Annotated in this window: 47 protein-coding genes and 2 pseudogenes (2 of these 49 cut by a window edge); 11 read left to right on the top strand and 38 right to left on the bottom strand. The window is 45.0% G+C overall.

Annotated features, from left to right (window positions below; all coding sequences use genetic code 11):
• A protein-coding gene (locus PPA03S_RS02305) for a cache domain-containing sensor histidine kinase (protein WP_062319383.1) crosses the window boundary here: on the bottom strand, positions 1 to 455 show its beginning. Its footprint begins 1,306 nt before the window's first position; the window shows 455 of its 1,761 coding nt (coding positions 1-455); its start codon is at positions 453 to 455; its stop codon lies off the left edge, out of view.
• A gap of 209 nt (positions 456 to 664) precedes the next feature.
• On the opposite strand from PPA03S_RS02305, the gene PPA03S_RS02300 reads away from it, so the two are divergent.
• The 3 genes from PPA03S_RS02300 (at position 665) to PPA03S_RS02290 (ending at position 3,751) form a co-directional block, all read left to right on the top strand.
• Positions 665 to 1,978, top strand: coding sequence for an ABC transporter substrate-binding protein (locus tag PPA03S_RS02300; RefSeq protein WP_062319381.1), 1,314 nt, complete (start codon positions 665 to 667; stop codon positions 1,976 to 1,978).
• Positions 1,979 to 2,046: 68 nt separating this feature from the next.
• Entirely contained in the window at positions 2,047 to 2,919 is an 873-nt protein-coding gene (locus PPA03S_RS02295; protein WP_062319379.1) for a carbohydrate ABC transporter permease, read from the top strand.
• 1 nt (position 2,920) lies between these two features.
• A complete protein-coding gene (locus PPA03S_RS02290; RefSeq protein WP_062319377.1) occupies positions 2,921 to 3,751 on the top strand; it encodes a carbohydrate ABC transporter permease in 831 nt (276 codons plus the stop codon).
• Between the two features lie 139 nt (positions 3,752 to 3,890).
• On the opposite strand, the gene PPA03S_RS02285 is transcribed toward PPA03S_RS02290, so the two are convergent.
• A complete protein-coding gene (locus tag PPA03S_RS02285; protein WP_082703987.1) occupies positions 3,891 to 4,646 on the bottom strand; it encodes a YheC/YheD family protein in 756 nt (251 codons plus the stop codon).
• 204 nt (positions 4,647 to 4,850) lie between these two features.
• On the opposite strand from PPA03S_RS02285, the gene PPA03S_RS02280 reads away from it, so the two are divergent.
• Positions 4,851 to 5,666 (top strand): DUF6492 family protein, encoded by an 816-nt coding sequence (locus tag PPA03S_RS02280; RefSeq protein WP_062319373.1) that lies wholly within the window; start codon positions 4,851 to 4,853, stop codon positions 5,664 to 5,666.
• Between the two features lie 11 nt (positions 5,667 to 5,677).
• Positions 5,678 to 7,057, top strand: a complete 1,380-nt coding sequence (locus tag PPA03S_RS02275; protein ID WP_062319371.1) for a sugar phosphate nucleotidyltransferase — start codon at positions 5,678 to 5,680, stop codon at positions 7,055 to 7,057.
• A 311-nt stretch (positions 7,058 to 7,368) separates the two neighbouring features.
• Here PPA03S_RS02275 and PPA03S_RS02270 read toward each other — a convergent pair.
• The 6 genes and pseudogenes from PPA03S_RS02270 to aiiA form a co-directional block, all read right to left on the bottom strand.
• A pseudogene (locus PPA03S_RS02270) lies at positions 7,369 to 7,563 on the bottom strand (IS110 family transposase); the annotation flags it as partial.
• A gap of 619 nt (positions 7,564 to 8,182) precedes the next feature.
• Complete coding sequence (locus PPA03S_RS02265; protein ID WP_062319367.1) at positions 8,183 to 8,800, bottom strand: TetR/AcrR family transcriptional regulator; 618 nt, start codon at positions 8,798 to 8,800, stop codon at positions 8,183 to 8,185.
• Positions 8,801 to 8,952: 152 nt separating this feature from the next.
• On the bottom strand, positions 8,953 to 9,144 hold the full coding sequence (locus tag PPA03S_RS02260; protein ID WP_062319365.1) for a hypothetical protein: 192 nt from the start codon (positions 9,142 to 9,144) through the stop codon (positions 8,953 to 8,955).
• 29 nt (positions 9,145 to 9,173) lie between these two features.
• Entirely contained in the window at positions 9,174 to 10,562 is a 1,389-nt protein-coding gene (locus PPA03S_RS02255; RefSeq protein WP_062319363.1) for an Asp-tRNA(Asn)/Glu-tRNA(Gln) amidotransferase GatCAB subunit A, read from the bottom strand.
• The gene (locus PPA03S_RS02250) at positions 10,559 to 11,908 is read right to left on the bottom strand and encodes an MFS transporter (protein ID WP_062319361.1); all 1,350 of its coding nucleotides are present in this window, start codon (positions 11,906 to 11,908) and stop codon (positions 10,559 to 10,561) included. The genes PPA03S_RS02255 and PPA03S_RS02250 overlap by 4 nt, the downstream gene beginning before the upstream one ends.
• Before the next feature lie 14 nt (positions 11,909 to 11,922).
• Positions 11,923 to 12,681 carry a quorum-quenching N-acyl homoserine lactonase AiiA gene (gene aiiA, locus PPA03S_RS02245; protein ID WP_062319359.1) on the bottom strand — a complete coding sequence of 253 codons (759 nt, stop codon included), beginning with the start codon at positions 12,679 to 12,681 and terminating at the stop codon, positions 11,923 to 11,925.
• Between the two features lie 149 nt (positions 12,682 to 12,830).
• On the opposite strand from aiiA, the pseudogene PPA03S_RS34470 reads away from it, so the two are divergent.
• Positions 12,831 to 12,905, top strand: a pseudogene (locus PPA03S_RS34470) (transposase); the annotation flags it as partial.
• Between the two features lie 460 nt (positions 12,906 to 13,365).
• Here the strand turns inward: PPA03S_RS34470 and PPA03S_RS02235 are convergent.
• The 3 genes from PPA03S_RS02235 to PPA03S_RS02225 form a co-directional block, all read right to left on the bottom strand.
• Positions 13,366 to 14,094 (bottom strand): amino acid ABC transporter ATP-binding protein, encoded by a 729-nt coding sequence (locus PPA03S_RS02235; RefSeq protein ID WP_062319355.1) that lies wholly within the window; start codon positions 14,092 to 14,094, stop codon positions 13,366 to 13,368.
• Positions 14,087 to 15,532 (bottom strand): amino acid ABC transporter substrate-binding protein/permease, encoded by a 1,446-nt coding sequence (locus PPA03S_RS02230; protein ID WP_062319353.1) that lies wholly within the window; start codon positions 15,530 to 15,532, stop codon positions 14,087 to 14,089. Before PPA03S_RS02230 ends, PPA03S_RS02235 begins: the two co-directional genes overlap by 8 nt.
• Before the next feature lie 269 nt (positions 15,533 to 15,801).
• Entirely contained in the window at positions 15,802 to 17,937 is a 2,136-nt protein-coding gene (locus PPA03S_RS02225) for a M1 family metallopeptidase (RefSeq protein WP_245683489.1), read from the bottom strand.
• Between the two features lie 291 nt (positions 17,938 to 18,228).
• Here PPA03S_RS02225 and PPA03S_RS02220 point away from each other — a divergent pair, with 291 nt between their 5' ends.
• Positions 18,229 to 18,903 (top strand): DUF421 domain-containing protein, encoded by a 675-nt coding sequence (locus PPA03S_RS02220; RefSeq protein ID WP_245683488.1) that lies wholly within the window; start codon positions 18,229 to 18,231, stop codon positions 18,901 to 18,903.
• A gap of 93 nt (positions 18,904 to 18,996) precedes the next feature.
• Here the strand turns inward: PPA03S_RS02220 and PPA03S_RS02215 are convergent, their stop codons facing one another.
• From PPA03S_RS02215 to PPA03S_RS02200, 4 genes are all read right to left on the bottom strand, one after another.
• Positions 18,997 to 19,443, bottom strand: coding sequence for a MarR family winged helix-turn-helix transcriptional regulator (locus PPA03S_RS02215; RefSeq protein ID WP_062319349.1), 447 nt, complete (start codon positions 19,441 to 19,443; stop codon positions 18,997 to 18,999).
• Positions 19,444 to 19,723: 280 nt separating this feature from the next.
• Positions 19,724 to 20,746, bottom strand: coding sequence for an NADH:flavin oxidoreductase/NADH oxidase (locus PPA03S_RS02210; RefSeq protein ID WP_062319348.1), 1,023 nt, complete (start codon positions 20,744 to 20,746; stop codon positions 19,724 to 19,726).
• 35 nt (positions 20,747 to 20,781) lie between these two features.
• Positions 20,782 to 21,126, bottom strand: a complete 345-nt coding sequence (locus PPA03S_RS02205) for a rhodanese-like domain-containing protein (protein ID WP_062319346.1) — start codon at positions 21,124 to 21,126, stop codon at positions 20,782 to 20,784.
• Between the two features lie 473 nt (positions 21,127 to 21,599).
• Positions 21,600 to 22,820, bottom strand: coding sequence for an MFS transporter (locus PPA03S_RS02200; protein ID WP_068963913.1), 1,221 nt, complete (start codon positions 22,818 to 22,820; stop codon positions 21,600 to 21,602).
• Positions 22,821 to 23,054: 234 nt separating this feature from the next.
• Between PPA03S_RS02200 and PPA03S_RS02195 the strand changes: the two genes are divergently transcribed.
• Positions 23,055 to 23,921, top strand: coding sequence for an AraC family transcriptional regulator (locus PPA03S_RS02195; protein WP_062319344.1), 867 nt, complete (start codon positions 23,055 to 23,057; stop codon positions 23,919 to 23,921).
• Between the two features lie 125 nt (positions 23,922 to 24,046).
• On the opposite strand, the gene PPA03S_RS02190 is transcribed toward PPA03S_RS02195, so the two are convergent.
• Positions 24,047 to 25,087 carry an NAD(P)-dependent alcohol dehydrogenase gene (locus tag PPA03S_RS02190; protein WP_062319342.1) on the bottom strand — a complete coding sequence of 347 codons (1,041 nt, stop codon included), beginning with the start codon at positions 25,085 to 25,087 and terminating at the stop codon, positions 24,047 to 24,049.
• Between the two features lie 207 nt (positions 25,088 to 25,294).
• On the opposite strand from PPA03S_RS02190, the gene PPA03S_RS02185 reads away from it, so the two are divergent.
• A complete protein-coding gene (locus PPA03S_RS02185; RefSeq protein WP_062319340.1) occupies positions 25,295 to 25,708 on the top strand; it encodes a MerR family transcriptional regulator in 414 nt (137 codons plus the stop codon).
• A 62-nt stretch (positions 25,709 to 25,770) separates the two neighbouring features.
• Here PPA03S_RS02185 and PPA03S_RS02180 read toward each other — a convergent pair whose 3' ends face one another.
• The 7 genes from PPA03S_RS02180 to PPA03S_RS02150 form a co-directional block, all read right to left on the bottom strand.
• Positions 25,771 to 26,337, bottom strand: coding sequence for a sugar O-acetyltransferase (locus PPA03S_RS02180; protein WP_062319338.1), 567 nt, complete (start codon positions 26,335 to 26,337; stop codon positions 25,771 to 25,773).
• A gap of 80 nt (positions 26,338 to 26,417) precedes the next feature.
• On the bottom strand, positions 26,418 to 26,921 hold the full coding sequence (paiA, locus tag PPA03S_RS02175) for a spermidine/spermine N(1)-acetyltransferase (RefSeq protein WP_411835329.1): 504 nt from the start codon (positions 26,919 to 26,921) through the stop codon (positions 26,418 to 26,420).
• 229 nt (positions 26,922 to 27,150) lie between these two features.
• Positions 27,151 to 28,023, bottom strand: coding sequence for a YitT family protein (locus PPA03S_RS02170; protein ID WP_062319334.1), 873 nt, complete (start codon positions 28,021 to 28,023; stop codon positions 27,151 to 27,153).
• Between the two features lie 155 nt (positions 28,024 to 28,178).
• A complete protein-coding gene (locus PPA03S_RS02165; RefSeq protein WP_062319333.1) occupies positions 28,179 to 28,367 on the bottom strand; it encodes a hypothetical protein in 189 nt (62 codons plus the stop codon).
• 24 nt (positions 28,368 to 28,391) lie between these two features.
• Positions 28,392 to 28,619, bottom strand: a complete 228-nt coding sequence (tlp, locus tag PPA03S_RS02160; protein ID WP_062319331.1) for a small acid-soluble spore protein Tlp — start codon at positions 28,617 to 28,619, stop codon at positions 28,392 to 28,394.
• Positions 28,620 to 28,792: 173 nt separating this feature from the next.
• Positions 28,793 to 29,920 carry a carboxynorspermidine decarboxylase gene (gene nspC / locus PPA03S_RS02155; protein ID WP_062319329.1) on the bottom strand — a complete coding sequence of 376 codons (1,128 nt, stop codon included), beginning with the start codon at positions 29,918 to 29,920 and terminating at the stop codon, positions 28,793 to 28,795.
• Between the two features lies 1 nt (position 29,921).
• Positions 29,922 to 31,160, bottom strand: coding sequence for a saccharopine dehydrogenase family protein (locus tag PPA03S_RS02150; protein WP_062319327.1), 1,239 nt, complete (start codon positions 31,158 to 31,160; stop codon positions 29,922 to 29,924).
• 918 nt (positions 31,161 to 32,078) lie between these two features.
• Here PPA03S_RS02150 and xynC point away from each other — a divergent pair.
• Complete coding sequence (gene xynC, locus PPA03S_RS02145) at positions 32,079 to 33,350, top strand: glucuronoarabinoxylan endo-1,4-beta-xylanase XynC (RefSeq protein WP_245683487.1); 1,272 nt, start codon at positions 32,079 to 32,081, stop codon at positions 33,348 to 33,350.
• A gap of 242 nt (positions 33,351 to 33,592) precedes the next feature.
• Here the strand turns inward: xynC and PPA03S_RS02140 are convergent, their stop codons facing one another.
• From PPA03S_RS02140 to PPA03S_RS02120, 5 genes are all read right to left on the bottom strand, one after another.
• Positions 33,593 to 36,097, bottom strand: a complete 2,505-nt coding sequence (locus tag PPA03S_RS02140; RefSeq protein WP_062319324.1) for an FAD-dependent oxidoreductase — start codon at positions 36,095 to 36,097, stop codon at positions 33,593 to 33,595.
• Positions 36,094 to 36,414 carry an ArsR/SmtB family transcription factor gene (locus PPA03S_RS02135; protein ID WP_062319323.1) on the bottom strand — a complete coding sequence of 107 codons (321 nt, stop codon included), beginning with the start codon at positions 36,412 to 36,414 and terminating at the stop codon, positions 36,094 to 36,096. Before PPA03S_RS02135 ends, PPA03S_RS02140 begins: the two co-directional genes overlap by 4 nt.
• A gap of 264 nt (positions 36,415 to 36,678) precedes the next feature.
• Positions 36,679 to 37,449: an alpha/beta hydrolase gene (locus PPA03S_RS02130; protein WP_062319321.1), complete on the bottom strand. Its 771-nt coding sequence runs from the start codon at positions 37,447 to 37,449 to the stop codon at positions 36,679 to 36,681.
• Between the two features lie 53 nt (positions 37,450 to 37,502).
• A complete protein-coding gene (locus PPA03S_RS02125) occupies positions 37,503 to 38,717 on the bottom strand; it encodes an SGNH/GDSL hydrolase family protein (RefSeq protein ID WP_062319319.1) in 1,215 nt (404 codons plus the stop codon).
• A 193-nt stretch (positions 38,718 to 38,910) separates the two neighbouring features.
• On the bottom strand, positions 38,911 to 41,157 hold the full coding sequence (locus tag PPA03S_RS02120; RefSeq protein ID WP_062319317.1) for a glycoside hydrolase family 95 protein: 2,247 nt from the start codon (positions 41,155 to 41,157) through the stop codon (positions 38,911 to 38,913).
• A gap of 482 nt (positions 41,158 to 41,639) precedes the next feature.
• On the opposite strand from PPA03S_RS02120, the gene PPA03S_RS02115 reads away from it, so the two are divergent.
• Positions 41,640 to 42,782: a family 8 glycosyl hydrolase gene (locus tag PPA03S_RS02115; RefSeq protein ID WP_062319314.1), complete on the top strand. Its 1,143-nt coding sequence runs from the start codon at positions 41,640 to 41,642 to the stop codon at positions 42,780 to 42,782.
• Between the two features lie 352 nt (positions 42,783 to 43,134).
• On the opposite strand, the gene PPA03S_RS02110 is transcribed toward PPA03S_RS02115, so the two are convergent.
• From PPA03S_RS02110 to PPA03S_RS02065, 10 genes are all read right to left on the bottom strand, one after another.
• Positions 43,135 to 44,979, bottom strand: coding sequence for a beta-L-arabinofuranosidase domain-containing protein (locus tag PPA03S_RS02110; RefSeq protein WP_245683500.1), 1,845 nt, complete (start codon positions 44,977 to 44,979; stop codon positions 43,135 to 43,137).
• 72 nt (positions 44,980 to 45,051) lie between these two features.
• Entirely contained in the window at positions 45,052 to 46,689 is a 1,638-nt protein-coding gene (locus tag PPA03S_RS02105; protein WP_062319310.1) for an ABC transporter substrate-binding protein, read from the bottom strand.
• Positions 46,690 to 46,723: 34 nt separating this feature from the next.
• Positions 46,724 to 47,653, bottom strand: a complete 930-nt coding sequence (locus PPA03S_RS02100; RefSeq protein WP_062319308.1) for a carbohydrate ABC transporter permease — start codon at positions 47,651 to 47,653, stop codon at positions 46,724 to 46,726.
• Between the two features lie 28 nt (positions 47,654 to 47,681).
• On the bottom strand, positions 47,682 to 48,536 hold the full coding sequence (locus tag PPA03S_RS02095; protein WP_062319903.1) for an ABC transporter permease: 855 nt from the start codon (positions 48,534 to 48,536) through the stop codon (positions 47,682 to 47,684).
• Between the two features lie 302 nt (positions 48,537 to 48,838).
• Positions 48,839 to 51,157, bottom strand: coding sequence for a helix-turn-helix domain-containing protein (locus PPA03S_RS02090; protein ID WP_062319306.1), 2,319 nt, complete (start codon positions 51,155 to 51,157; stop codon positions 48,839 to 48,841).
• Between the two features lie 268 nt (positions 51,158 to 51,425).
• The gene (locus PPA03S_RS02085; RefSeq protein WP_062319304.1) at positions 51,426 to 53,123 is read right to left on the bottom strand and encodes an RICIN domain-containing protein; all 1,698 of its coding nucleotides are present in this window, start codon (positions 53,121 to 53,123) and stop codon (positions 51,426 to 51,428) included.
• Positions 53,124 to 53,218: 95 nt separating this feature from the next.
• Positions 53,219 to 54,163, bottom strand: coding sequence for a carbohydrate ABC transporter permease (locus PPA03S_RS02080; RefSeq protein WP_062319302.1), 945 nt, complete (start codon positions 54,161 to 54,163; stop codon positions 53,219 to 53,221).
• 17 nt (positions 54,164 to 54,180) lie between these two features.
• Complete coding sequence (locus tag PPA03S_RS02075) at positions 54,181 to 55,083, bottom strand: carbohydrate ABC transporter permease (RefSeq protein WP_062319300.1); 903 nt, start codon at positions 55,081 to 55,083, stop codon at positions 54,181 to 54,183.
• Complete coding sequence (locus tag PPA03S_RS02070) at positions 55,080 to 57,650, bottom strand: DUF5696 domain-containing protein (protein WP_062319298.1); 2,571 nt, start codon at positions 57,648 to 57,650, stop codon at positions 55,080 to 55,082. Before PPA03S_RS02070 ends, PPA03S_RS02075 begins: the two co-directional genes overlap by 4 nt.
• A 16-nt stretch (positions 57,651 to 57,666) precedes the next feature.
• Positions 57,667 to 57,671 carry the final stretch of a Yip1 family protein gene (locus tag PPA03S_RS02065; RefSeq protein ID WP_062319296.1) on the bottom strand. It continues 631 nt past the right edge of the window, so 5 of the gene's 636 nt are visible here — the last part of the coding sequence; the start codon falls outside the window, past its right edge — the gene reads right to left on this strand; it ends in the stop codon at positions 57,667 to 57,669.

The raw sequence follows: 57,671 nt of genomic DNA, 5'->3' as shown, positions 1-57,671 counted from the left end.
CTGTTTTCCATCATGGTGCTTAGAATTGTTGGCGGATGCTCAGAACCCAGATACGATGTGAGCAGCACGCCTTGTTTATCATACATGGACATGTCCTTGATGTTCATGCTAGGACCGATCGCCTGGAACATGATATCTTTTAGCTTCCGGATTTGGTTCAGTCTTTCATATTTGCTCGGAGCCGAGGAGCTTTTGTCCATCGTTGCGAAGATATCCTTATTGGACAATATGCGCTGGGACATCTGGTTTTGCTGCTCTACGTATAGGTCAACCTGTTCTCGCACTTTTGTGGCAGTGACTCGTGTATCCTCCTCCGTTTTTTGTTTGAGCGGGCGGATCACGACAAGGTTTACATAAACGATAAAACAGCCCAGTACGAACAAAAGCAATGCCAGAAATGTCAAAAATACTTTGGTCTGCAGGCTGAACTGTGTAGCTCTATGTATGAATTTCATTATTCTTTGATAAGCCTCCTGTTCTGTTATGCTACGAAACTTTGCTTCATCACGTCTTACTGTATCATGCGTCCGAATGAAATGATAGCGATTTCAAGTTCAGTATTTTACACATAAATGTTCAAGCACAGACATGTACCAGGGAAGATTAAGATTTTATAATTGGACTTGTAAACGGATTCATTACATGGTTTAGAGGGGGATTTACATTGAAAACGCATAAAAGAAAAAAAGCAGCATCTATTGTTCTGGCAAGCTTGTTGTCCATTTCGTTGACCGCTTGCGGGTCAGGAGGCACTGATTCTGGAACGTCTGCAAGCAATGACAACAAGAACGCCAAGGTCACGCTGGAGTTAGCCATTTCCAAGAGTTCTCAGGATTCTGCTTTTATTCAACAGGATGTTCTCGATGAATTTGAGAAAAAGACCAATATTTCTGTCAATCTGCAGCTCATTCCGGCGGAGCAAACAACGACCGTGCTGCAAACCAAGCTGGCTGTGGATGAAACGCCGGACATCATTCAATATAATTTGGCCAGCGCGGTTACGGATCTGAATCTGGAACGCAATTTTGAGATTCTGGATCAAGAGCCCTGGGCCAGCAGAATTGTAAACAAAGATGTGCTGTCCTCTGGCGGGCACCTCTACAGCTTCCATGTCAGTCAGGATACGGGTATGCAAGGAGTTGTCTATAACAAGCAGATCTTTGAGGAGCTCGGCTTGTCCATTCCAACAAACTACGAGCAATTTTTGGCGATATGCGAAAAGATTAAAGCGAGCGGAATTACTCCTGTCTTTATGCCTTATAAAGATGCCTGGGCCGCGAACATTTGGCCTGCTGCTGCCTTTGCTGACTTCATTGCCAAAAATGATCCTACCTTTTTTGATGATCTGAATAGCAACAAGAAAAAATGGTCCGATATTCCGGAATTCAAAACATTCCTGGAGCAGCAGTACGAAGTTTATACCAAGGGGTATACCAATACAGACGTGCTTAGCGACAGCTATGATATGGCGGTAGGCAAATTCCTGAACAAGGAAGTGGCAATGATGTTTATGGGAGACTGGCTAATCGAAGGGGTTGCAGAACAGGACCCAAGCATGGAGCTCGGCGTATTCCCGATTCCGTCCTCAGAGAATGCAAGCCTGGGGGCAAGCCCGCTCGGTGGGCAGCTGTTCATTCCGAAAAAATCCAAACATCTGGAAGAAGCCAAAAAGTTTCTGGACTTTATCGGCTCCAAGGAAGTCGCGCAGAAGATCGTAGATTCAAAGGGTTATGTATCCAATCTTAGCGACGTTACGACTCCGGAACTACCTGCCTACAAGCAAGATATCGTAGACCATTACATCACACCGAAGAAAACCGTGCTGACGACAGACGCATACATGTTGGTTGATCGCAGTGAGTTATACCGGCTGCTGCAGGATCAATTTGCTGGCGGGCTGACTCCGGAGGAAGTCCTCAAATCATGGGATGAGAAGTTCAGTCAACTGATGCAGGATAAAGGCATTTCCGGTTTCTAAGCAGTGAAATACAGGGCAGCATGTCATTCTTGAATGGTATGCTGTCTAGCCATAACGGAGCGTGAGACATGAAAAGGGCAAAAAATTTGTATTCGTATTACATGGTATTTCCGGCACTGATGATCTACTCCATCTTTTTTGTAGTCCCGGCTATCGCAGCTTTTTACTACTCTTTTACAGACTGGCGGCTGGATCGAATAGATCTGAAGTTTATTGGATGGGCCAATTTCGAGAAAATTTTCTCGGACAAAACACTTATTCTTGCACTTAAAAACACGGCCATTTTTGCGATTGTCACGGTTATTGGCAAAAACCTCATTGGTCTGCTGCTTGCCGTGGCTCTAAATATGAGATTAAAAACCAAAAACCTGCTGCGTGCCATCTTCTACTCCCCTTCGATTCTGAGTATTCTCGTTATTAGCATTTTGTTCACACCGATGCTTCGCACGGAAGGGACGATTAACAGCTTATTGGAAGCTGTGGGATTACATTCGTTAAGCCAGGCGTGGTTAACCAATCCGTCCATCGTCATCTGGACCATTGCCATTGTATCCATTTGGCAGAGCGCCGGGTTCCAAATGGCTATCTATCTGGCCGGTTTGCAATCCATTTCCCAAGAGTATTATGAAGCCGCCAAAATTGACGGTGCAAGTTCATGGAAAAGCTTTTTCAAAATAACATTGCCGCTGCTGCTGCCAGCCATCAACATTAACCTGATGCTGACACTGATTGGTGGTCTCAAAGTATTCTCGGAAGTGTATGTCATGACCGGTGGAGGACCAGGTAACGCGTCACAGGTCGTCGGCACGATTATTCTGCGTTCCTTTGGAGAAGGCAACTGGGGACTGGGTACGGCGGTTAATACACTTCTCTTCGTGGTCGTCACGATCATTGCCATTCCGCTGTTAATTTTTATGCGGCGTAAGGAGGTTACTGAATAACATGGGATATACACGCAAAATCACCATCCGCAACTATGTTGTTGAAGGCTTCCTGATCCTGGCCTCCCTGCTCGTTCTGTTGCCACTGGTCGTCCTAATTCTGGGTTCGTTCAAAACAAGCGCAGAAGTGCTTAGCTTCTCCTTAAGCTTGCCGGAGACATGGCAGTTTTCAAATTATGTCCGGGTGTTTGAAGAAGGTGGTCTGTCCAGAGCATTTCTGAACAGCATCTGGATCACCGGTGTTTCATCCATCATCAACATCATTGCCTCTTCGGCAGCATCATTTATTCTGGCACGTCGGGAAACCCGAATTTCGGGCACGATTTACATGTATTTCTTCATGGGCTTGATTGCACCGATGTCAATCATTACAACAATCCGTGTCGTGCAAGGATTGGGTTTCTACGGCAGCATATCAAGTGTCATCCTGATTTATGCAGCGCTTAACACTGCGTTTAGTGTGTTTTTGTATAGCGGATTCATTAAAACGATTCCAAGAGCCCTTGATGAAGTGGCTTTTCTGGAAGGCGCAAGTGTTTTCGGCGTATTTTTCCGCATCGTTACGCCGCTTATCCTTCCCGTTAATGCAACGGTCGCCATCATGGTTTTCATGTCCGTATGGAATGACATCACGATTCCGGTTTACTTCCTGACTGACAGCTCCACTTGGACGATGCCGCTTTCGATATATAACTTTTACGGAAAATACAGCCGGGACTGGAATCTCATTTTTGCAAATCTGGTGCTTACTTCATTGCCTGTTTTTGTTCTGTACCTGTTTGGTCAGAAATACATTGTCAGCGGCCTTACGGCTGGTGCAGTGAAAGGCTGAATCCAAGTAGTAGCTCGAAGTACCTGGACCAAAAACCCATCATTTTTAGGTGGGTTTTTGGTCTGTTTGTGTAATAAAAAATCAGGAGCAAGACAAATCATCGGGTTTCCCAGCCGGTGTTCCTACAAAAGGTGGAACGTTATTTCGTTTTTTGGGCGGTGTGGCGGTAATATTGTATCACCTTGCGATACATTGTTTTGTCCTTTAATTGATTGAAAATATAGGGGTCCGGTTTGACGTTCACTTCAATAATCCAGGGCTTTAGACTTCGATCCAGCCCGATATCCACGCCGATTTGCTTCAGGTACGGATACTTTTTCTTCATGTGGCGGGCTATGCGTAGGCCAAGCTCATTCATCTCCTGAACCAGTTCATTCCTGCGCTTTGAAGATGCATGGGATTCCAGCAGTTCATGAACATCCATCGGCTTCCCACCGCTATGATAATTGGTCACGATTTTTTTCGGATGGCCAAGCCGGCCGATGACCCCCGTAGCTTCCCACTGATTCTTCGGGCTTAGCTGGATCATGACTCGGATATCAAAATGTCTTTTTTTATGCTTAAGCAGATGGATTCCTCTCTGAATCAGATAACTTCTTTTATGCACCAGACGTGCCAGACTTGTATAAAACGACTCAAAACTGTCGAACGTCAGGCGTTTTTGTTCAATCTGATAAGCAAAGCTCTGATCACTTGCCATCTCCGCCTTAACGACACCCATTCCATAAGTGCCGATTTCCGGTTTAATATAGACCATACCGTATTTATTGATCATGGATCTCAGATTGGTTTTGTTATATCTCTGCGTGTCAGGGATATACGGTTTGATGGAATCGTTTTTGAGGATCACCTTTGTTTTTAACCATTTGCTTCTTAACGGTTGTAATCTATCCATCTCCATAGCACACCTCTTTCTTCAGCAAAGAATCAACTCCTGCTGTTTCTTCAAGATCATGCAACATATGCAATATGGACTAAAACTCTCCTAAACAAAGGCCCTGTTCGTAAAAAAATGTTATTTTGGCGTATGCCCTGACCAAACCATCTTCGCACACATACCCTGAAAAAGACGTAATCATTTGTGCAAGGAGTTGAGGAAATGGGAGTTCAGCGCGGATTACAGATCAATAGTGCGCCTATGATCGATGTTCTTATACCTGCAATTGAAAAAGATATGGGCACTCTTCCTCTCGTCATCGATAACATTCGTCGTTATGTTCAGCATCCGATTGGCCGAATTTATATCGTTTCGCCTGCCAGCAACAAAATCAGAAAACTCTGTTCCAACAAAAATTGTATTTTTGTTAATGAACGGACAGTCCTGCCCATCACCAAAAACGATATCCATTATCATTCTTCCCGCTGGGATCGATCAGGTTGGTTGTATCAGCAGCTGCTTAAAATGAACGGAGATCATATCGTAAAAGCAAAGCACTTCCTGGTAATGGATGCGGATACCGTCCTGATTAAGCCGCACTCATTTATTGTTGAAAACAAAACCGTATTTTACTGCCGCGATTGGAGCCAGCCGGAATATTTTAACACCTATCGTAAGCTGTTGGGCAAGAAAGCACCCCGTCCCCGCTCTTTTGTGACCCATTACATGCTGTTCGAAAAGTCAAAGCTCTCTGCCTTGAAAAAGAAAATCGAAGCCATCCATCAGCTGCCGTGGTACAAAGCGGTTATTTCCAATATCAATAAGAAGAAGCAGTTTGGCTTCTCCGAGTACGAAACCTATGCCAACTTTATGTACACGAAGAGCCCGGGGAGCATGATCCTCAAAAGTGCTATCAATAAAAGTCTGAATATAAACGCTTCTTCGTTAAAAGAGCACGAAATCCGCAAATTGGCGCTTAAATACCGTTCTCTGTCCTTTCACAAACGTAAAATCTACAGTAAAGCTCCCAAAGCTTAAGGAGGAAGCCCATGCATATCGTACTGCTGTGCGGCGGCTCAGGCAAAAGACTCTGGCCGCTATCCAATGAGCTTCGCTCCAAGTTGTTTGTTGATATACTTCCATCCCCCGCAGGTGGAAGGGAATCTATGATGGGCAGAGTATGTCGACAGCTGGAGAGCCTGCACATGCTTGATTCAACAATCATTATTTCACACCAGGATCAGGTCAACATAACGACCCGGCATACCCAAGGCAAGATACCCGTTATTGGGGAACCCTTTAAGCGAGGAACGTTTACTGCAGCTGCTTTGGCGACATTGTATCTGCAATCCTTCGGAATAGCTGGAGCGGATGATGTGATCTGTATCGTGCCGGCGGATGTGTTTGCAAGCGAAGATTTTTTCAGCAGCTTCAGTTTGCTTCCTGACATATTGAAGCAGTCCGATGCCGATATCGCGTTGATTGGGACAAGGCCTACACATGCTTCGGAACAGTATGGATATATTCTGCCTGACAAGAAAGAACGGGAGGCTTATTCGACAGTAAACCAATTTATAGAGAAGCCGGAGGCGGTTATTGCTGAAGCCCTGTTGCAGCGCGGCGCACTATGGAACTCCGGGGTATATGCCTTCTCACTCGCGTTTATGTTATCCCATATTGAAAAATCCGGGCTTCCTGTTCATTATGAACAATTATTAAACTTGTATGAACAGCTGCCTGAATGCAGTTTTGACAAGCAAGTTGCTGAACAAACGCAACGGTCTGTTGTACTTCCGTATAACGGAGTATGGCAGGATATCGGGAGCTGGGATGCGCTGTGCGCCCAGTTGGATTCCAATGTATTCGGAAAAGGCGGAATATCCGGACAATCGTCGGGTTCCCATATCGTTAACGTGCTGCCCTACCCGATCCAGATTATCGGAATCCCGGGTATTATCGCGGCCGCCAGTCCAGACGGCATTCTCATTGCGAACAAAAAAAACTCAGATGAAATTAAAGAGCAATTGGGCAGTTTGCCACTGCAATCGATGTACGGTGAAGCAACCTGGGGCAGCTATCGTGTTATGGAGAGAACCGTCGAAGACGAAAATACAACCATAACCACATTGAATATTATACTTCTACCCGGCAAACATATCGGATTGCGCCAGCATCGTTCAGGATGCAAAACATGGACTATCCTTTCGGGCAGCGGTCAGGTGTTCATTAATGGTGGGATCATGCAGGTGACTGCAGGTAATCAGTTCGCTATTACCTTGAAGGGTCTATACTCCATTCTGGCTGAAACCAGGATGGTCATTCTTGAGGCCCGGATCGGTGGACCGGATGATGAGGATGAGGCACTTTTTGATGAAGAGGACTGGAAAGTCATCATAGAACGGGCAGGATCACATAAATCCATGGATTAATGCAGTACCCAAACAGCATTGTTTGTTTTATTTTGGCATGTTCAAGAATTCAGGTCCATAAAATACATCATAAACTCATGCTGTCGTGTAACATGCTCAACATGCCTATCTTCCCGGTGTCTGTACCGGGAAGGTTATATATTTATTGTGCCCATGAGCCGCATAAGCAGATCGATTTTTGATTCACGCGTTTAACCCATCTCTACTGGTTAAGCCATATGGGGTAGTACCAGCGTAGCTGACACCACCCGCAAAGTAATCATTGGAAAAAATCTTCAAAAGCCCGTTCCATTTGATCACTTTTTTCAGACCTTCATCCACGAAACGAGTTTCGTCAGGCCAGAATGGTCATTACCGAAAACACAGTCTTTGCCAAGCTCGATTCCGCGGAAATCGTGAGCTCTGGCAACATGTGTTTTCTTCGCAATGTCCGCACCGATGACAAGAGTCGAATCGGTAATTTGTTGAATCCGTTGATTCTGATTTTTCGATTGTTTATATTTCATAGTGGAGTACCTCCTGTATGGGTAATTGTTCTTTGGTGGAACGTTTCCCAGTTTACAGAAGGTGCTTTTTTTATTCAAACCCCAAATTCATTCATTACAGGAATGGCTCCTTTTATGGTGGTACAGGGTAACGAACCCTGTGTACGACGTGCTTATGGGCACATTTCGAGATCCAAAAGACGTGGAAAAAAGTGCAACTGTGCGTGATCTGGAGCAACGGGGAAAAGTGAATAGCGGCATGTGAAAGGGTCTATCGCAGTGGACAGAGGGAGGATAACAAACATTCACTTTATACGGTTGGGAAGGCGTGGTATCGACAGCCTGTTTACTGACTGATCCATCACTGTTAAAAATATGGTAGCTGAATTTCTTTTTCGCACCACCTACGTATTGAATGGTTTCACTTTGTGAGCTCGTGTTTACCATGATAAATGTCTCATCTTTGGCCAGCGTTTTCTTCAATAAAGCTGGTTCTGATGCAGAGTAATCTTCCGTTGCTAGGGATTGACCTTGACGTAACAACTGACTCTAGATCATGACCAACGCCTTCGCCTTCGTCATTGTAAGCTGCGTAGTTCTGCATTTCTGCATGTTGTGTGGCTTTGGGCCAGCCCCTCAATTAATGTCTATGAGCTTTTAAACCTTCGATAAATATGCGTTGTAAACCATCAAGAACTCGTTGGCTCGTAAAGCCTTCATCTTGGAGATGGTAATCGATATTGTGAAGCACGGCCAGCAGGGCTTCAATGGTATATGGAATGTCCACCCCGGATACGTCTCCCCGTTCAACGGCCTCATTTAGCAGATTTCTGCTTATATTGCGCATCCATTGGCATAACGGAGATTGTAGCGGACGATGCCCGGTTGAGGCCCGACTGACCGCACAGAGCCAAGGAACTTTCGCCTCTAAAAAAGAAACATATCTTACGATTACGTGGTAGAGCCGGTCCAAGGGAGCGGTTTCTGGGGGTTGATCAAGAAATGCTTGAACTTCATCAAACAAGGGTTGGTATTCTTCACTTGCGATCTCCTGACAGATGTCGCCCTTATCTGAGTAGCGGCGGTATAAGCTTGCTTGTCCGACTCCAGCAGTCTTCGCAATCTGATGCATATTGACATTGTCAACACCGTTTTTGATGAAAAGTTCTCTAGCTGATGCTAAAATTCGTCTTCGGTTTAACTCCTCTCTGGGAATTTTCAGAGAGGCAGGTTGCGATTCTGAATTCACTATAAACATCTCCCTTCATCTTAAATTAACTGTTATTTAATACGAAAAACGGACGATATGTCCGTCTCTCGTGTATTGGACATGTTGTCCGTTAAATCATATTATAATATATTTCGTGAAAAATTAAAAATACATTCATTTGGGGGACCGATGTACTTTTTTTATTTGTTGGTATAGTACCTTTTGTGAATGGGAGGCAAAAGCGGTTCAATGCCCGTTAGGTCCAGTTCCTTCAAACTTGCAATCGTAGGAATAAACTGCTCGTACGTTTTTTTGCTATCGCTCGCCGTATCTGTTCCGGTTACGGTCGATGCTTTCCTGTTAACTTCAGAGTCGAGTTGCTTCTGTTCCATAGGATACCCTCCATCAAATTTAGTCAGGCTTACAAATCCGGATGTCTCTTGTGCCAGTCGGTATTCATCTCATAAGTATTGCCGATACCTAGTACAGTCGCTTCTTCGCAGGGGCGGCCAATCAATTGCATATTAATCGGCAGACCAGAAGGTGAGAAACCGCAAGGCATGCTCAAGCTAGGCAAGCCGGTCAAATTGGTCGGAACCGTAAATGAGTTCAATCTGAATACACTAGTAGTATCATCTGCACGCGGCGCGGTGATCGGTGTTGCAGGCGTCAACAGGATGTCGATTCCGGACAATGCATTCAAAAAATCATTGACAATTAGTTGCCGGGCCCGCTGAGACTGGAGGTAAATGGAAGCCGGAATATCTCTACTGCTTTCAAGAAACATTCGGACATCCGGACCATACTGTTCCAAATCTGTCTCAAGCCACTTCTCGTGATTCGAGAACATCTCCGTCATCATAATGGCCATCGTCGCGCTTTGGGCATGTTTGATCATGGGTAGGCTGACTTCGATGATTTCCGCTCCCAGTTCACGGAATTTATTGATAGCGGCCTTCATCGCAGCTTCTACTTCCGGCATCAAATCCTCGTAATAGTAGCTTGTCGGCAATCCGATACGTACACCCCTGAGACCATTCGGATACATCTTGATACCTGGCGCAGGCAGATCGACCGTCGATTCATCCTTCGGATCGAAGCCTGACATCACATCCAAGCACAGGGACGCATCCATGACGCTTCGGGTCAACGGACCCGAGTGGTCCAATGACCAGGCCATTGGAATGATACCATACCGGCTGACCCGACCGTACGTCGGCTTCATTCCTACGACGCCGCACAATGCGGCGGGTATGCGGATCGATCCTCCGGTATCCGATCCTGTTCCCAGATAAGCAAGTCCAGCCGCCAAAGCAGAAGCCGAGCCGCCGCTTGAACCTCCCGGTACAAGTTCAGTGTTCCACGGATTGAGGCAAGGACCGAAGTGCGGGCTGGTTGTTGTCAATCCCGCAGCGAACTCGTGAGTCTGTACTTTGCCTAGCAGAACTGTTCCAGCCTCATGTAGCTTAGTTGCAACCGTCGAATCGTAATCGGGGACAAAGCTGTTTAATATTTTTGAACCGGCAGTTGTTCGGATCCCTTTAGTGTAATATAGATCCTTATGAACGATGGGAATCCCGTGAAGGGGCCCTTTGTACCGACCATGCATAATATCGCGTTCCGTTTGCTTCGCTTGTTCAACCGCCAGCTCGGCCGTCTGGGTAACGAAAACGTTCAGTTTCGGATTCAAACGTTCGATGCGATGAAGTGCATGTTCCGTAATCTCTACCGGGGATATTTTCCTTGTCCGGATCCCTTCGGCTAGCTCATGTATAGCAGCAAAGGACAGTTGGGAATTTAATTTACTCATCTCGTCATCCTCCCTATCTTCGGACAAGTCGTCCGTTTACCCGCAGGATTTGTTTTTCTTGCCAATAAGTATGTTAGGATTGCCAACAGGGCAATGGTAAAATATACAACAGAAAAAGGTATCTTTAAATCAATCAGTCGGCTGACCAGCGCGGGACCGAATGCTCCGCCTAGTAGATAGGCCAGCGTGAAAATACTCATCCCCACACCCAGCTCAGCCGAACGGAGTGTCGTCGAAACCAAATTGCTGCTAGAGGTGAGGACACCGTTGAATCCAATCATAAGGATAATGATCAATAAAGCATCGAACCATGGCGGCAAATGTACGGATACACCAAGCAGTATAAATCCGCCAATGACGAGACTTTGCGATATGACAAGCACGCGGGAGCTTCCGAAACGATCCGTCCAACCTCCGATCCGGGATCCGAGCAAGGCTGCGCAAGCAGCACCGGGAAGCATCAGTAGACCGATTTTGCTAGTCGGTAAATGAAAGGCGTTCTTCATCATGACAGGAAAAGTAAAGGTTAACCCCGTGTTGCAAACGAAGGTAAGAAATCCAATTCCTAGAATTCGTCGGTAAGGAGCATTTTTCTTGAAAGATGCATCGATAAATGGATCTTCTTTTTTCTGAATATGAGTACCGAACCATAGAAGAACTGCTGCTCCTGCAATGAGCATAAACCAATAGTTAGTAACCCCTAGCAATACAAACGCCAGTCCGGCGGAGAACAAAACAGCTCCGAGAATATCGAATGAACCGCGGTCGTGTTTCTTGCTTGGAACATATTTGAATACCAAAGGGATAACAAATAGGCTTAGACTGGACACGATGAACAAAGCGCGCCAGCCAAAGTATTGCTCCACGAAACCGCCGAACACAGGCCCGAAGCCGGAAGCAAAGGCAATTGTGGCGGACAACGTTCCCAGTACCCGTCCCTTGACGGCAGGCTTAAAATATAGGGTTACTGCCGCATAAGACAGGGGCGAGATGGACGAAGCCCCTGCTGCTTGCATTAATCTCCCAATAATGACTTGCAAGTATGAAGCTGCAAAGAAGCCGATCATAGAGCCGAAAGCAAAAAGGATTAAACCAATGACATACAGCTGACGGAAGGAAAAGGACTCCGTCAACTTGCCGTAAGTACCGGCGCCGATGGCCATCAAAATGCTATATCCGACCATGACCCAGCTTACTTGCGAGGAGGTCAGAGCAAAGTCAGCGGAAATCGACGGTATAGCCAAGTTAAACATGGTCATATTGATGTTTCCGAAAATAATGAGTAAGCAAAGTGTCCCCATTAATTTCCGCTCATTACCGGATAAAGCCATTGATTGACTATCCATAGCCTATTCCTCCATTACAGGAAGTCAGGAAAGGTGCGGCATGTTTGAGCTTGATCTCTATCGTGTCCCAAGAAAACATAGGACGGCCGAACATCCTCAATCAACTCCTGCATGCGAGTAATCGATTTGGCAGCCATCTCTTGATCGAATGTCAAGAACGGTACGCTACTCTCGAAGTTCTCCCGAGTATAAGCAACATCAATCGTCAGAAGCACTGGACCCGACTTTTCCGTTGTGACGAGGACTGATTGATGGCCAGGGGAATGACCTGGAGTAAAGAAAATTTGAACCCCCGGCATCAATTCATGGTCACCCTCAATGATTTGATATTGTAAATCGGGCAGCCTGCACTCTAAAGGAGAGTAATCCTCGTTGCCTATGGCCGCATCATACTCTGCCCTTTGAATAAGGATCGGCGTATTGCGGAAATGCCCGTTTCCCCCAGAATGATCCAAATGTAAATGGGAGCTAATGACCATCTGAATATCGTCAGGTCGATAACCGACACGCTTTAACACATTCACGATCGAATCGCCTTCTGACATGTTGGGGACGACGCGCCCTTCACGTCTAGTCCCCTTGTAGTAATCGGGATTGTTGATAAAAGCGTCTGGCATTCCCGTATCGATGAGTATCGGCCCGCTGGTCGTTTCCAACAGAAAAGACCACACATGCATTCCGACTAATTTTCCGGGGGCAAGGGTTCGATTAACTGCCGATTGATCTAGGAAACATTCACCTACAGGTAAAAAATACAGCTTCTTGACATACATCCATTTTCACCCTTCATACTATAAATTCGGACAACTTGTCCGTTCGGGATTTATTATATCGGACAACTTGTCCGATGTCAATTCGTCATCAGAAAATAAGGCCGATCATTTTGCTAAGGTATTTTTTATGTTTGTCAACATTTCTATATTATGCGAAAGGCATGACCACTAGAGATATTCATGATCACTTAAATCAACTTTACGGAATCGACATATCCCCAAGCTATACACTGCTCGAAGAAGAGCCGATTTACAAGGAAGGGATTACCCCTGACATCGCCGGTCGAATTGCGGCAAGCGGTCAGCTTTTTGACACCGTTCGCCTTGCGGAAAAACGATTCCCCAAAAATAAAAGGCTGCTGGATCGATTTGTCCAAACAGCCTTTTGGGAGTGAATTTCCTACTTTACTTGAATATTATTTTGCTGCATCCACAAAGCCTAAAAAAGCAGGGCATCGATGACGCGCTCATACAACCATATTCCGGCCACGAAAGCCGTAAATCGCTGGAAGTGTATTCAAAGTTGGCGATCACCGATGCACAGTTTGAATACAACGAGGTTATCAATAAGTTCCCGATATAATTTCTGCTACTTTGCGGGTGGTATCAGCGACGCTGGTACTACCCCCATATGCAAAAAAGCCGCTAAATTAGCGACTTTCCATGTTCTTACCAGTTGAACCTCTAGAGCACTTTTTCCAAAAAGCTGATCGTCCGCTCATGTTTTGGATTTCCGAATATATCCTCAGGATTGCCTTGCTCTACGATATAACCACCGTCCATAAAGATAACCCTATCAGCCACTTCACGGGCAAATCCCATCTCATGGGTGACAATGATCATCGTCATTCCTTCGCTCGCCAAATCTTTCATTACCCCAAGAACCTCGCCCACCATCTCAGGGTCAAGCGCCGAAGTCGGTTCATCAAATAGCATAACGTCCGGATTCATGGCAAGTGCACGAGCGATAGCCACCCGCTGTTTTTGTCCACCTGAAAGTTGATTAGGATAGCTGTCTGCTTTATCTGCCAAACCAACACGATCAAGTAAACGCAGCGCTGTATCGCGTGCTTCCTGTTCTTTTAATATCCCAAGTTCTCTGGGGGCAAACATGATGTTTTTCAGCACACTGAAATGAGGAAACAGATTAAAATGCTGAAACACCATCCCAATATTTTCACGTGCTTTGTTAATGTTCGTTTTGGGATCATTCAGATCCCGCTCATCTACAATAACCCGTCCAGCTGTAATCTCATCTAACTGATTAATACAGCGCAAAAATGTACTTTTACCCGAACCGGACGGTCCGATCACACAGACCACTTCACCTTCGGTGACCGACATGTCGATTCCTTTTAAAACCTGATTTGTCCCAAAGCTTTTCTTCAGTCCTTCAACTTTAATTTTACCCACGACGAACCCTCACTTCCAGATAGTCAGCAATTTTAGTCAATGTGATGATGACAATCAGGTACATGACCGCAACGGTTAACCAAATGTCAAAAGAAGCAAACGTTCTTGCGATGACAATTTTACCGGATTGCGTCAACTCCACAAGGCCAATGACAGACAAGATTGACGTATCTTTCAATGTAATGACCATCTGATTGATAAACGAAGGAATCATCACCCGTATGGCTTGGGGAATGACAATCTTCATCATGGCTTTGCGGTAAGGAAGACCCAATGAACGGGCCGCTTCCATCTGCCCACGATCAATCGACTGAATACCTCCACGAATAATTTCTGTGACGTAAGCCCCTGCATTCAAACTCAGTGTCAGAATGGCGGCCAGGAACAGCGGCATGGTAAAGCCCATGGCCTGCGGTATCCCGAAATAGATAAAGAACGCGAGGACAATCAATGGAATTCCACGGAAGATATCTACAAATACCGTTGCAACTCCACGAAGGAATTTATTTTGTCCTACCTTCATAAAGCCAAAAATCAAGCCGATAATAAAAGCAAAAAACAAAGAAATAATGGTATAGAGCAGCGTCTTCCCCAGACCTTTGAACAGGGCTGGCAGGGATTTTTGAACCAATTCCCAGCGACCCAGGTTGGCAGTTGGAGCATTCTCACCAAGGTATTTTTCATTAATGCGTTTATATTCACCGTTAGCCTTGATATTCGTCAGGCCTGTATTAAACATCTCAAGTAATTCCTGATTCTTACCCTTGCTTACCGCAAATCCGTAGGAGGCTCCCTCTTCTTTCTTGGTAACGATTTTCAAACCGTTATTCTGGTTCACCCCATAGGCCAATACGGGGTGATCTTCAAAACAGGCTACGGAGTTCCCGGTTTTCACATCGTCATACATTTGCGCAGAATCATCAAACGGAACGATCGTAAAGCCGTATTTGGTGGCGATGGATTCAGCAAAGCTGTACCCTTCTGTTCCCGTTTTCACGGCAACCTTTTTGCCTCGAAGATCTTCATAACTTTTCACAGTATCGTTATTTGCGCTAATTCCCATAACAACACCTGATGGATAATAAGATTCTGAAAAATCAAACTTCTGTTTTCGTTCATCCGTAATGCTCATCCCCGCAATAACGCCGTCCACCTGATTGGACTCCAGCGCTTGCACAGCTGCATTAAATCCCAAGGCTTTAATTTTATAATTGAAGTTCTGGTCTTTGGCGATCGCATCCAGTAAATCCATGTCGATGCCCACATAATTTCCATTTTCATCCTCATATTCAAATGGTGCAAATGTAATATCCGTGCCGATCACATACGTCTTGCCCGAATTGGAATTTGCACTCGCATCCTCAGACCATCCGGATAACCCTGCCGCTAGAAGCAGAATTAGTGATAATGCAAAAAATGAGACCTTGGTTGTTTTCATATGTCCTCCTCATCTCGGTGTTCTCCGAATACGGATCAATTTCTGGTTATTGATGTTGCTGTAGTCCCTTTTTAGATGTCTTTGCACATTATATTGTTATTATTTGCAGTATATTAACAATCAATGCTTTCCCTAACATTCTTCCTTGTCCTCCACGATGTATTATTTTTTAAACCATTTAAATATCCACGTTATAATTACCCGTCAAGCAGCTTAACAAACCAGAAATGATCTCAAATAAAAAAAGTCGCCATAGAGGCGACTTGGGTTTAGTTCTCGGCAAAAAATTTCGAAAGTGGATTGTCCACTTTTTTATCTTCTGAGACCTGACCCTTCTTGTCCAACACATAGTACTGATAATAAGCGTCGGTGAATCCGATGGATTTCTGCATATTCATCATGTATGATTCAAGGGCCCCACTATTCAGATGATCTTCATTCCAGTAATAGTGCAGCATCAAACGATTCTGATTATAGGGATGTTTGATCACATAGGCTCCATTGGCAGATGGCTGGTTCATGTTCTTCTTCCATTGAAAACCGATTTTATCCGCTCGTTCCATGATGTTGGATTTTAACGCTTGAACCCAACCGTTTGATTGCGCTTGACCAATCACAATCACGTTGCTGGTGGCCAGTTCCTTTTTCATTTTTTTCTTCAAAATCTGACGATCCCGAATCACATCATACTTTACTCCGCTCAAGTCGAAAAGAGTTGTCAGTTGGTTCACCATGAGTTCCTGTTGTTTGTTCGCTGACTTGCTCACCTGATCACTGATCACAATGGCTAATGGCTCACCCTGAAGGGCTTTATGCATCACACGGCTCATCGTTTCAAAAGGCAGATTCGGAACCTGCGTTAATGCTGATTCATACAGCGATTGAAACTGATCATGAAGATAAGCGGTTTTTTCCTCATTCGACAGTTGATACTCAGGCTTCAGCACAAAGTTAGGCTCATACAGGGCCTGCTTCATGTCACTTCTAGCCTCTTTCCCCAGTACATCTTCTATCGTTTGGAGAAGTCCGTCAATCGTAGCGTTTTGGTACACATAACGTTTAAAGTATGCTTTCATCAATGTATCAAATTGCTCTTCTCCGACGGACCGGTACAATTGATATATCGCCTGGCGGCCTTTATTATAAAAGACCGGGCTTGCCAGGTCTCCCACCTCTTCATTGGTCGAAGCGATAGCTTTATCTTCAGTGGATTCATCAAATTGAATGGATTTAAAACCTTGCAGCTTATCGCCCAGCTTCTCGGTAAAATATACCGTGGAAAAATCCGCAAAACCTTCGTCCAGGAAAGACTCTGTCTCTGAGTTATTTCCGATTAATGCATGGAACCACTGATGTGCAATTTCATGAATAAATACGGTATCCTGTCCCGGATCGGAATTTAGTCCGATTTGCCCCATTTGGATGACTCTTGAATACTCGATTGCCACACCTTCCACATACGATTCGACAACCCGGAATTCCGGATAAGGGTATTTACCATATTTGTCACTGAAAAAATCGATGGCTTTGAATGCCTGATCAATATACCCATCAACGATTTTTTTCTTTCCCGGTTGATTGTCCAAATAATAATACTCCACGGTAAGCCCATTACGGGTTACGCTGTCCACTTTGAAGTTCGGGCTGGCAAAGAAAACAAACTCCCTCGTATTCTGGGCCACAGCTGACACCACTTTGCGCCCATTCTCGACATCATCACGTGTTGTTATCGTACCAGGCATCATGACCTGATATTGTTCGGGAACATTGAACTGAACTTCATAATCCGCGGAAGTGTAATAATCCGTTTCAAAGGTTTGACTATAGGGTTTGGTGTCCCATTCATGCTTGGCCTCGTCATAGACAGACACCACTGGAAACCAGTGAGCCCCATTAATAATATCCTTGTAATACGATAAGCGTTGTGAGCCGTATGGAATCTTCAGGTTAAATTGAATTTGAACAGAAACGGATTCACCAGGCTGAATCGGATGTTCCAAATTCACTATCAAGGCTTGGTTTTTATTACTGAAATCAAGAGCTCGACTGTCAGTCATCACCTTCTTAATATCAATCCCGCCTAGAAAGTCCTCCGGTTTCTTATCAGGATTATCTTTGCTGATCTCTTGATTCGAACGTTCAAACATGGTTGTTTGTGTTGATTTCGAGCGATTGGCATCTGCATAAGTATGAAAAACTAACTCTTTCAGCGTATCCTTGCTCGTATTTTTGTAAGTAATCGATTCGCTCCCCTCTATCGTCATATTGTTCTCGTTTAGCCGGGCTTCAATTCGGTATTGAATAGGTGTCTGGGATTTAACATCCTCTATGGCTTGTGAAACGGTAAACTCTGTAGATGGAGCAGCCGCAGCGCTGCCCGTGTTTAAGATTGGACATGCTGCCAAAATCAGAGTAAGTGTGCTGACAGTTGCTATTCTGACTAGATTTGAAGCTAATGCACTTGAATGGTTGATATAAATATAAATCTCTCCTTCGAATGAATTGTGAAGCACTGATGCAAGTATAGTCGGCCAACCTTACACTGATTTAATGTGAAACTTAAATTTCGTTTAAAAAAAGGAGCGGTTTGCATTAATTTTTGGATGAATTGGACATTCCAAGTTATGCATGTTTTTTTTACTAACCGACAGGGTAAATGTTCTTCATGAATTGGTTTTAATGGAGGGGATATCAATATGTTTATGGATTTAACTATCAAGCTTGTGATTAGCTTTTTTGGTCTCTGGGCCATCACTTTTATCACGGGTAGAAAAACGTTAAGTCAACTTACACCGTTAGACTTCCTAACTTCATTAGTACTAAGCGAAATCGTGGGAAATACGCTCTATGACGATCAAGTCAAAGTAACTCATCTCCTATTCGCCTTGGTCGTTTGGACTGCTCTCGCTTACCTTTTTGAGAAAGCAACAACCCGGTTTGTAAAGTTTGGGTACGTAGCTGAAGGTAGAGTTGCCCTCTTAATCGATAATGGAGTCGTAAATCAAAGTTTGATGAAAAAATATGATATTGAGTTTAAACAATTGCTTTCCATGCTTCGCAAACAGAATGTTTTTTCGCTCCAGGAAGTGAAACATGCGGTCTTAGAAATAGACGGAACTCTATCCGTCCTTCGCAAGCCTGAATATGAACCGCCAACGGCTCAAGATATGGGTTTGGAAACACAATCCGATAATTTCGCTATTACAGTGATTGATAAAGGGGAACTACTGAAGATGTCGATGAGAGGAAGCCACATTGATCTGGATCAGGTAAGGTTGGAGATGCAGAAACAGGGATATGACAATATGAAGGATATAGCATATGCAGAGTATGGCGAAGATGGGTCGCTTTATATCATTCCGAGAAAGTGAAAGAAAAACGAACTCTAAGTAGAGGATAAAATAATAAAACAATCGTTCCGAGGTTACATACCGAGAAACGATTGTTGTGTTGTGTAGACATAATCATTCTGTTGTACTTTGTTGAATCAATGCGTGAAGTTCTTTTTGAAGCTCGTCAAGCTCGTCTTCCAAGCAAGCCGTTTGCATGATCTCATTAAAAGTAATTAATGCTTGTTTGAATTTTTTCTCCCCAAGGTCAGTTAAGCAGGTATAGACCCCTCTTCGATCATCTTCACAAACATGCCGTTGTAAAGCACCACAATTTTGGGCTTCCATTCTCACGACAAGTCGTGATATGGCACTCTGACTAAGGCCAACCATTTCCTGCAATTGCTGCAATCTAAGTTTCTTATCAACGGTTTGGGACAGAAAATAAAGAACGTAGAATTCCTTTAAAGACAGACTGTACTTCTCTTCTAAAGCACTTTCCAACCTATTATTAATCTTAGTCTGAATATCACTAAAACTTAGCCAACGATCTAAAAGTTTGTTATCCATATGGGTATTCATCAAGTGTTCACCTGTTCTATATCATAGTATTTAGTCAATCGGTTATCGCCCTCGGCTTATATGGATTTGCATATAGTAAGTATAACCTTCACGGGGTATCCGTACCAGAGCTTTTGTTATTATAACTTCGATGGCTGGAGACATACACAGCATAAAACAAGCAAAAATCATATTTAGAGTGTCACCATATAACAACTTAGATAGTCATTCGAAAGACTCTTAACTGCTAATGTTTCCTACTGAGAAAAGGCCAACCATATTGAGGTTGACCTAACTTCACTTAGAATCCTGTAGTATACTGTTTAGGAATTTCGGTTTCTTTTCTCAAATTGGTTGCCGCTTCTAAGGCCCAGTAAGGGTTTCTAAGCATTCCTCTTCCAATAGCAACCAAATCAGCATCTTCATTTCCGATGACAGCGTTAGCTAACGTTGGATCGTCAAGTCTCCCAACAGCCATCACTGGAATATCAAGAGCTTGTTTAATATCTTTAGCTAAAGGCACTTGATAAGCTGCATGCGTTCCTGGTCTACCCCATGCAGCAATTGGCCCCTCACCACCGGAGGAAATATCGAACATGTCTACCCCCGCTTTTTGATAATCCTTGGCAAAAGCTATGCTTTCATGAATGCCATATCCACCCTCAACATATTCCTTTGCTGAAATACGCATTAAAAGTGGCATATCTTCAGGCATTTCGGATTTGGCCGCATGAATGATCTCCCGACCAAATCGGGTAAGGTCCTTCCCGTATTCATCATCCCGTTTATTTGTAAGCGGAGAATGGAACTGATGAATCAAATAGCCGTGTGCTCCATGAATCTCAATAGTATCAAAACCAGCCTTGACAGCACGTGCTACGGCAGTACGGAATTTTTCCACCTGCTCTTTAACTTCTTCTGTTGTAAGCGTACGAGGCTGTTTTGAATTTTCATCAAACGCAATGGCAGATGGCGCTACAGGAACTTCTGCATCTTCTGCCTTTCGTCCGGCGTGTGCAATCTGAATCCCCACTTTTGCACCGTAACTATGACACGCATCTACGATACGTTTCAAAGCCGGGATCTGCTCATCCGACCACAACCCAAGATCGAAGTCGGATATGCGTCCGTCTGGCTCTACATCTGTCATTTCAATGATAATTAATCCAGCACCACCTATCGCACGACTCACATAGTGCAGGTAATGCCAATCTGTCGCAATACCATCTTTTTGATCAACCGAATATTGACACATTGGCGGCATCACAATACGGTTTTTCAATTCCAGATTTTTAATTTTGTATGGACTAAATAAATCTTTCATGAGTAATCCTCCAGTACCTATAGTTGTGTAATCCTTTATTTAATGACGTAGATAAATTGGAATCCTTGCTTTCGCAATATTCGTGCAGCTTTTTTGGATTTGAATATCCCCGTAGGCATTATCATTACATGATCATCAGGCACAAGATGCTTTTCCCAAACAAAAGGAAGACGTCCTAGCGAGATATTAATCGTCCCGGCTGTAGGCTCAGTCCAATACTCAAATGCATCCCGGATATCTATGATCTTATAGTCACCAAATTCAGCTCGTCTGTTCAAAAAGTCATGATAATCTACATGTTTAAGGTTTGGTAAAGGCCACAATTGACGTCCAACTGCAAAAAAAACGATGATAACGAATAATAACATCCACCAAAACATTCCGAGCCCTCTCTTATCTTTAAAGAATACAGGATAAGTACCACAGAATTTTCACTTACTGCACAGCTTCCATCTCTGTAAAACCTGAAGCTGACCCCATTATTTGAAAGGATCTGGACTCATAAACCAATCTCGAGTTCAGATTTGTTGCAGTGCATCTGCTTTTATATGCGTCGGCTTGTTTTTTTGCATCACCGGCCGGATGGTGTACCCCTTAATAAAAGCATGCGCATGCATGTAATTTAACGCAAAAATCACAGGGTGTCAAGTAGGTTCTAACATGAAGCTCTTTTCGGTCGGTAGTCGAATCCCATTCAAAGACCTTTGGACTTGGGTATTGTAACGTTCAGGGAACAAAAAGCCGGATGTATACTGAAGATGCATACATCCGGCTTAAATTTCAATTACGCAGGACCTCAACTGCTGCTGATCATGAACACCTTAACTACAGGTGCTGTCCAATATCTCGCCAACTAATGGGTACTTGGAATGGTGTAATCCACTTTAGGGGCAGTTGCTATGTCTGGATTTAATTGAATGGAACGCTGGCATATCGCTGTAACCCCAAAAGCCAGCAAAGCTAGAACTACAGCTACCGGAGGTACCCACTCCACGCCGCCCAAATCAACGGCAAATCCGCCGATTCCGGAGCCGAGCGCAATACCCACATTTGCCGCCACCGGCAGCAATGTGGACGCAAACGGTTTTGAATTCGGTGCTATTGCTCCTGATACATCGAATAAATATAGTTGAGACGCAGCGCTCATGGAGGATGACAGGCATCCGACCAGGAACAGGAACGCCAAGCCAAGCCATAGATGGGATACGGTGAAGCTGAGCCCTAGAAAGATGGCCGCTTGTATTAAGAAAAGCCATTTAAGTTTGGATAGAAAATCTCCTTTGGCTATTTTGGCACCGATCCAGTTGCTAAGTATGCTGCAGACGCCATAGATGAGAAGTACGGCGCTGATCCAACGTGTGGATACACCCATGGATCCCTCCAACAATGGGGTGATATACGTAAAGATCACGAAGATACTGCTGTTTCCAAGGACTGGAATCAAGCATGCCAGTAATATTCGTGGCTTCATAAAGAGAGCCATCTGATCACTAAATGTACCGACAATGGTTGTCGTTTGCCGCGGGAGAATACGGAACATGAACGCAAAAGGCACGACACCGATACATGCTGTAACGACGAACGTCATGGACCAGTTCAGATGCTGTCCGATGAAGGTGCCGAGTGGGACGCCAAGCACATTGGCAATAGAAAATCCGCCCAGAATCCAGGCAATGGCTTCCCCTCTTCGCTCCTTGTTGACTGCGTCGCTTGCAATCGAAATCGAAAGCGATATCGTAAGTCCGCATGCAACGGCCGATACGATACGAATAACCATCAAGGAAAAGAACGTTGTTGAGAATACGGTTAGCAGGTTCAATGCCAGCACGATGGCAAACCCGATCAAAATGGAATTTCTTCGGGATATTTTGGCCAGGAAAGCAACGGCAAACGGCGTCCCGATCGCATAAGCGATAGCGAAGCCGGAGACGAGCGCGCCTGCAGCAGCCAATGAAACTTTCATGTAGGTTTCGATTTCCTTCAATACGCCCACGATCACGTATTCGGTTGTTCCCAATACAAAGCTAACAAGTGTAAGTGTTAAAATAAGTAAATTATCTCTTTTTCTAGTCATGAATAAGCCCTCACCATTCTTTCTAATGTTGCAAGCGTTTCAATTTCTCAAGTGTTTCTCTTCCCAAGCAAATTTCGCTTTCTCATCCCTCCAGTTTCGTTATATAGTACATATTAATGAATAGTGAAATTGTACTGTCAGACATGTTAGACGACAATCAAGGTTGTTGTGGTCTTCACTCAAAACATTATGAATATTGTCATTTCACCACAGAATCTTGAAGGGAAGACATTAATGAATACACGCCATGAATCCGACCGACTGCATGAAGATCAAGATTGCATCATTATTTATGTAGGGAAGTTGGCAGACAATCCCCATTGGAGTTTTCCGACCCATAAACATGACGACTTACATGAGATCATATACGTGAATGAGGGCCAAGGCTCGTTCACGATTGATGGGACGAAGCACTCCGTTCAAAAAGGAGACCTTCTCATTTATAACAAAGGCACACTTCACGAGGAGAGATCGGACCCGGAATTCCCATTATCAACTTTTTATTGCGGCTTTCGCTTTAAAGAGGGTACCCGAGGAAATAAGGATTGGGTCGTTCCTCCCGGCAGTGAGCCAGTCGTTCGTGCAAACCGTTATTCAGAAGAAATCCGTTCATTAATGCAGACCATGTTCAATGAATTTTCAATTCGGGAAGAAGGCTATGACTCTGTCTCCCATCATCTGCTGAATGCCGTGCTGGTGATCATCGATCGTATGTCACGTTATCAGCATACGGCGGGCGAGATCGTTCGGAGCAATACACTTGCCAACAGCATTAAAGATTATCTGGATACGAACTACAGGCAAAATATCAAGCTGAAGGATCTGGCAGATCAGTTCCATATCGATTTCTACTACCTGATCCATATGTACAAAAACTGCTATGGCACTTCACCCTACCATTACTTGATCCAGCGAAGAATGGGAGAAGCGACCCGGTTGTTGGTCTCAACCAAGAAAAAAGTGTGGGAAATTGCCAAGCTGGTCGGCTACGACAATCCGAACTACTTTACAATTCTTTTTACCAAAACGGTCGGTGAATCACCGAGAAGTTTCCGAAAAAGAAATCAAAAGGACATGTTCAGTGATCCATCATCCAACTAAAACAGGTAACCTTAATCGGTATAAATTCAAAAGGAATTAATATAAATATGTCCACTCGCGATCATAAAAATAAAGAAGGCAAACCAGAAGGTTCTGGTTTGCCTAATCATACGATATGACTGCAATTAAATTGTGCTGGTGTCAATTACGAATCTGTACTTCACATCGGAAGCTAATACACGTTTATACGCTTCGTCAATTTGGTCGGCTGAGATGACTTCGATCTGAGGCACAATGTCATGTTCTGCACAGAAATCAAGCATTTCCTGTGTCTCGCGGATGCCGCCAATCATTGATCCTGCGAACGAACGACGATGACCGATAAGGGACATTACGTTCACTGCCAACGGTTCCCCCGGAGCACCCACGTTAACCAGAGTACCATCCAGAGTGAGTAGTGCAAAATAAGCATTAATGTCAATATTCGCACTTACGGTGTTAATAATTAAATCAAAGGAGCCCGCAAGTTTTTCGAAGGTTTCTGGCTCACTTGTAGCGTAGTAATGATCTGCTCCAAATTGCAAGCCATCCTCCTTCTTCTTCAGGGATTGTGACAGAACCGTTACCTCTGCACCCATGGCATGTGCGATTTTGACCGCCATATGGCCAAGACCGCCCATACCAACAACAGCTACTTTCTTACCAGGTCCAGCTCCCCAATGGTGCAGCGGCGAATATGTTGTAATACCTGCGCAAAGTAGTGGTGCAGCCGCATCAAGCTCGATGTTGTCAGGAATACGAACAATGAAACCTTCAGTCACGACAATGTGAGTGGAATACCCGCCTTGGGTAGGTTCGCCGTACTTGTCCACACCTGCGTAGGTAGGAATATTTCCTTTGAGGCAGTATTGCTCTTCTCCTCGGCGGCAGTTTTCACATTCACCACAGGAGTCCACCATGCATCCCACTCCTACTCGGTCACCAACCTTGTACTTCGTAACTTCGGGTCCGATTTCTGTGACAATCCCTGCGATCTCATGTCCAGGTACGAGGGGATAGTTTACTGGGCCCCATTCGCCATGTGCCGTATGAATATCAGAGTGGCATATGCCAGCATATTTAATTTCGATCAGGACATCATGAGAGTCAAGATCGCGTCGATTAATCTCAGCCGCCCGGAACGATTGGTCCGGACCATCTACAGCTCGTGCTTTTGCAGTTATCATAAAGAAAGCCTCCTAAAGTTTCATTTTCCAAGAGAATGATTTTTCTCTCGCAAAGCTATCTTAATCCCTCTAGTTAACTCTAGGTCAAATATCTTTTATAAAAATTGATGTTCAAGAGGCTTTGACAGCTCTAATACAGCGTGGTAAAATTCCGTAAGATTCTAGAGTTAACTCGAAGTCTAAGTAAGTGTGCAAAGGAGAAATTCAATGACGTATTCGATCAGTGAAGTTGCAAACGAATTGAATCTTACCGTGTATACCTTGCGTTACTACGACAAGGAAGGACTCATGCCTTTTGTAGAACGTACCCCAAGCGGAACACGAAAGTTTAAAGAGTCAGACATAGACTTTTTAAAAATCATACAATGTCTGAAATCTACGGGGATGCCGATTAAGGATATTAAAGATTTCATTGAATGGTGTGCCGAGGGCGATTCCACCTTACAGGAACGATATGACATGTTTACGGAACGTAAGGCAAGTGTACAAGCACAGATGGAAGAACTGAAAAGAACCATGGAAGTTATCGAACATAAATGTTCCTACTACAAGACTGCACTGGAAGCTGGAACAGAAGAAATTCATAAAACCAATAAAATCGGGAACTTTGTTACCCGTTAACAACTGCATACTAACTACTAAAAGCCTAAAGTTTGTTGACTTTAGGCTTTTGTTTTAACTTGTTATTCTTCAATTGTTTTGATCACTTTTGCAGGTATACCAGCCACGATGGTATTGGCAGGTACGTCTTTTGTCACCACTGCCCCTGCCGATATAATGGAATTTTCACCGACGGTTACACCTGGCATGATGGTTGCCGCAATGCCAATCCAGACCCCATTTTTGATGACGATGGGGGTTGAAACGGTGGATCTCCTTTGGGAGGGCGCAATAGGATGATTAATCGTCACGAGATTGACTTTGGGAGCAATCAAAACATGATCTTCAATAATTATGCCACCACGATCCATGAACGTACAACCTTGGTTGATAAATACGTTTTTACCCACTCGGATATTTTGACCATAATCTGTATAAAACGGTGGCAACAACTCAAACGTTTCATCAACCATTGCTCCTGTCAATTGGCTGAACAGGTCTCTAACCTGGTTTGTGCTATGATACCCCGTATTCAATTCTGCAATCAGCTTTTGTGCACGTTCAATAGCTTCACCAATTTTATAAAACTCAGGGTCATTAATAGAAATCACTTCACCTGAACGGTCTCTTTCAAAAATGTCCTTACTCATGATCTTATTCCCCCCTTCAATAATGTTCTTCAGACTAAAACATGTTATTACCGTACTACCTCGATTCAACTCTAGGTCAACTACAATTTTTTGACCATAATGAAATCCGTTTGTTCTTCATCCCCCATATAAAACGAGTGTTCACCCGTTTGAATAAATCCCATTCTCCTGTAAAAGGCAATGGCATTATCATTTTTTTCCCAGACTCCAAGCCAAATGGTATTCTTATGATGTTCCATGGCAATCTCTATAGCTTGATTAAGCAAATATTTACCTAGCCCATGTTTTTGAAAGCTGGTTTTTATATAAATTCTTTCAATCTCAAGTGAGTCTTCACCCATTTTTTCGGACTGGGCCTCATTTATATTTACTTTTAAATATCCAGCGAGATCTTCATTGAAATAGATAAAATAGATTTCTGAATGGGTATTGGATAATTCCCTCTCCAACTGTTTAGTGTTAAATGCTTTTTCCAAATAAGCTTTCATGTTTTCAGGAGAATTCTGTGCTTGAAATGTATCTTTGAATGTTTCAATACTGATTTCCTGAAGCATTTCTAAATCTTTAAGACTGCATCGTACCATTCTTACATTCACGGGGTATCTCTCCTTTAATGATGTCTCTGGACTACTTATCATACTTTGTGATAAGAAAACACCATACTCTTTTTGTTGTAAATACAACAAAATTCTACATTAAATCTAACCTATAATTGTATAGTTTGCAACATAAATTAAGTAGTTATCTTTTACTAAGATTCAACAAAAAATACGCTGACGAGAGAATCCCTCTGCCAACGCATTATTTTAGTGATTAATGGATATCTTTCTTTTTGAAATTCCCGCCCTTAACTTCGGCTACATCATAGACTACAATAAACGCATTGGGGTCAATTTCATGAATAATATCCTTGATCTTGCTTTCTTCCATACGGTTGATTACACAAGTAATTTCTTTGAATTGTTCATTGGAGTAACCGCCGTATGCATCGGTGTACGTTGCTCCACGACCCAAACGGTCACGAATGGTTTCGACCATAATTTCAGGTTGATTTGTGATGATTTTAAACGTTTTGGAGCCGCTCAATCCTTCTTCAACAATATGAATTACTTTGGAAGCGATGTAATATGCAAGTGCCGACAGAATAGCCCCCTGCAGACCAAATACGGTCGAAACAACAATAAAAACAAACATGTTCAAAAATAAGATCAGATCACTGGTTCCAAATGGTAATTTGCGCGAAAGCAGGACCGCCAACATATCGATTCCATCCAATGCCCCGCCATTGCGCAATGCCAAACCCATACCAAAACCGATGATAATCCCGCCCACAACGGTAATTAACAATGTATCTCCTTGTATAATCGTTGGTACATGGTGCATAAGGCTTGTACCAACCGCTAGCGAGGCAATACCGATAATGGAATAAATCGCAAAGCTTTTACCTATTTGTTTATAGCCTAACCAGACAAATGGAATGTTGATTACACCAATCAGCATCCCTAACGGTAAACCAAACAGTTTTGAACCAACGATGCTCAGACCTGTTACACCACCATCTGAGACATTGTTGGGAATTAATACGGCTTCAAGACCATATGAAGTTATAAAAGCCCCAATCATAATCAATAACACTTTCGAGATGATTTTCAGTTTGTTTGATTTTTGCGTGTTCCTTTGATTCATTCCTTTTCCCCCTTGGACATTTAACCGATAGGAAATAGTCTATAATAATTGTCACTACGTTTGCAAATGAATCGTCATTAGTTTTAAGCAAAACAAATAAGCCGATCCAGAAAAGGATCAGCTTATTCATATAGCCTTATTTTAGTTGTTTGGGATCAAGCACGTTTGTTCTCGACAGATTTCATACGGTTTTGATCATCAGGTACGCGGTCATGACTGAATTCCTGACCTGCTTCTACCTCACCTGGGCCGGATACAGCACGTGAAAAATGGGTGAACTGCCTTTTTTGCTCATCCAGCTCGTGTTTTTGCTTAAGAAGCTCCTGTGGATCTTGGTCTGTCATATGTTAACCTCCAAGAAATCATATTTATGAGTTTTGCTGGTGTTTGGATTCATCTTGAATTTCTTCTCTGAATCCGGAAATGCTATGTTTACGGCGTTCGTTTTTTTCCTCGATTTGAGCTTTTTGCTGTCCTGGAATTTCATCTCCGAATTCCTCGAGATAATCCTTGGCTTCCCGGTAATTTTCAATCGTGTTTTGAACAGCGTTTTGCAAGTGCTCTACGTTATCCTTACGGTTATCCGGTTTGTTCATATCTGTCACCTCCCATAAATGGAATCATGCTATTTATACGCACTACTGAAGTTTTCCATAAGAGCGTGTTACTTATGCATGAAATTCAAAATACAATCATGCTTTGCTTGCCCACTTCTCTGCAGCACAAAGAACCGGATTCTGGTATCGAATCCGGTTCTATATTTAATCGTTTAGGCCAATCTCATTTTGAAATCCTGATAGCCGAACTCACGAACTACTTCGCAATCGCCGTCTTTCCTTTTCACCGCAATAGCTGGCAACGGCATGCCGTTGAACGTATTCGTTTTGACCATGGAATAAATCGCCATGTCCTCAAATACTAACCTGTCACCCGTCTTCAATGGTTGGTCAAACGAATAATCGCCGATCACATCCCCTGAAAGGCAGGTTTGCCCGCCAAGACGGTACAGGTGGTCTTTCTCCCCTGCTTCTCCTGAACCGATAAGTGGTGGACGGTAAGGCATCTCAAGTACGTCTGGCATATGGCAAGTGGCCGAGGTATCCAGAATGGCAATATCCATTCCATTCTTATGGAAATCCAGTACGGAAGTTACCAGGAACCCTGCGTTCAGCGCAACAGCCTCGCCAGGCTCCAGATATACTTCCAGACCATACTTTTCCTGCATCCGTTTGATGCAAGCTTCCAGTCTTGGAATGTCGTAATCTTCGCGTGTGATATGGTGTCCGCCGCCGAAGTTGATCCATTCCATTTGAGGCAGCCATTGTCCAAACTTCTCTTCTACTGCATTCAATGTCGTTTCCAGATCATCGGAATTTTGTTGGCACAATGTATGGAAATGCAGTCCGGATACACCTTCGAGCAGCTCCGCCCGGAAGTCTTCGTGCTTGGCACCGAACCTTGAACCAGGAGAACATGGATCGTAAATCTCATGACCCTCCTGAGTCGAGCATTCAGGATTAATACGGAGACCCACTTTACGGCCAGCCTGAAGCGCCTTGCCCTTGAATTTCTCCAGTTGGGAGAATGAATTGAAGATAATATGATCACATATCGAGATAATTTCATCGATCTCATCTTCGCGATAAGCCGGGGCAAAAACATGATTTTCCTTGCCCATCTCCTCATGGCCCAGACGGGCTTCATACAGCCCGCTCGCCGTTGCACCGCTCAGGTATTCTCCAATGAGCGGATACATCGTGGTCATGGAAAATGCTTTCTGAGCCAGCACGATTTTGGCTCCTGTACGCTGCATGACACCGTTCAGGATTTTGAGATTTTTCTCGATAAGTCCCTCGTCAACAACAAAGCATGGCGTCGGTAATTGCTCAAAGCGCATCTTAACGAACGAGCTCCGATTCCTTAACTTCTTCCGGCAGTTCGTCAACGAGTACTGGGTTGAAATCTTCAACCCATGGGAGACCCCATTTGTTCAACTCTTCCATGAATGGATCTGGATTGAACTCTTCCACGTTGTATACACCTGGTTTGTTCCATTTGCCAGTCATCACCATTGCTGCACCAATCATAGCCGGAACGCCAGTGGTGTAAGAAATCGCTTGGGAACCAACTTCTTTGTAGCATTCTTGGTGATCGCAAATGTTGTACACGTAGTACGTTTTGTCTTGGCCGTCTTTTTTGCCTTTGAAGATGCAACCAATATTCGTTTTGCCTACAGTCCGTGGTCCCAGAGATGCCGGGTCTGGCAGTACCGCCTTCAGGAATTGCAGTGGAATGATCTGTTTGCCTTCAAATTCGATAGGCTCGATCGAAGTCATGCCCACATTTTCAAGTGCTTTCAGATGTGTAAGGTAGCTTTGGCCAAATGTCATGAAGAAACGAATGCGTTTCAGACCAGGCATGTTTTTGGCCAGGGACTCCAGCTCTTCATGATATAGCAGATACATGTCTTTTTCGCCAACTTCCTTGAAGTCATAGACACGTTTAATTTCCATCGGTTTCGTTTCGATCCATTCGCCATTTTCCCAATATCTTCCGTTAGCCGAAACTTCACGGATATTGATTTCAGGGTTGAAATTGGTTGCAAACGGATAGCCGTGGTCGCCGCCGTTGCAGTCCAGAATATCAATATATTCAATTTCGTCAAAATAGTGTTTCAAGGCATACGCAGAGAATACGCCAGTTACTCCTGGGTCAAATCCACTGCCGAGCAGTGCAGTAATACCCGCTTTTTCGAAACGCTCTTTGTAATCCCATTGCCAGCTGTATTCGAATTTCGCTGTATCTTCAGGCTCATAGTTCGCGGTATCCATGTAATTGGTTTTAGTTGCGAGGCAAGCATCCATGATTGTCAGGTCTTGGTAAGGCAATGCCAGGTTCATGACAATATCCGGTTTAACTTCGTTGATGAGGGCGATCAGTTCGTCAACGTTATCAGCATCTACTTGAGCTGTCGTAATTTTTGTTTTGCCGCCGTCCAGTTTGGCTTTGAGATCGTCACATTTGGATTTCGTACGACTTGCAATGCAAATTTCCTCAAATACTTCGCTATTTTGAACGCATTTATGAACCGCTACTGAAGCAACGCCACCGGCGCCAATGATTAGTGCTTTTCCCATTTTCCATTCTCCTAACCCAATATGAATTTTTTTAAAATTAATTTTTATTTTTTTCTCATTTTTCAACTTTCGCCCATTCTGAACCAACAAAAAAAGCAAGGTGAAAAATGCCACAATCTCGCATCATCACACTTGCTTGTCGATATACATCATTAAAAAGACGCAAAGTCCCCATAACTAAAAAAGTTCAAAAGAACCCCTCTAGAGGAAAGCTTCTTCATGTATATCAATATCAGATCAGAGTCTATTTAGCAAATAATTCGCCTTTACCACTCTTATTGACCGTTTCACAAGTTGATGTGCTGATGCACTGGTTGTAAAGTAACCAACTTATAAAATTTGAGCTTTTAACTCAATCAATAAGGCAACATAAGTTGCCAATCGGCGTTTGACCCGGCTGTCCGTATGGCCTTAACTTCCTTGGTAGGAGTGGTCAAAAATTATCTGCTGGAAAGACCTGATTTATGTTGATATATCTGCTTTCCAAAATCACAGGTCTTACAATATCAGATACTTCAAAAAAAATCAAGCAATCATAAAAAAAATATTATTCCTTTCCTTTGTTCACTCCGGATATTTGACTGTAACATCTTCTATGAATCTTTCTGTGCATGACTTTGGAAGCCCCCTCTATCGAAAGAAATCCCCTTAGTGTCACTGAAAATCCAACCAATCACCCAAGGAGATTACTATATAAAAAAGTCTTTTGCCTACACAAATAACTGAAATTTATCCGGTTTAAATCTCATGTATTTTTTAATAGAATTAAATTCATAAAAATACAGAAAATTATAAATCATGCGAAATTTCCTTCCGGGCATGAAAGGAGGTGATTAAAAGCAAGTCAATGTCCAAAACAAGCACATTATTTCATTTGCTTGTCCGATTGATAAAATTCAATTCAAGAGGAGGATGTACGTGTTAATATTCAAATTGAAGAAGTCGATCCACATTCTATTGGCCTGTCTTACTGCCCTGCCGCTGATGTTGACGCCGATCCAAGCCTCGGCAGCAAGCGATGTTACGGTAAACTTATCCTCTGAAAAACAGCTAATCAAGGGTTTTGGAGGAATTAATCATCCCAACTGGATCGGTGATTTGACGCCCTCACAAAGAGATACAGCTTTTGGTAATGGACAAAACCAGCTAGGATTTTCCATCCTACGCATTTATATTGATGATAACAAGAACAATTGGTATAAAGAAATACCCACGGCAAAACGAGCTGTTGAACAAGGAGCTATCGTCTTTGCCTCGCCATGGAATCCTCCCAGTGATATGGTTGAAACATTCAATCGCAATGGAGACACGGCGGCTAAGCGACTTAAATACGATAAATACGCTGCGTATGCCCAGCACCTGAACGACTTTGTTTCTTACATGAAATCCAACGGAGTTAACCTCTACGCAATCTCCGTACAAAATGAACCGGATTATGCGCATGATTGGACGTGGTGGACGCCTCAGGAGATGCTTCGATTCATGAAAGATTATGCCGGCTCCATTACCGATACGAAAGTCATGGCGCCCGAATCCTTCTCTTACCTGAAAGAAATGTCAGACCCCATACTGAATGATCCACAAGCGCTAGCCAATATGGACATTCTGGGTGCCCATACGTATGGTACGCAATTCAGTAATTTCCCTTACCCCCTTTTTAAACAAAAAGGTGCTGGAAAGGAACTTTGGATGTCAGAGGTATATTACCCCAATAGTAATGCAAATTCGGCAGATCATTGGCCAGAAGCGCTGGATGTCTCCTATCACATCCATCACGCAATGGTGGAGGCAGACTTCCAGGCATATGTATGGTGGTATATCCGTAGACAATACGGTCCCATGAAAGAGGATGGCACCATTAGCAAACGGGGATATAATATGGCCCATTTCTCCAAGTTTGTTCGACCAGGCTTTGTCAGAGTGGATGCGACGAAAAATCCGGATACTCAAACGTTTATCTCTGCATATAAAGGAGACAACAAAGTAGTAATCGTAGCAATCAACCGGGGAACTTCCGCTGTAAACCAGAAGTTTGTATTGCAGAACGGAAACGCGTCAAACGTATCATCCTGGGTTACAGACAGCACAAGAAATCTGGCAGCCGGTTCATTGATTATCATGACAGGCAATACGTTTACTGCCCAACTTCCTTCTCAAAGTGTTACCACATTCGTAGCACAGTTAAATTAAGGAAGGATATGGTACCTGGATAACATCTAGAAAGGAATACAATTTCATATTAAATTGTAACCGCATACAAAGACAAACCTATGAGATCACCTTCATTGGAAGTGGCTTCTAACTTTTGTCCGTTTTTTATAGTCTTTTCGCCTACCCGAAAATTGCCAAGATGTTGGGCAACTTGTATAGAGAAAGGACAGGCGCTGAGCCTGTCCTTTGATGTGTTAAGTGTGCAATACCGTGCACTATCTTTATATAAAGAGGTTATGATTTGCATAATCTGCTTGTCCCAAATAATACCCTACGCCACCAATCTTAACCTGGTCCATTAATTCCTGGTGTTGAATGCCCATTAAATCCATTGACATTTGGCAGGCAACCATTTCAACCCCCTGCTCTGCTGCACTTTGAATAAGCTCCTCCAGAGAAGAGATATTGTTATTCCCCATAATTCCGCGGATTACTTTAGGGCCAATCCCAAACATATTCATTTTGGACATGCCAAGCTTACGGCTGCTGCGTGGCAGCATGGTATCAAACATACGGCCCATAATCGTTTTGGATACCGCTTGCCTTTGATGTTTTCGAATAATGTTCAAACCCCAAAATGTAAAAAACATGGTTACTTTGCGTCCGCTTGCAGCTGCACCATTGGCTATAATGAAGGAAGCAATTGCTTTGTCTAAATCCCCGCTAAAGACAACCATAGTGCTCGCAGGTTCAGCATGAACAGTCTCTGCAGCTGAGACCCTCGTGTTTGCTGAATTTTTGGACATCACAGCTTCAATCGTTCCATCCTTTCCTCGCACTAGTTGGTGCAAAGAGGAACCCGACATCGTTGCCCAAGCTTTCACATCTTCATAAAATCCCGGATCGGAAGCTGTCACACGTAATGTCTGTCCTTCCGTCAATTGATCCATGTTTTTTTTGACTTGCATTAATGGACCTGGACAACTTAAACCGCGCACATCCAATTCCTTCTCGACTTGAAGCGATTCCCCGGACGCTAATAGTTCTGAAGAGCTCCTTTTTAGCTCAGGTTTCTGATCATTGTGTCCCGAACCGCCTCTGTCTTCGTGCTTCATGGCTTGTACTGGCGTTGGTCGGAATTGCGCTTGACGGTATGTTTTATAACCCCCACTTAAATTTTTGACATTGTAGCCATGCTGACGCAAAATTTGCGAAGCAGTATACCCGCGCAGACCGACTTGGCAGTAAACCCAAATTTCTTTGGAAGGGTATAATTCATCTAGTCTTTGACGAAGTTCATCCACCGGAATGGATATTGAATCAGGGATGTGTCCATTTTGGTGTTCCAGATCACTTCGCACGTCCAACAATATTGACTGCTCCGGTTTACGTAACGATAGCTGATCATAAGTGAACACATGCACACGACCGGAAGTGATATTATCAGCTGCATAACCAGCCATATTTACCGGGTCTTTGGCAGAGGAATAAGGCGGTGCATAACTCAGCTCAAGCTCTGTCAGATCACTAATATGTCCTCCGAAATGAATGGCTACGGCAATGTCATCAATCCGTTTGTCCACACCGTCATAACCGACGGCTTGAGCACCCAAAATTTTACCTGCCGGTGTAAATAACAGTTTAAGCGTAATCGCACTGGAGCCCGGATAATACGAAGCATGAGAGCTAGGATGTACGATCACTGTCTGATATTCAATACCGAGGCGCTTTAATGTTCTTTCATTACTGCCGGTTGCAGCGCCAGTCATTCCAAACACTTTAATAATGGATGTCCCTTGTGTTCCTTTATAAGTTGAATGTAGTCCGGCAATCCGGTCTGCAACGATTCGCCCCTGTTTATTGGCGGGTCCTGCGAGTGGAATGGCGGTCTTTGTTCCATGAATGTAATCCATCACTTCAATTGCATCACCAACAGCATAGATATGCGGGAGACTGGTCTCTAACGCTTCGTTAACGACAATATGCCCCCGTTCGCCTAACAAGATGCCGCTACTTTTCAGAAAGGCAGTATCAGGAGTCACCCCAATGGCGAGAATCACCAAATCGGCGGAAAGAACCTCGCCACTGGCAAGTTCAACCCCTATCCCCTTCTCTACCGTATGGAAGCCCCGAACACGCTGTGAAAACAGCAGATTCACGCCTTGTTGCTCCATCTCCTGTGCCAATCCTGCTGCAAGTTCGGCATCAAAAGGTGTTAATAGTTGTTCATTACCTTCAATAAGCGTTACATCCAATCCAGCCTCTTTTAAATTTTCTGCCATCTCTACGCCAATAAATCCTCCACCTATAACAATCGAAGATATGTTGTTAGCTGAATTCATTTGTTTCTTGATGCGATCAATATCAGGTACGCTGCGAACTGTATAAATAAGCGGGTGCTCTATCCCCGGCAAATGGGGAATAACCGGGCGTGCGCCAGGTGATAAAATTAATTCGTCATAGCTTTCTTCGTATTCACCCCGCTCATCGTTATGGACCTGAACGGTTTGATTCTGCGGATTGATAGCCATGATTTCGCTCATTGTACGCACATCAATTCGAAAACGGTCAGCCATGCCTTTAGGAGTCTGTACGAGAAGACGATCGCGGTCAGCGATCGCACCTCCAATATAATAGGGTAAGCCGCAATTGGCAAAAGAGATATAAGGTCCTTTCTCAAATATTATAATTTCGGCATGTTCGTCCAGACGGCGCAGACGTGCTGCGGCAGATGCACCACCGGCTACTCCTCCGACAATCAGTATTTTTTTGCTTTTTTTGCTCATGATTCACACTTTTCCTCTCCAAATAAAATAGGTACAATCTGTTCAATCCGTTGGTCAGCCAGTACATAATTCACTTCAAGGCCATTGCGTTCGGTCGCTACAATACCTGCACTGCGCAGCTTCTGCAAATGCTGGGAGACGGTGGATTGCGGAAGACCAAGGCACTCCTGCATATATGAAACATTACATTTCTTTTTACGCATCAACCCACGAACAATGCACAAACGAATGGGGTGAGATAAAGCTTTCAGCAGATTAGCCGGTTCATCAAACTGTTTTAGATCTTCACTGTCAAATGCCGAAGTACTCAAACTCATTCCTCCTAAATCAATATATTACAATATTACGATATAGTGATATCATTGTCAAACTCATGTTGAATTATTTCTATAGAAAAGAAAAACCGCCAGCTTGTGCTAGCGGAGATCTACATCGAATAATTAACTAAGAACGTTTCAGTACCTTTCAACCTGTCCCATTCAAAACATTCTATTCATTTTCATTTACGAGTTTACATAATAATAATTGTGTTGTGTTGATTTCGAGTTCCATTGCAATCCACTTGTGAGAATTCACTTATATCATCCTTGAAAAAGCAGTTGAGAAAACTGATACAGTCCGCTTTTCCATACAGGCCAATCATGCCCTCCATTTTCCTCACGCCAGATATGCGGAACGTTCTGTTCAGTCAGATAAGCGTGCATATGATCACTGATATGCTTGAGATTATCCTCATCTCCACAGGACAGCCATAGCTTTCTTACCTGTGCAGCAGTTTCATCCGGATTCGGCACGAGCAATCCCGGATCCAGCGTATTTGGAGCAGCAGAAAAGGCGCCAATCCATGCGAACTGTTCAAGATGATTCAATCCGATGTTCAGGGACTGGCCTCCGCCCATGGATAAACCTGCGATGGCCCGGTTTTCCCGCCCTGTTCGTGTCGGGTAGTTCGATTCAACAAAAGGGACTAAATCGTCAAGCAGATCCCGCTCGAAACGTTCAAATGCTAGTATTTTTTCAGGATCAAACAGATCCCCTTCGGCCCTGTCATTTGGCATTGCTCGACCATTGGGAAAAACGACAATCATCGGCTCAAGCTTGTTATCGTCATACATATTATCAAGAATGATCTGGGGAGCAGCATGGTTATACCATTCCGCTTCGTCTCCACCAATTCCATGCAAAAGATAAAGAACATTATACGTATTCGCCGAAGAAAAACCGGGAGGGGTGTACACCATCGCTTTTCGCGAATTCCCAACCGTTGCTGAGGGGTATTCTACCGCCTGAATGATCCCCCTCGGTATGTTCTCCCTATATTGATCAAAGCCTTCCGGTGCTGCTGCTACCATCCTAAACTCTCCTCCCCCAACATTTGCATCTTCTGTTCTGATCGTTCCGCCCTTTAATTGACATAGCCGAAACCCAGAATGGTAAACCATTTCTCTTCATGACCTTCAGCCATCTCAATCTCGATGGTATGTTCTCTGGCATCCTTCTCATCAAAGAGGAGCATGGCATGACAGTGTGTCCAGTTAATTTGCCTTGGATCGGCTTTTCTTACCAGCTTACCATCCACGCTTATGTTGGCTATCCCGAACTCGTCACTTCCAGAATCCTTGAAGATCAGAATGAGGCGTTTGCTACGCAAGATCATCTTAAAGCGGCCACCTCCCTCCTCGTGCTTTCCTTTGTACATCCAGTTATTAGGGAAATGAGGCGTTCCGCAGGGGTCATCATCCATCTCTGCCATTTGCAGATCCGTATCCGTTCTCCCAAATCCTCCCGCATCAATGCGGGCGATACGGTCTCCATTCAGTCGATCCAGCAGCTTCACATCCATAAAATCATTCCCGATTAGCGGCGGTTTATCTATTGTGTGAATCGATCTGTCCAGCTCAGATTGATTTGTTATATTGAACAACCAGCTCAGACAATCAGCCATAATGTAGTGCCCGGCATTGCTTGGATGATAGATGTCGTGGAAGAATTGCTCTTTGGAAATGACGCCTCCTTCCTCTGGTGTATGCTGGAACTGCTCCACTACAGCATCCTTCATACTAACCATCGGGAGGTTATAATGCCAACCTACAGGCGCCAGCCGATCCTGCAAATTCCAGTCGTTTTCAAACACACTGAACAGCAGAATGACAGCAGGATCATTGTCAGCCCCAAGAGCTTTGAGCACAAGACTCTCATAACATACTCCCTGGGTCTCATCATCGGCGTCGTTCACCGCGAACTCCACAATCACGATGTCTGGCAGGACTGTTCCTTCTCTAAGAACATCCCGATGATAACGGATGACCCCAAGCTCGGAAGGTGTACCTCCTAGGCCGGCTTTAATCAAACGAAGTGGACTGTCACTAGTTGGAGCGAACATTTTCTTGAAAAGTTGAAAGGACTGGTAGGCATAACAATTCATATGAATCGGTTCAGCCCCTGCCCCATGAGTAATAGAGCCACCGATGTATGCAATGGTTACAGGCTCACCCCGTTTTGTTTTCTCGATAGCCCTCTTCAATCTGGCATTATGGCCTTTATTCAACAGCGATTTTGAAATCAGATTACGATAAGCATGTGATTCCAGGTCCAAAAAAGGCTCACTGGTGCCTTGCATTGAAAAACATCCTTTCCCCGATAAATATAAGAGTCACGTTGTATACTCATGTGGAATTTTATATGGCTAGTCAAAGTGTAACGCTGACAGTTGAAGTCAACAACCTGACAAATGCTATGTCATTACCCGACAAAGTATAGTTATATATCATCTGATCATTGGTCTCGTGACAACAGGTTGAACGGAATTTGTTTTAAGCAAACGTATACGATTGTCCAGGTTCTGTATTGAAGGAAACATAAGCAAGCCCAGGGCCTTCCAACTGACAAAGTCCAGCAGTGGTACTTTTTACGGTGACTTCAGTCACTTTGCCCATCCTCCAGGAGAAGTCAAGGGTGTAGCCGCCTCGGGCCCTGAGCCCTGCAACACTCCCGTCAGACCAGCTGGAAGGTAAGGCAGGCAGAAGCCGGATCACGTCGGTGTGACTCTGCATTAATATCTCGGCAATTCCCGATGATCCACCAAAGTTACCGTCAATCTGAAACGGTGGATGATTGTCAAACAGATTGGGCAACGTGGAGTGCTCCAAGAGAGACCTGACATTTTCATAAGCCTTCTGCCCATCCTGAAGCCTTGCCCAGAAGTGAATGATCCAGGCCCGGCTCCAGCCCGTGTGTCCCCCGCCATTGTCCAGCCTGCGTTCCAGCGTGGTACGAGCAGCCTTCGCGAGTTCCGGCGTATGTTCTGGAGTGAACAGTTCTCCAGGGTACAGCCCGAACAGATGCGAGATATGGCGGTGTCCCGGTTCCACTTCTTCATAATCCTCCATCCATTCCTGAATTTGCCCGAGTTTGCCGATTTGCGGCTTCGGGATTCGTTCCAGGGCAGCTGCTAGTTCTTTCCTAAATGAATGGTCTCTGCCGATCAATTCGGCGCTGCGGATGCAAGCCGTAAACAGAGCTTCTATGATCTGAAAATCCATCGATGCACCTGTGCAAAGCACCCCCGTCTCGCCACTTGGCAGCTTGTAGCTGTTCTCTGGAGAGACGGATGGACAGGTAATCAGGCGCCCCTCAGCATCCTCGATCAGATAGTCCAGGAGAAATTGGGCAGATTCCTTCATGGTTTCATAAGCCTGTTCCAAAAATAGGCGATCCTGACTATAGCGATAATGCTCCCATAGATGCAAACATAACCAAGCAGCACCCATCGGCCAAAAGGAAGCTGGAAGGTAGGTATCCTGAGGCGCTGTGTCCGCCCATATGTCCGTATTGTGATGCGCCGTAAAACCTCGGCAATTATACATAACCCGGGCCGTAATTCGACCCGGCTCCCGCATTCTCTCAATCAGATCGAACAATGGCTCGTGACACTCGGAAAGATTACAGTTTTCGGCCAGCCAGTAATTCATTTGTGCGTTAATATTAATGGTGAATTTACTGTCCCATGGCGGTGTAAAACTGTCATTCCATATGCCTTGAAGATTGGCAGGCAAAGACCCTGGCCGGCTGGAGGAAATGAGTAAATAGCGGCCAAACTGAAAATAGGTTTCAATCAACCCAGGATCATCTGCTCCCTTTTGGAACTGTTCTAATCGCTCATCCGTCGGAAGATCATTGCGATTAGACCTTTTGGTCAGATTCAATGCAACCCTGTTGTACAGTTCACCATAATCTGATGTATGCCGTGCAAGCAGCGTATCATAAGGAGTCTGGCTAAGTTCTTCCACGTGAAGTTTACTGTGTAATTCCGGATCTTCCTGGCGGAAAGTCGTTCCTGCTGCAAGTATCAGCGTGACCGAGCTTGCGTTCTCCACCAACAGGTACTCGCCAAGGAGCCGACAGGCACCTTCATTTGGTATCGCTTTCATAACAGCAGCAAAGGAATTACCGTCTTTACCGCCGCATTCACCAAGCATAATGAGTCCGCTCTGCTCCCACTTCTTGGTTTTCTCCAAATACCTCCAATTTTGTCGATTAAATCGGGCTTTCATCGATACTGCATTTTTCTGATCTGCAGAAATTCGTAAGATGATCGCTTGATCGGGATGGCTGGCAAACAATTCACGTGTATAACGGATTTTATTGATTCGGTAGCTCACTCTGGAGACACCTCGGTCCAAATCAAGCTCCCTGACATAGTCCTCGACAGGACCCTCAGGATGGCCGAATGATAACTGCAGTTCGCCAAGTGGCAGGTAATGTCGCTGCGCTTCCGGAAGCCCTGCCATCGTCATGGACGCAAGCTCTTCAGCCTCGCGAAGTTTTCCTTCCGTAATTAACTTGCGGATATGCGGCAGATTAGGCAGTGCATCTTCGTTATTACGATCACGGGGCCCTCCATACCACATCGAGTCCTCGTTCAACTGCAAGCGTTCCTCAGTTACCCCTCCAAATATCATTGCACCGAGACGACCATTGCCGATTGGCAAAGCCTCGTTCCACACCTTCGCAGGTTTGCTGTACCATAATCGATGATCTCTTTGAATCGATTCTTTCATAGTGTACCTCCAATATATTCGACGAAATTTGTAAGAGTTTGATCTAATTTTAACATCCAAATGAGGAAAGAAAATGACGTATTCCAGCAGATCAGTACTCTTTCATGACCTGTATATAAGTCAACTAATGAGTATTTACACTGGTACTCCGATGACAGAACAACCTTCCGATCGCTGTTATCCCCAGATTTCTTTGATTCCTTTTCGAAAAGGGCAAATCCGGGGATAAAGGCGCACGCTCCGCTTCTTCAGGTTATTTCTGTCCTCTCCGTTATTGTGTAAATGTTTAGTTGAACATATATAGATCCAACAGGTAAGATTAAATTTATTTCGATATGACACCACTAGATTATTACGCATATTTTTCTTCAGGCCAATCGTTCAGGCGGATATACTATAATTTTTCGGGATAAGGCTTTAATTTGATCACTGACTCTCGTGCTATAATTTACAGAGTACGATCGACTAAGGAGGAGAAGAATTTGTCACACATATTTGAAGGCGCTTACAAAACTTCTGAATACAGAAATCTGTTTTTGGAAAATGGCTGCACCGACGAAGAGATTGAAGCGAGAATTGAGGATACTTGGACCGAATTGTTCTACGGCGACCCCAATACGCGAATATATTACCCCATGGGCGAAGACAAAGGATATCTCCTGGATACCGGCAATCTCGATGTTCGCTCGGAAGGCATGTCCTATGGCATGATGATGGCTGTGCAAATGGACAAAAAAGAAGAATTCGATCGACTCTGGAATTTCTCCAAAACATTTATGCAGCATACTGATGGCCGATATAAGGACTATTTTGCATGGCACTGCAAACCTGACGGAACGCGGATCTCGCAGGGTCCTGCTCCAGACGGGGAAGAATTTTTTGCCATGGCCCTCTTCTTTGCCTCCAACCGATGGGGGGATGGACCCGCGCCATACGATTATGCAGAGCAAGCGAGAAAAATACTGCACGCCTGTGTGCACCAAGGTGAAAACGGCGAGGGTGATCCGATGTGGGACCCCGAAACCAAATTAATCAAATTTATACCGGAATCACCGTTTAGTGATCCTTCCTATCATCTGCCTCATTTCTACGAACTGTTCGCAGAATATGCAAATAAGGGTGATCAAGCCTTCTGGAGAGAGGCTGCGGCAGAAAGCCGGTCTTATCTGCACAAAGCATGTCACCCGGTAACCGGACTTTCGCCTGAGTATGCCCTTTTTGACGGAACACCCGCACCGCCTCAGCCTCATGGAGATTTTGGACATTTCTACAGTGATGCTTACCGGGTTGCGGCCAACATAGCCCTTGATTGGGAATGGTTCGGCAAGGATCGTTGGCAAGTAGAGCAGTCTAATCGGATACAGGCATTTTTCAGTGACATTGAGGTATCCGATTATCGTCGTTACACGATCGAGGGTGAACCTTTCGACGAACCATCGCTGCATCCCGTTGGACTTCTCGCAACCAATGCCATGGCTTCTCTGGCCGCGGACGGTCCACATGCCAGCCAGTTTGTGCAGCAGTTTTGGAACACCCCACTCCGCCAGGGTGAGCGCCGATACTATGACAACTGTCTGTACTTCTTCAGTTTGCTGGCTTTGAGTGGCAATTATCGCATCTATTAATATGTGGTAAGCAAGGGGGAGTTCATGTTCATTTTATTTGGGAATTACAGAAACCGGATGAGCAAAATGTAAACAGGCCAAAGGTGTAAGGGATTTCAGCTTGCAAACATTACCGAGGGCAGTGGTTATATTGAATTGCAATGAAAAAGACGGGAATGTAGGAATGCAACTGGCGATAATACCAGATTTCCCCTTTCAATGACATCTCCTTTCTACGCTTTGCAGCTTCTGCATACAATTCATTTGGCTAGTGGCAAATACATCATTAAAATGGTCCCGGTTCGCATAACTGCCTGCGAATCGGGACCATTTTTAATTAGAAATTTATGCAGCCTGTCAATCTTGTGTTTCATCAAGAGAACGCTGTGCTTTCCCTATGAACGTTGGTCGTATCTTCCTTATATGCCGCAATGCCCACTTGGGCCACCGAGAAGCGCTGGTCCGCAGCCGGTTTATCCCCCCAATTGACATAGACCGAATATGTTTCCTCTTCAATACGGAACAGTGGCTTGAATTCCACTGGTTGCCCTTCTTGATCCTCTATGGCGAATGCCAGTTTTTGCTGGGGCAGTCTGCTCATTCTCTCAATAATATGATGCTCTGATATGCCACTTGGCAGTATGGCCTGACCCAATTGTGCGAGCAGGATAGTACCATACATCACGGCTGCCACGCTATTTGAGCCTTGGAGCGGAACCAAATGCAAAGATACTTCTATTTCAATATCAAGAGTATCTCCGTCATGGAATTCGCGTTGAATGACGATGTACCCATTTTCTTTTTGAACATCTAACGCAACAGAGTTGATTTTAATCGACTTGACAGCCTTTTCCTTCAAAAGCAATGCAAATGTCGCAGGTTGGGCCATCTCAAACTGAAGGGTTGATGTAGGTCTGTCGGGAAAATCTGTATACTGCCTAATTCGAGCTTGATGTTCATCCCACACAACTGTTGAAGAGATGAATGCATTCAGCAGCAGCGTGTTTTCACTTCTGAACCAGATGTTCCTTTGCAGCTCGCTCATAGCTTCCACTCCGCTCGCGGTGCAACACCAGAAATCGTTGTAGGGAGAGCTAAACCTTTTGGATGCCCCACTTCCCATTGGCTGATGGTATTGTGAAAGTCCTGTTTTACAGCTTGCACTGTTCAAAATAGCATTGTATTTTAACTGCTCCAAATGGTCCAAATACTCAACCTTCCCAGTTAACCCCACCAGTCTTTCCAATATTCGCTCTGTATTATGCGCACAGCAACTCTCGCTTTCACCGCCTGTCAATGCATCCTCGAGCCTTTCGTATCCTCCCCAATGCTCCGATTTTTCGGAGACACCGCCTTCGATATAAGCAGTGGCCTTCGAACTGCTGTTACCGTTCGCAAACGTCCTACCTTGCACAAAGTCGTAAAAATACAACACTGCTGTTTTATATTTTTCCTCGTTGGTAATTTCATGCCGATGCAAGGCTGAGATAACCATCGGTAGATGAGCGTTGGCATGTAGGTTTTCAAGCACATCCTGACCGTCTGCCAGAGGAGCTAAAAAGTAATCCCTGTCGAACAGGCTCGCCAGTTCAAGCAATTCGGGATCGTCCGTAAGCTCATATAGCGAGTACAACGCGTCTCCCATGCCTCCAAATTCATTCATCGGATTCACCCTGGTACAACGCAGGATACCGTCAATCTTCCAGAAGGAAAGCTTCGTGAACCGGCCATGAATATAATGTGCCAGGTTCACAGCAAGCTTCAATGCCTTTTGATTACAGAGGTACACATGAGAATCGATAAGTCCCTGCATAATTTTGTGCAGTGTATAATAAGGTGCCCACACCTTTCGGTTTTCCTCGGTTTCCAGCCGATCCAGCTCTTCCTCTCCGAATGCGCTTAAATATCCGTTTGGCTTGGTACATGATTCAAGGATGTTCACGATCTCGTTAGCTTTAACTTTAAGTGACTGATCCTGATCAGCAAAGGCAAACTTGGCGCAAGCAGACAGGAAATGTCCCACAAAGTGTCCTCTCAGGGCACAATCCTCAGCTTCCCAGCCTCCCAACGGCTCGGCATAAGAAGCCGCCCCGGCATTAAGTCTGAATGTGTGCATAAGCCGGTTAATATCAAATGAAGTCATGTATGATTTGACGAGTTGCCTTCGGGAGGCGAAGTCATCATCCTTCAACTCCACCTCATTCAGGCCAAAGTTCACAAACAATACCGGATACCTCCTGTCCACTAAAGATACATGAGTAGGACACAACTAAAATCAGGTCTGTTTTTCTTACTTGGAAATGGATGAAGAATCATATGAGGACTGCATTATTTCCAGGTAACGTTTGATGTTCAGGCCCTCCAGCCCTTTCACGTACTCATCCCAATCCTTATCCAGACTCTTCGCCCCAGTAATGAATTGCAGGGCATTCTGGTCGATATAATCCTTGAGATTCGTCTGCATCATGCTTGTTTCATCGGCGTTTGCCGGGTCCACCCACAGTGCCCAATGCGGAAAAATTTTATCAGGTTCTTTGCCTTCCATCAACAATGTTGCCTCATAAAGTCGGCGCTCACCTCCGTCACTTGCGTAAATGTCCTTGCCCTGAACTTCGGAATCACGGTATGCCCTGTGATGATTGTACTGACTGAGCGCACCCCAGCTGTCATTGCGCGGCTCCGCTCCTGTTGGGAGCGGAATTGCTTTGTAGAGTGGCTGCACCTGTTCATTCAGAGCCACTTCACCCTCTTGCGGCTTGCGCCAGCTTGTGCCCTCCTCACCCAGATAGGCGTTCATGGCACCTTCCTCTGTGTAGAGATAATCCAGCATTTTTATGGCTGTAATCTGCGTTTCTTCGCTTGCTTTGTTGGTCAGTACAAAAGAAGCACCTGGGTCAATCGGATAGTTATAAGTCGCATAATTGGCATGCGGCCCTTTCAACGGAGGGATCGGATTATAATCTTTCCCATAAGGAGAGTCCTCGGCAGTGTTAACAAAAAGAGACGGATGCATCGCCGCACCTGCGCCAAGAAGCTGCGCTTCAGCGTTATCTCCTATCTTTTTGAAGGCCCCGACATTCTGCGTGAAAGCACCCGGGTCAATCAAACCTTCATCGTACAGCGACTTGATATAGGCAAGTCCTTCCTTCCACTCCGGTTTGCTCGCAGCCGTCTCAACCCGGCCATCCTTTACAATGAGATAGGTTCTGTCATCGTCGTAGATGAACCCGTTCATCAAGTACGGAATGATGTGCACTCCAAAATTTTCAATGGATCCGCTAAGCGGGACTTCATCCGCTTTACCGTTGCCGTTCGGGTCCTTTGTTTTGAATGCTTTCAGCACTTCCTTAAATTCCTCTGTCGTTGTGGGCTCGGATAAGCCGAGCTGCTTCAGCCACTTGGTATTCATCCACATCTTGTTCGGATAGGAACAGTGGAAACATTCATTCAAGCCCGTCAGACCGTAAATATTGCCGTCGGGCGCAGTATTCATTGCTTTATAGTACTCACTGCTGTCCAGTACCTTTTTGATATTCGGCGCATATTGGTCAATCAGATCATTGAGCGGTACAATGACACCTTGCTGGCCAAATTTCAACAGGTCTGTTTGAGAAAAACGGTCCACCCATGGAATGAGCAAATACAGGTCAGGGTAGTCACCCGAAGCCAGTGAAATCTGTCTTTTTTCAGCTGCACCGTCAAAAGGAACAGTCGTCCAGTTGATCTTAATATTGAACTTCTCTTCCATTTTTTTCGTAAACTTGTTCGTTTGAAGGTTGGTATCCGAGCTTTGATGAGCGAACACGTTAATGGACGCGTTGTCACCGGATGAAGCCCCCTCTCCCTTTTCCCCGCTGGATGAACACCCTGCCAGTGCCAGTGACAGAAGCAGTATACAAGCAAGTACGAATGATCCTGTTTTTCTCAAATAGACCCTCTCCCTTATGAATGATTGTCGTGAACTAGCCCTTGACGGAGCCAATCAACATGCCCTGAACGAAATATCGCTGCACAAATGGATAAATGACGAGTACAGGCAAGCTGGCCATCACAATTAGAGAATACTTCATCAACTCGGCCATCTGCTGCTGTTTCACCATCTCTCCTGCATCGATATTTCCCGTGCTGTTGCTCAGAATCAGAATGCTGCGGAGAATCAATTGTAGCGGATAGAGCGATTGCGTTTTTAAATAGATTAAGGCATCGAAATATGCGTTCCACTGTCCAACGGCATACATCAGCGACAGAACAGCAATGATGGGTTTGGCCAGAGGCAGAATGACGCTGAAAATGAAACGGATATCGCTGCATCCGTCAATATCAGCTGCCTCGGACAGCTCTTCCGGGATTGAATTCTGAAAAAAGGTGCGTGCGATGATGACTTGCCACACCCAAATGGCATTTGGGATCAATAGCGCCCAGCGAGTATCGATCAGTCCCATGGATTTGACCACGAGATACGTTGGGATCAATCCGCCGGAGAAAAGCATGGTGAACGTAATGAACATCATGAGAGGACTGCGCCCAACAAAGGTTTTTTTGGAAAGTGGATAAGCAATCATAATGGTCAATGCTACACTAATCAGTGTTCCGATCACGGTATAAAATAACGAATTACCGTAACCCATGATAACCTGAGCATTTCGCAAAACCGATTTATAGCCGTCCAGTGTCAAATCAATGGGCCACAGCCAGACTTTTCCGGAGGAAACCGCTGCCGGACTGCTCAAAGAAGAGCTTACGATATAGATTAACGGATAAAGTACAGCAATCAAGACCACCGTCAGAACAATGTAGATGATAGCCATAAACATACGATCTGCAAAAGATTCTCTGATCGTACTCCTCTGATGAACCGCCGAACGGTTGGCTTGGGATAACAGCTTGCTCATCGTATGAACCTCCTTCCTTTTGCCGCATTTACCACAGGCTTGTATTGGACAGACGCTTGGCGGCAGCGTTGACTGTTAATAACAGAATCAGGTTAATAAGTGAATTGAATAGGCCAACAGCGGTAGCAAAGCTGTAATTGGCGTTAAGCAATCCCATCTTGTACACGTAGGTGGAGATGATTTCCGAAGCGGACAGGTTCAGTGGGTTTTGTAACAAATAGATTTTCTCGAACCCGACTGCCATAATATTTCCAACGCTCAGGATCAGGATAATAACTGCCGCCGGCAGCAGGCCGGGCAGATCGATGTTGACCATTTTCTGAAATCGGTTAGCACCATCAACCTTGGCAGCCTCATACAATGAAGGATCTATGCCCGATAGGGCTGCCAAATAGATGACCGCCGAATATCCCATGCTCTGCCAGACATCAGAAAATACATAGATGGACCGGAAGAGGCCGGGCTCTCCAAGGAAATTGACGGCTTCAAAACCCAGCGCGCCTGCAATCGTGTTAACAATGCCGAGCCGTGGAGAAAGAAACATCATGATAATCGATACCATGACAACCGTAGAAATAAAGTAAGGTGCATAAGTAACCATCTGTACCGTTTTCTTGAATTTGGCATTCTTCACTTCGTTCAGCGCCAGCGCCAGCAAGATAGGAACCGGAAAACCGACGATTAGACTGTAGAACGAAATGTACAGCGTGTTTTTGATCAGGGTAGCAAATGCGGGGTTTTGGAAAAGCAGCTCAAAATATTTGGTGCCTACCCACGGACTTCCCCAGATTCCCTTGATCACGTTGTAATCCTTGAAGGCGAGCACTGCGTTAACCATAGGTACATACTTGAAAATGATAAAGTATGCGACGGGAGGAATAATCAGCAAGTAAAGCTGCCAGTGCCTCCTCCAGCTCTTGGACAAGGCCAGCTTCAAAGCGGATCGCCTGCCTTCTTTAACAACTGTTTTGCCATTCGAAATTGTGGTTCTCAGAGTCATCCCCCCAGTAGGTGGCCTATCGGAAATAAGCCTTTCCCAATTTGATAGCGCTTTCTTGCTCGTAATCATATGAGTGCATACCCGTTTGCGTAAAGGTACACTTTATAAAATGAGGTACGATTCCAGTCAAGAAGGCTGGGAAGCCTGATATTTCCTAGGACTGCGCCGGGAGTTTTCTTTGGTTTTTAAATTGGATCATGCATTTGTCTAAATGCACTAGGCAATACACCTCGAACCCGTTTGAAGGCTCTTCGGAACGAATGCGCGCTGTTATATCCGGTTGCTAATGCGATTTCATCAATCGTCTGCTGACTCTCCCGCAGTAGTTCAGCGGCTTTGTTGATTCGCACCACTTCTACATAATCGGAAAGGTTCTCTCCGGTATGCTCCTTGAATAACTGAGATATATATTTTTCCGGTTTGCCCATATGTTCCGCAATCCGGTATACGGTCAAGTTTGCATCAGCATAACGTTCCTGGATATAAGCAATCGTTTCATTAACAAATCCGGTGTGCATGTTTGTTTTTTTACGTTGAACGTCTTGGCATACGTCTTTCGCCAGATGATGGAACTTGCTCTGAAGTATGGCAACCTTATCCGTCACCTGAATCCCCGAAACCCGATCCTTGAGCTCCTCCACAAGGGATTCATCCAGCATAATCTTGGGTTCCAGCTTCAGAAATGTTCCCTTCAATTCCATGATAAACTGTTGTGTCATGTCATACGACAGCTCTCGCTCTGTAAAGTTTCGGTTGAACAACTGATCCAAAATACGGTTGGATTCTTCCAGTTCACCGACCTTTAGTGTATTTAACAGCCGTTGTTCAGACTCAATCGGATAGTAGTACAGTTCCGTCTCTTTCACTGCATCCTCGAATTTCATCATATGATCCTTGCCCGTGTGAAGGGCATATTCCAGCGCGTGTCTTGCCTCGTTAAACGATCGGCCAACGTCATTCCATACCTCATAAAAAGAGCCCATTCCAATGGTGGTGGATACCCGGTAATCCCGGTACACTGCATGCGTCATTTTTTCCAGTTCGGCTTCACATGCTCGGAGAGCTTTATCCGAAGAATCTCCACTAAGCGGATGTACAAAAGCAATCTGATCTGTTCCCCAGTCGGTTATCAACACTTCTGAATTCCATGCTGTCATGGCTTCGCGCACAATGAGCCTCGCTACGCTTAGTTCCTGAATAATTTCTTCGCTATCCGGACTGCCATAACCGTCTACCTTCAGGATTCCGACAAAGCCCCGGCTGGTATGGAGCGAAATTCCTGTTTGGGAAGAGATCGCCTCCAGCTCACGCGTTGTGTAAAACTCTCCGGTTAACAAACGTTTAATAAACCCGTCCCGAAGCATCGGGAGCTGCTCGTTTAATGCGTTCTTGAGGAGATGGTTGTTGGTAATGAGACTGGTAATGTTGCTGGCCAGGAAGTCATATTCGTTGCTTGTCTTTCCAGGCAGCCCAATATCCTGTTCCCGGAACACGGATAGAAGCCGATGGATCGGAGCGCTGTTTCGATAAGCGAGCAGAAGCCCAATCAACAATCCGAAACCTAGCGTTGCCAATGTAAAGGTAAAGGTAACCTGCTTGATTTGGTCTGCCTTGACCATCAGTGCATGTTCGGGAATGCCAGCCATGTAATTCCAACCGTTTTGATTGGAGCGAATGGAAATCAGCAGCCGTCCGTCGCCCATAGGCTTCGCTTCATCGTGCTCGCTGGCAGTCATAACCTTTAATTTTTCCGCCTTCTCTTGATTCAGGCCGCTCGAAAAAATGATATTCTCATTGGAGTCTGTCACCAGTGTCCATCCTCCATATTGCTCTACAATGTGGTTAGTCAGGCTCGCCATCTTATCCTCATCAATCATGACGCCGATTGTAGCCTGTGGTTTGTTGAAGCTGTTCAATGGAAGCGATTGAAGAAACGTAATGGCAGGAGCGTCCACAAGCACATTACTGCTAATCTCCTTCTTGTAGTTTTGTAAGGGAATGATTTCATTTAAATGTGGCTTTTTTAAGATGTTGTCTTTCCACTCGTCGAACGTCATGCCTTCCAGGCGATTGGCAGCAAAATAATGTTCAGGTCGATAGTAAACCGTCGTAGGCGTAATAATGACATTATAATTCGGAACATAGATGAAGAAATGAGACAAATACTCATTGGTGCTGCTGTACATGGACAGACTGCGCTGCATGCGGCTTAAACCATAGACATTATTAGCGTCTTGCGGCTTAGGATCGGCTATTAAACGGTATAAATCCTGGTTAATGGCTAACTGTCTTGTGAAATCCTCGACCTGCATAAGATTACGTTCAATAATTTCCTTGCCAAGATTAAGTGATTTTAAGCTGTTCTCAATAGAACTTGTCCTCGCTGCTTCAATGGATGCTCTGTAGGAGGCATATCCGGCAATCTGAGGAATCATGAGAACAATCAGATAAGAAACCATGAATCTGCGAAACAACGGCGAGAATTTGAACCATAAGCGCTGCATATGTACCCCCTTATTTCGTAAGCGTTTACAAGTTTGTTTTGTTAATGATACACCTTTCATTTGTGCAAGGTGAAGGTACAACTTCTTCTTTTTGGTACAAATACATAAAATCCAACTCCAGAATCTGATATCGTTAAATAGAAAAGAATCCGCTACGTCTGATTTTCGCATGCTCATCTTTAATGTTCTGCTGATTACACTCTGGAATACAAATAAGGACCTCCACGGCCATATTATGGCTTGGGAGGTCCTGCTTGTACATGTTTTTTTAATTGACAGCAACAAACTTCCATTGCTGGTTGGTTGCATTGGTAAAGGTATTTTGCTGCAATTTTGCACCGTCTGTCGTCGCAGAACCTGCTACTTCAATAGCTTTATTGCTGTTTACATTTATAATACTCCAGTATCCATTGCCAAGATCATTGATTTTGAAATGCTGCGCTGTGGTGTTCAAATTGCTCATAAGCTGAACCGCTTCTCCGTTGTTGGTGGTTCCATTACGAATGTCGATGACCTTATCAGGCGAATTCACACTCGTCAAACTGTAGTTTCCACCAGCAATCTGATTCAAGACCCATTTTTGAGGATTTCCGCCCAGATCGGACCATTGCTGAAGCTGCAAATTATTCTCATTGACTCCACCTGGCACATCAATCACCTTGCCCGAATGTCTGGCAACAATCTTGTAAGTCGCCCCCGGGATCAAACCGGTTGATGGAGTCGTGCCACCGTTCGGGTAGTTCTGAGCACGTTCATAAAACCAATTGAAAAGGAACCTGCCCATTGCGCTCCGCGAAGCATCGCCGTCCCATTTCAGGCCTGCCGTAGGATCAGCAAAGGAGCTCCGTGCTCCAGCATCCAGAATAAATCCGTTCATGTGAGCGGCAATGCTGACGTTGCCTGCCGCGTTGAAAATGGCCTTTGTATTGTTACCAAAGCCTTCATTACTGCCATTGAACAGATCCCAATATGCGGAATCGCCAGCTTTCTTTTTGAACCATGTTACTTCGGTAATATTGATTGGATATTTATCGGCAGCTGCCTTTACATTGGTATTCCACTGATCTTGCAAAATCGACATGTTGTCATACGCACCATACCCTGGATACCAGTGAACCGCATAACCATAATTGTTCAGCGGGTCTGTCAAAGGATGGCTTGCTGTCAGGCTGTAGAATTGATTGTATCCCAGTCCAGCGGCCCAGATGACATTATCTGCGCCTTGGCTCCGAATGGTAGAGATTATGGAATTCTGGAAATTGCGCAGATCATTCCAGTGATCTACAAAGTCATTCTCGCCATTGTAGCCACCCCAGTGGCCGTTGGCATACGATTTAATCGGCTCGTTGATCAGCTCGAAATGTACGTTGTCTGCACTTTTGATTTCCGGGCGGGAAGCGAGATAGCCCCAGATTTGGTTGAACTTTTGAAGATTGGCTGCGGTGGTTCCTTGATCGTCCTTTAAGGTGAAGTCAAGGCCAAGCGTAACATAGACGCCTTTTGTTTTGGCATATTGGATATAAGGGATAATGACATTCTGCGTTACGGTTTGTAACCCTGCAAAATTGTAAGTGCCTGCTGCCACATCACCCATGTCTTCCCGGTCGATGAACAGACGAATCTGATTCATATTCCAGCCGTGGCTGCTTCCGTATTTTGGACTTGTACTTGTGAACGTATCCGTAATGTCTTTCAGATAAGCCAATGTGGCAGCATGGCGGTTGTTGCCATGAAGATTCAGATAATATTTGCTGTCCTGGTAGGTCCAGTAAGCGCCTGAAGGCTGATGCCAGCCACTTAGTAAGACGGGCTGATTATTACTGTTAACCAAGTTTTTCCCATTCACGTGAAGCTTGCCCATCGGCATACCGACCCACGCATCTGCACGTCCCGGCCCGAGTGGGGTAATGGACAACAGCAAAGCAAGTACGAGCATGAATTTCAATGACAGCAACAACTTTTTCAAAATAATCCCTCCAGTTTTAATTGGTGAAGCGAGGAAACAGACGACATCACCTCCTCTCTTATATGATTCAACTTAACATTTTCACGAATCCTTCCTCATCCGACGATTCCAGTACGTTCTACACTTTCAACGAAATAACGCTGTACAAACAGGTAAATGATGATCAAAGGCAAGATGGCCAGCAAAATACCCGTATCCTGAATCATGCTCAGGTAGAATGGATCGGCTTTGGATGCACCATCGCTCACCTGCTGGGCCAGATTGTACGGAAGGGAAGACAGCTGGGTTGACATGACTTTGCTGGATGTCAGATACGTTGTCGTATAGAAGCTGTCATTCCATTGCCACACAAAGGAAAAAAGCAGCACTGTAACGATTGACGGAATGGCGTTAGGCAGCATAATGCGTGCAAATGTACGGCTGATGCCTGCACCATCGACGTAAGCTGCCTCCTCTACCTCCTTCGGAATACCTCTGAAAAACTGGCGGAAGATGAAGATATACAAACCTGCTTTTAACGAATTCGCTGTAAGGGCGGTCAGGATAAACGGCCAGTACGTATTCAGCAAATTCATGGGTTTGCCGAAAATCAGTGTCATCGCTCCCATGAGATCGAAGCTCTTTAGATTCAGGTACACCGGAATCAAAATCGTGGTGGGTGGAACCAGAATCGTCAGGATGACCCCGGCAAATAACAGGTTGCTGCCTTTAAATTTCAAACGGGCAAACCCGTATCCAGCGAGTGCACAGGAAAGCGTTGTCAGAATGGTTGTGGTTGCGGATAACGCAAACGTATTGAGCAGCGTTGCCCAGTAATCCATGACACGAATAGCCTCCCGGAAATTATCGAAGGAGAAATTCTGTGGAATCCAGACCACAACGGCTGAATACAAATCACTCTTATCCTTGATGGACGTTGATATTTTCTGAAATATGGGGAACAGAATCACGAAGGATAGCCCGGCAATCAGTGTGAATCGCACGATGGACCAGAGCCAGCTTTTCCACTGCTCAAGTGAAAACAGTCTGGATATTATCATCCGAACAACCCCCTTTCTTAATCTTGATAGAAGACACGTTTGGAGAAAATGAGGGATACGAGCACCAATATGATAGCAATGGCCACGAAATACACCCACGCCATGGCTGAACTTAACCCAAAATCAAATTTGACAAAACCGGTATCCCGAATAAGTGTTGTCATGGCATTGTTGGCAAAGGAATCCACAATGGTATAGATACCGTTGACAAAAATCAGCGGACTGACCATCGGAAATGTAATTTTCCAGAAGGCTTCATATCCCGTAGCCCCTTCCATTTTGGAAGCCTCGTACAGTTGGGGAGATATGGTCTGGATACCTGCAAGGAAGATTAGAATCTGGACACCCGATTGGCTAACGATCTGATAAATGCGGTCTACCGCCCCACTCAAATACGTCACAACCCACTCACTCAGCCCGGCGTCCAGCATCAGGTTTTCCAGCTCAAATGTGCCCAAGGCACTGCCGCCGGTACTGCTCTGATTCACAGCCTCGATCAGACTGGTGCTTTCTAATGACATAATGACCCCCGATGCCAGAATAACCGGAAGGAAAAAGATGGACCGCGCGATCGCCCGACCCGGGAACTTCTGATTGAGAATCACAGCAAGAAACAAACTGAAAATAACGATTAACGGCACATTGACTACTACATCCGTTATGGATTCAATGAGTGCCCGGTTGAAGCTGGTATTTACCGTCAATGCCTGGATGTAGTTGGCAAGACCCGTGAACTGGATGGATATGCCCTCCGCGTTTGCCTGGATGGAGCTCAAGCTGTAACGAAGAGAAGCCAATAATGGAACAAAGAAGAACAGTACAAACCCGATGAGCCAAGGAAGCACGTAGATGACTCCCCAGGCAGCCTTCTGCTGGGCATAGGTCCGTCGTCCCCACTTCCCTCTCAATAGCGCTTTCAGAGTTGCTCACCACCTGTCACATAACTTTTGGCTTCCACGGTCTGGCCTGCTGCCTGTACCGGGAAGTCGTTATAATTCACTACCGCAAACCCGCCGTTTTCGTAGGTCGTCTGGAACACGCCTTCAACAAGCTTCTCGTGGGATACCATGTGAGATCCTGCAAATGCACGATTGGCCTGATTGACCTCTTCATACATTTCGGCTGCCAGATCCATCCATTGTTCATAATGTGCAGCATACAGATAGTCATAATCCGTTTCCTTAACGACATGATTCGGTGCGTTAAACCAAGTGAAATAAGGACTTGCGCCGTACTCCACGAGCTTCAGCACGTACTCTCTCGCATCGGTATACGTAGACAGATTATAAGCAGCACCTGTATAGCTAACCCCTCCATGTGTAACCAGTTGGAAAAACGGAATTTCTTCATCCTCCAATTTGAAGCGGCTGCTGGACATCGGTACATCCGTCAGACCTGTCACATATGGCAGGGCATAAGCATTCCCTCCTTCAGCGACAACGGGTATACCTTGCTGTGCAATCTGCTTCAAGGTTTCGGTGACCGCGGTTTGCGCGCCTGTACGATCCATCATTTTTTTGGGATTCATGTCACTGTTCAATTGCTCTGTGAGATCACGCAGCGACAGTCCACCTAGCTCAAAAGGTTGCAGCGCTTTCAACATGTCTTGAGTCACATCATCCAGCAAATGTGGAGAGAGGATATAGGACGGGAGTCGATCCCGGTCACGCCGCAGTCTTGCAGGGTCCATAGGATACAGAAGCGCAGGTTCCTGCGTCAGGGTACGTGAAGCCTCCTTGGAAGGACTGAATCCTTTCTTCGAGTGTACATTCAGTACAGCTACATCGGGATAAAATCCAATTCCCTCCTCACGAGTATACTCACTGAACGCTTGCATGCCTTTTCGTCCTCCAATCGCTCCATCCACATGGATGGAATCCGGCACCTGATGTTGAAGTCCCCCGTTGAACCAACCCGCATAACGAACCTGGATGTTGGATACTTGTTTTCCCTTCAGGGTCGACAAGATATGCCGGGCTTCATCAAAGGTGGTCAACGCTTCGGTGGAGTCGTAAGGTATGCCCAGCATATGTTTCTTGGTCGTCATTCCGCCGATAAGCTTCAAGTAAAATGGAATGTCTTTATCAGCCTCAGCCGTTTGCTTCGAAGGAAGACCGTTCGTCTGGATTAAATAGTCACGATATAAGGAAGCCAGACCGGAATACGAGGCTTTCTCTGCTCCAGCAAAAGCATAACGAACGACAAAATCGGATGCGGTCGGCTTCTTCTGGAACTTGGGAAGTGTGCGTACCATGTCGCTGGCCTGAAGTGTTACATCACTCTTGTTTACAACGTAAAAGCTCGGATACACATTGTTGTAGCTATTCAGTTTTCCGCTGATATCGGCATTTACAACGGCTGCTGCTGCACCCTCTTCAATGATGCCAAGAAATGCGCCACCCTCGCGAATGAGACCGAATACCGGCAGCCTGGCTCTTTCCTCAGAAGAATCTACTTCACGAAGCTTCATTGTTAGATCCGGTCCATAAATGTCCTGCTGATAGGAAGGGTATTGAACTTTTCCATTATTGAAATGAATGAGCGCTCCTGAACCGTCAGGCACAAACAGGGACCCTTCCTGTTCCGCTGTACCTGCCCCAAAGTAATCCAGTACAGAAATGCTGTTAATCGGGTATTGCTCAGGAAAATGGATGTCTGCTGCTGGAACACGTACAACCAAGGATTCCCCGTCCAGCTCGTATTCGATGGAAACCATGAACATTCGGGGGCCGCTCTTCTCCTGTTCTATGCCATGCTCGGTATTGTCCAGTTCAAGGTCCTCAGAGGTGTATCCGGCTGTTTCAAAAGCCTTCAGGGCACGCGTCAACTGAAGCCCTTGCAGCGCTTTGTCATTCCTTACGTAGACGTCCTCTCCCTTATCTTGAGCATATCCAATCTTCAAAGCCCGCTGCCCGGCCTTGTCGAGCGGAGCAAGCAGCTTCTGCTCGAATCGCTCTTTGCTGATCTTTACAGGCAGATCATCGATCGAACGTTCATCGCTTCCAAACTGGTAATTCACCCGAACGCCGTTTGGCAATAATTCGTAGCTTACTTGCTGATGGGCTACGCTATCAGTATAGGAATTGACCGAGCTGCTTTGACCCAAGCTGTTATAAAAAATGAGTTTGGCTTGAGCCGACAGCAGGTCCTTGTTAATTCCTGCCGCGAGCGCATCCAGATTCCGCTCCTCGGGATTGCTGCGCCAGACTTGCCCGCTTCGCTTGTGAACCACCGCGATTTCGGCTGTATCCTCCTGAATGAGCAGCTGTAATTCGTCATTCTGAGCGAGCCCGAGCATATCCGTCAGACGGGCATCACTGAAAGACGACGCCAGCTTCTCACCAGGTGGCAGAACAGGGACTTCGGCTTGCTCATCTGCATTCGCCGACATCCTGGTGACAGGCGCAGAACCGGGCTGACATCCACCAAGAAATAGGCCGAATACGAGTAACATTACGATCATTTTTTTGGCCACGTCATAGTTCATCTCCATTTCTCCTTCCTTAGC

The sequence above is a fragment of the Paenibacillus pabuli NBRC 13638 genome (genome assembly GCF_001514495.1).
GTDB classification, from domain to species: domain Bacteria; phylum Bacillota; class Bacilli; order Paenibacillales; family Paenibacillaceae; genus Paenibacillus; species Paenibacillus pabuli.
This window is presented reverse-complemented; position numbering and strand designations above follow the sequence as displayed.

Excerpts from the sequence above, each read along its gene's own strand:
- PPA03S_RS02205 (WP_062319346.1), bottom strand. The coding sequence starts at position 21,126 with ATGTTTTGGTGGATGTTATTATTCGTTATCATCGTTTTTTTTGCAGTT.
- PPA03S_RS02125 (WP_062319319.1), bottom strand. The coding sequence starts at position 38,717 with ATGCAAGGCACCAGTGAGCCTTTTTTGGACCTGGAATCACATGCTTAT.
- PPA03S_RS02210 (WP_062319348.1), bottom strand. The coding sequence starts at position 20,746 with ATGAAAGATTTATTTAGTCCATACAAAATTAAAAATCTGGAATTGAAA.
- PPA03S_RS02180 (WP_062319338.1), bottom strand. The coding sequence starts at position 26,337 with ATGAGTAAGGACATTTTTGAAAGAGACCGTTCAGGTGAAGTGATTTCT.
- PPA03S_RS02275 (WP_062319371.1), top strand. The coding sequence starts at position 5,678 with ATGCATATCGTACTGCTGTGCGGCGGCTCAGGCAAAAGACTCTGGCCG.
- PPA03S_RS02185 (WP_062319340.1), top strand. The coding sequence starts at position 25,295 with ATGACGTATTCGATCAGTGAAGTTGCAAACGAATTGAATCTTACCGTG.
- PPA03S_RS02265 (WP_062319367.1), bottom strand. The coding sequence starts at position 8,800 with ATGTTTATAGTGAATTCAGAATCGCAACCTGCCTCTCTGAAAATTCCC.
- PPA03S_RS02255 (WP_062319363.1), bottom strand. The coding sequence starts at position 10,562 with ATGAGTAAATTAAATTCCCAACTGTCCTTTGCTGCTATACATGAGCTA.
- PPA03S_RS02190 (WP_062319342.1), bottom strand. The coding sequence starts at position 25,087 with ATGATAACTGCAAAAGCACGAGCTGTAGATGGTCCGGACCAATCGTTC.
- PPA03S_RS02220 (WP_245683488.1), top strand. The coding sequence starts at position 18,229 with ATGTTTATGGATTTAACTATCAAGCTTGTGATTAGCTTTTTTGGTCTC.
- PPA03S_RS02260 (WP_062319365.1), bottom strand. The coding sequence starts at position 9,144 with ATGGAACAGAAGCAACTCGACTCTGAAGTTAACAGGAAAGCATCGACC.
- PPA03S_RS02090 (WP_062319306.1), bottom strand. The coding sequence starts at position 51,157 with ATGCAGCGCTTATGGTTCAAATTCTCGCCGTTGTTTCGCAGATTCATG.
- PPA03S_RS02250 (WP_062319361.1), bottom strand. The coding sequence starts at position 11,908 with ATGGATAGTCAATCAATGGCTTTATCCGGTAATGAGCGGAAATTAATG.
- PPA03S_RS02130 (WP_062319321.1), bottom strand. The coding sequence starts at position 37,449 with ATGGTAGCAGCAGCACCGGAAGGCTTTGATCAATATAGGGAGAACATA.
- paiA (WP_411835329.1), bottom strand. The coding sequence starts at position 26,921 with ATGGTACGATGCAGTCTTAAAGATTTAGAAATGCTTCAGGAAATCAGT.
- PPA03S_RS02280 (WP_062319373.1), top strand. The coding sequence starts at position 4,851 with ATGGGAGTTCAGCGCGGATTACAGATCAATAGTGCGCCTATGATCGAT.
- PPA03S_RS02120 (WP_062319317.1), bottom strand. The coding sequence starts at position 41,157 with ATGAAAGAATCGATTCAAAGAGATCATCGATTATGGTACAGCAAACCT.
- PPA03S_RS02200 (WP_068963913.1), bottom strand. The coding sequence starts at position 22,820 with ATGACTAGAAAAAGAGATAATTTACTTATTTTAACACTTACACTTGTT.
- PPA03S_RS02100 (WP_062319308.1), bottom strand. The coding sequence starts at position 47,653 with ATGAGCAAGCTGTTATCCCAAGCCAACCGTTCGGCGGTTCATCAGAGG.
- PPA03S_RS02135 (WP_062319323.1), bottom strand. The coding sequence starts at position 36,414 with ATGAGTTTGAGTACTTCGGCATTTGACAGTGAAGATCTAAAACAGTTT.
- PPA03S_RS02165 (WP_062319333.1), bottom strand. The coding sequence starts at position 28,367 with ATGACAGACCAAGATCCACAGGAGCTTCTTAAGCAAAAACACGAGCTG.
- PPA03S_RS02150 (WP_062319327.1), bottom strand. The coding sequence starts at position 31,160 with ATGGGAAAAGCACTAATCATTGGCGCCGGTGGCGTTGCTTCAGTAGCG.
- PPA03S_RS02140 (WP_062319324.1), bottom strand. The coding sequence starts at position 36,097 with ATGAGCAAAAAAAGCAAAAAAATACTGATTGTCGGAGGAGTAGCCGGT.
- nspC (WP_062319329.1), bottom strand. The coding sequence starts at position 29,920 with ATGCGCTTTGAGCAATTACCGACGCCATGCTTTGTTGTTGACGAGGGA.
- tlp (WP_062319331.1), bottom strand. The coding sequence starts at position 28,619 with ATGAACAAACCGGATAACCGTAAGGATAACGTAGAGCACTTGCAAAAC.
- PPA03S_RS02295 (WP_062319379.1), top strand. The coding sequence starts at position 2,047 with ATGAAAAGGGCAAAAAATTTGTATTCGTATTACATGGTATTTCCGGCA.
- PPA03S_RS02285 (WP_082703987.1), bottom strand. The coding sequence starts at position 4,646 with ATGGATAGATTACAACCGTTAAGAAGCAAATGGTTAAAAACAAAGGTG.
- PPA03S_RS02195 (WP_062319344.1), top strand. The coding sequence starts at position 23,055 with ATGAATACACGCCATGAATCCGACCGACTGCATGAAGATCAAGATTGC.
- PPA03S_RS02290 (WP_062319377.1), top strand. The coding sequence starts at position 2,921 with ATGGGATATACACGCAAAATCACCATCCGCAACTATGTTGTTGAAGGC.
- aiiA (WP_062319359.1), bottom strand. The coding sequence starts at position 12,681 with ATGTATGTCAAGAAGCTGTATTTTTTACCTGTAGGTGAATGTTTCCTA.
- PPA03S_RS02170 (WP_062319334.1), bottom strand. The coding sequence starts at position 28,023 with ATGAATCAAAGGAACACGCAAAAATCAAACAAACTGAAAATCATCTCG.
- PPA03S_RS02070 (WP_062319298.1), bottom strand. The coding sequence starts at position 57,650 with ATGAACTATGACGTGGCCAAAAAAATGATCGTAATGTTACTCGTATTC.
- PPA03S_RS02215 (WP_062319349.1), bottom strand. The coding sequence starts at position 19,443 with ATGAATACCCATATGGATAACAAACTTTTAGATCGTTGGCTAAGTTTT.
- PPA03S_RS02230 (WP_062319353.1), bottom strand. The coding sequence starts at position 15,532 with ATGAAAACAACCAAGGTCTCATTTTTTGCATTATCACTAATTCTGCTT.
- PPA03S_RS02080 (WP_062319302.1), bottom strand. The coding sequence starts at position 54,163 with ATGATAATATCCAGACTGTTTTCACTTGAGCAGTGGAAAAGCTGGCTC.